The organism is Streptomyces sp. NPDC050211 (assembly GCF_040656035.1).
Taxonomy (GTDB): Bacteria; Actinomycetota; Actinomycetes; order Streptomycetales; family Streptomycetaceae; genus Streptomyces.
Map to the genome: position 1 here is coordinate 57,672 of NZ_JBFALC010000021.1, position 56,744 is coordinate 114,415.

At 70.4% G+C, this 56,744-nt stretch carries 49 protein-coding genes, 5 tRNA genes, 1 other RNA gene, 1 pseudogene and 2 CRISPR repeat arrays (2 of these 58 cut by a window edge); of the genes and pseudogenes, 27 read left to right on the plus strand and 29 right to left on the minus strand.

The window, feature by feature from the left end; all coding sequences use genetic code 11:
• The 5 genes from AB0I98_RS21890 to purS form a co-directional block, all read right to left on the minus strand.
• A protein-coding gene (locus tag AB0I98_RS21890; RefSeq protein WP_362944185.1) for an META domain-containing protein crosses the window boundary here: on the minus strand, nt 1–90 show its beginning. Its footprint begins 804 nt before the window's first position; only the first 90 of its 894 coding nucleotides appear in the window; its start codon is at nt 88–90; the stop codon falls past the left edge of the window.
• 69 nt (nt 91–159) lie between these two features.
• On the minus strand, nt 160–957 hold the full coding sequence (locus AB0I98_RS21895; RefSeq protein WP_362944187.1) for a sterol carrier family protein: 798 nt from the start codon (nt 955–957) through the stop codon (nt 160–162).
• Nucleotides 958–1,067: 110 nt separating this feature from the next.
• On the minus strand, nt 1,068–3,326 hold the full coding sequence (purL, locus tag AB0I98_RS21900) for a phosphoribosylformylglycinamidine synthase subunit PurL (RefSeq protein WP_362944189.1): 2,259 nt from the start codon (nt 3,324–3,326) through the stop codon (nt 1,068–1,070).
• Nucleotides 3,323–4,003, minus strand: a complete 681-nt coding sequence (gene purQ, locus AB0I98_RS21905) for a phosphoribosylformylglycinamidine synthase subunit PurQ (RefSeq protein WP_362944191.1) — start codon at nt 4,001–4,003, stop codon at nt 3,323–3,325. Before purQ ends, purL begins: the two co-directional genes overlap by 4 nt.
• The gene (gene purS, locus AB0I98_RS21910) at nt 4,000–4,263 is read right to left on the minus strand and encodes a phosphoribosylformylglycinamidine synthase subunit PurS (protein ID WP_015659417.1); all 264 of its coding nucleotides are present in this window, start codon (nt 4,261–4,263) and stop codon (nt 4,000–4,002) included. Before purS ends, purQ begins: the two co-directional genes overlap by 4 nt.
• Before the next feature lie 279 nt (nt 4,264–4,542).
• Here purS and AB0I98_RS21915 point away from each other — a divergent pair, with 279 nt between their 5' ends.
• The 8 genes from AB0I98_RS21915 (at nt 4,543) to AB0I98_RS21950 (ending at nt 9,024) form a co-directional block, all read left to right on the plus strand.
• Nucleotides 4,543–4,860, plus strand: coding sequence for an Lsr2 family protein (locus AB0I98_RS21915; RefSeq protein ID WP_362944287.1), 318 nt, complete (start codon nt 4,543–4,545; stop codon nt 4,858–4,860).
• Nucleotides 4,861–4,997: 137 nt separating this feature from the next.
• Nucleotides 4,998–5,069, plus strand: a tRNA-Gly gene (locus tag AB0I98_RS21920).
• Nucleotides 5,070–5,149: 80 nt separating this feature from the next.
• Nucleotides 5,150–5,222: transfer RNA gene (locus tag AB0I98_RS21925), tRNA-Gly, on the plus strand.
• 130 nt (nt 5,223–5,352) lie between these two features.
• The gene (locus tag AB0I98_RS21930; RefSeq protein ID WP_362944193.1) at nt 5,353–6,312 is read left to right on the plus strand and encodes an ABC transporter ATP-binding protein; all 960 of its coding nucleotides are present in this window, start codon (nt 5,353–5,355) and stop codon (nt 6,310–6,312) included.
• 26 nt (nt 6,313–6,338) lie between these two features.
• Nucleotides 6,339–7,082 carry an ABC transporter permease gene (locus tag AB0I98_RS21935; protein WP_362944289.1) on the plus strand — a complete coding sequence of 248 codons (744 nt, stop codon included), beginning with the start codon at nt 6,339–6,341 and terminating at the stop codon, nt 7,080–7,082.
• Between the two features lie 17 nt (nt 7,083–7,099).
• Nucleotides 7,100–8,323, plus strand: a complete 1,224-nt coding sequence (locus AB0I98_RS21940; RefSeq protein ID WP_362944195.1) for a histidine kinase — start codon at nt 7,100–7,102, stop codon at nt 8,321–8,323.
• Nucleotides 8,320–8,928 carry a response regulator transcription factor gene (locus tag AB0I98_RS21945; RefSeq protein ID WP_362944197.1) on the plus strand — a complete coding sequence of 203 codons (609 nt, stop codon included), beginning with the start codon at nt 8,320–8,322 and terminating at the stop codon, nt 8,926–8,928. The genes AB0I98_RS21940 and AB0I98_RS21945 overlap by 4 nt, the downstream gene beginning before the upstream one ends.
• A gap of 23 nt (nt 8,929–8,951) precedes the next feature.
• Nucleotides 8,952–9,024, plus strand: a tRNA-Gly gene (locus AB0I98_RS21950).
• A 45-nt stretch (nt 9,025–9,069) separates the two neighbouring features.
• On the opposite strand, the gene AB0I98_RS21955 is transcribed toward AB0I98_RS21950, so the two are convergent.
• The 6 genes from AB0I98_RS21955 to ffs form a co-directional block, all read right to left on the minus strand.
• The gene (locus AB0I98_RS21955; RefSeq protein ID WP_362944199.1) at nt 9,070–9,969 is read right to left on the minus strand and encodes a phosphoribosylaminoimidazolesuccinocarboxamide synthase; all 900 of its coding nucleotides are present in this window, start codon (nt 9,967–9,969) and stop codon (nt 9,070–9,072) included.
• Nucleotides 9,970–10,040: 71 nt separating this feature from the next.
• On the minus strand, nt 10,041–11,537 hold the full coding sequence (locus tag AB0I98_RS21960; protein ID WP_362944201.1) for a N,N-dimethylformamidase beta subunit family domain-containing protein: 1,497 nt from the start codon (nt 11,535–11,537) through the stop codon (nt 10,041–10,043).
• 272 nt (nt 11,538–11,809) lie between these two features.
• Nucleotides 11,810–13,681 (minus strand): hypothetical protein, encoded by a 1,872-nt coding sequence (locus tag AB0I98_RS21965; RefSeq protein WP_362944203.1) that lies wholly within the window; start codon nt 13,679–13,681, stop codon nt 11,810–11,812.
• Nucleotides 13,682–14,035: 354 nt separating this feature from the next.
• Nucleotides 14,036–15,286 (minus strand): phosphoribosylamine--glycine ligase, encoded by a 1,251-nt coding sequence (purD, locus tag AB0I98_RS21970; RefSeq protein WP_362944205.1) that lies wholly within the window; start codon nt 15,284–15,286, stop codon nt 14,036–14,038.
• Nucleotides 15,287–15,429: 143 nt separating this feature from the next.
• Entirely contained in the window at nt 15,430–17,808 is a 2,379-nt protein-coding gene (locus AB0I98_RS21975) for a DNA polymerase III subunit gamma and tau (RefSeq protein ID WP_362944207.1), read from the minus strand.
• A 57-nt stretch (nt 17,809–17,865) separates the two neighbouring features.
• Nucleotides 17,866–17,964, minus strand: an RNA gene (gene ffs / locus AB0I98_RS21980) — signal recognition particle sRNA small type.
• 72 nt (nt 17,965–18,036) lie between these two features.
• On the opposite strand from ffs, the gene AB0I98_RS21985 reads away from it, so the two are divergent.
• Nucleotides 18,037–18,124: transfer RNA gene (locus AB0I98_RS21985), tRNA-Ser, on the plus strand.
• A gap of 657 nt (nt 18,125–18,781) precedes the next feature.
• Here the strand turns inward: AB0I98_RS21985 and AB0I98_RS21990 are convergent.
• The 4 genes and pseudogenes from AB0I98_RS21990 to AB0I98_RS22005 form a co-directional block, all read right to left on the minus strand.
• Nucleotides 18,782–20,227 (minus strand): hypothetical protein, encoded by a 1,446-nt coding sequence (locus AB0I98_RS21990; RefSeq protein ID WP_362944209.1) that lies wholly within the window; start codon nt 20,225–20,227, stop codon nt 18,782–18,784.
• A gap of 95 nt (nt 20,228–20,322) precedes the next feature.
• Nucleotides 20,323–21,057, minus strand: a pseudogene (locus tag AB0I98_RS21995) (nuclear transport factor 2 family protein); the annotation flags it as partial.
• Nucleotides 21,058–21,589: 532 nt separating this feature from the next.
• Nucleotides 21,590–22,531, minus strand: a complete 942-nt coding sequence (locus tag AB0I98_RS22000; protein ID WP_362944211.1) for an aminoglycoside phosphotransferase family protein — start codon at nt 22,529–22,531, stop codon at nt 21,590–21,592.
• A 137-nt stretch (nt 22,532–22,668) separates the two neighbouring features.
• Nucleotides 22,669–23,082 carry a hypothetical protein gene (locus AB0I98_RS22005; protein ID WP_362944213.1) on the minus strand — a complete coding sequence of 138 codons (414 nt, stop codon included), beginning with the start codon at nt 23,080–23,082 and terminating at the stop codon, nt 22,669–22,671.
• A gap of 15 nt (nt 23,083–23,097) precedes the next feature.
• Here AB0I98_RS22005 and AB0I98_RS22010 point away from each other — a divergent pair, with 15 nt between their 5' ends.
• Nucleotides 23,098–24,186 carry a hypothetical protein gene (locus AB0I98_RS22010; protein WP_362944215.1) on the plus strand — a complete coding sequence of 363 codons (1,089 nt, stop codon included), beginning with the start codon at nt 23,098–23,100 and terminating at the stop codon, nt 24,184–24,186.
• Nucleotides 24,187–24,281: 95 nt separating this feature from the next.
• Nucleotides 24,282–25,703 (plus strand): ATP-binding protein, encoded by a 1,422-nt coding sequence (locus AB0I98_RS22015; RefSeq protein ID WP_362944216.1) that lies wholly within the window; start codon nt 24,282–24,284, stop codon nt 25,701–25,703.
• A 45-nt stretch (nt 25,704–25,748) separates the two neighbouring features.
• On the opposite strand, the gene AB0I98_RS22020 is transcribed toward AB0I98_RS22015, so the two are convergent.
• On the minus strand, nt 25,749–26,900 hold the full coding sequence (locus AB0I98_RS22020) for a hypothetical protein (RefSeq protein WP_362944218.1): 1,152 nt from the start codon (nt 26,898–26,900) through the stop codon (nt 25,749–25,751).
• A gap of 221 nt (nt 26,901–27,121) precedes the next feature.
• On the opposite strand from AB0I98_RS22020, the gene AB0I98_RS22025 reads away from it, so the two are divergent.
• Nucleotides 27,122–27,925 (plus strand): polysaccharide deacetylase family protein, encoded by an 804-nt coding sequence (locus AB0I98_RS22025; protein ID WP_362944220.1) that lies wholly within the window; start codon nt 27,122–27,124, stop codon nt 27,923–27,925.
• Nucleotides 27,926–27,988: 63 nt separating this feature from the next.
• On the opposite strand, the gene AB0I98_RS22030 is transcribed toward AB0I98_RS22025, so the two are convergent.
• The 4 genes from AB0I98_RS22030 to AB0I98_RS22045 all read right to left on the minus strand — a co-directional run bounded on the left by AB0I98_RS22030 (nt 27,989) and on the right by AB0I98_RS22045 (nt 33,778).
• Entirely contained in the window at nt 27,989–30,487 is a 2,499-nt protein-coding gene (locus AB0I98_RS22030; RefSeq protein ID WP_362944222.1) for an Hsp70 family protein, read from the minus strand.
• Complete coding sequence (locus AB0I98_RS22035) at nt 30,484–30,900, minus strand: hypothetical protein (RefSeq protein WP_362944224.1); 417 nt, start codon at nt 30,898–30,900, stop codon at nt 30,484–30,486. The genes AB0I98_RS22030 and AB0I98_RS22035 overlap by 4 nt, the downstream gene beginning before the upstream one ends.
• A gap of 4 nt (nt 30,901–30,904) precedes the next feature.
• Entirely contained in the window at nt 30,905–32,884 is a 1,980-nt protein-coding gene (locus AB0I98_RS22040) for a hypothetical protein (RefSeq protein ID WP_362944225.1), read from the minus strand.
• Between the two features lie 216 nt (nt 32,885–33,100).
• Nucleotides 33,101–33,778, minus strand: coding sequence for an SDR family NAD(P)-dependent oxidoreductase (locus AB0I98_RS22045; RefSeq protein ID WP_362944227.1), 678 nt, complete (start codon nt 33,776–33,778; stop codon nt 33,101–33,103).
• A 124-nt stretch (nt 33,779–33,902) separates the two neighbouring features.
• On the opposite strand from AB0I98_RS22045, the gene AB0I98_RS22050 reads away from it, so the two are divergent.
• The 3 genes from AB0I98_RS22050 (at nt 33,903) to AB0I98_RS22060 (ending at nt 36,126) form a co-directional block, all read left to right on the plus strand.
• Nucleotides 33,903–34,472: a TetR/AcrR family transcriptional regulator gene (locus AB0I98_RS22050; RefSeq protein ID WP_362944229.1), complete on the plus strand. Its 570-nt coding sequence runs from the start codon at nt 33,903–33,905 to the stop codon at nt 34,470–34,472.
• A gap of 109 nt (nt 34,473–34,581) precedes the next feature.
• Nucleotides 34,582–34,803 carry a hypothetical protein gene (locus AB0I98_RS22055; RefSeq protein ID WP_362944231.1) on the plus strand — a complete coding sequence of 74 codons (222 nt, stop codon included), beginning with the start codon at nt 34,582–34,584 and terminating at the stop codon, nt 34,801–34,803.
• Nucleotides 34,804–35,112: 309 nt separating this feature from the next.
• Nucleotides 35,113–36,126, plus strand: coding sequence for an ABC transporter substrate-binding protein (locus AB0I98_RS22060; RefSeq protein WP_362944233.1), 1,014 nt, complete (start codon nt 35,113–35,115; stop codon nt 36,124–36,126).
• Nucleotides 36,127–36,152: 26 nt separating this feature from the next.
• Here the strand turns inward: AB0I98_RS22060 and AB0I98_RS22065 are convergent, their stop codons facing one another.
• The 7 genes from AB0I98_RS22065 to AB0I98_RS22095 all read right to left on the minus strand — a co-directional run bounded on the left by AB0I98_RS22065 (nt 36,153) and on the right by AB0I98_RS22095 (nt 44,357).
• On the minus strand, nt 36,153–37,166 hold the full coding sequence (locus tag AB0I98_RS22065) for an AraC family transcriptional regulator (protein WP_362944235.1): 1,014 nt from the start codon (nt 37,164–37,166) through the stop codon (nt 36,153–36,155).
• A 271-nt stretch (nt 37,167–37,437) separates the two neighbouring features.
• Nucleotides 37,438–38,529, minus strand: coding sequence for a magnesium and cobalt transport protein CorA (locus AB0I98_RS22070; protein WP_362944236.1), 1,092 nt, complete (start codon nt 38,527–38,529; stop codon nt 37,438–37,440).
• A 92-nt stretch (nt 38,530–38,621) separates the two neighbouring features.
• A complete protein-coding gene (locus AB0I98_RS22075; protein ID WP_362944238.1) occupies nt 38,622–40,355 on the minus strand; it encodes a copper resistance protein CopC in 1,734 nt (577 codons plus the stop codon).
• Between the two features lie 103 nt (nt 40,356–40,458).
• Entirely contained in the window at nt 40,459–41,220 is a 762-nt protein-coding gene (locus tag AB0I98_RS22080; protein ID WP_362944240.1) for an SDR family NAD(P)-dependent oxidoreductase, read from the minus strand.
• On the minus strand, nt 41,217–41,696 hold the full coding sequence (locus tag AB0I98_RS22085) for a cupin domain-containing protein (RefSeq protein WP_362944242.1): 480 nt from the start codon (nt 41,694–41,696) through the stop codon (nt 41,217–41,219). The genes AB0I98_RS22080 and AB0I98_RS22085 overlap by 4 nt, the downstream gene beginning before the upstream one ends.
• Nucleotides 41,693–42,304 carry a GNAT family N-acetyltransferase gene (locus AB0I98_RS22090; RefSeq protein WP_362944244.1) on the minus strand — a complete coding sequence of 204 codons (612 nt, stop codon included), beginning with the start codon at nt 42,302–42,304 and terminating at the stop codon, nt 41,693–41,695. The genes AB0I98_RS22085 and AB0I98_RS22090 overlap by 4 nt, the downstream gene beginning before the upstream one ends.
• Entirely contained in the window at nt 42,297–44,357 is a 2,061-nt protein-coding gene (locus AB0I98_RS22095; RefSeq protein ID WP_362944246.1) for a penicillin acylase family protein, read from the minus strand. Before AB0I98_RS22095 ends, AB0I98_RS22090 begins: the two co-directional genes overlap by 8 nt.
• A gap of 78 nt (nt 44,358–44,435) precedes the next feature.
• Here AB0I98_RS22095 and AB0I98_RS22100 point away from each other — a divergent pair, with 78 nt between their 5' ends.
• The 4 genes from AB0I98_RS22100 to AB0I98_RS22115 are packed head-to-tail and all read left to right on the plus strand — an operon-like array spanning nt 44,436 to nt 46,805.
• Complete coding sequence (locus tag AB0I98_RS22100; RefSeq protein ID WP_362944248.1) at nt 44,436–45,158, plus strand: siderophore-interacting protein; 723 nt, start codon at nt 44,436–44,438, stop codon at nt 45,156–45,158.
• Nucleotides 45,159–45,182: 24 nt separating this feature from the next.
• Complete coding sequence (locus AB0I98_RS22105; RefSeq protein ID WP_362944250.1) at nt 45,183–45,788, plus strand: HhH-GPD-type base excision DNA repair protein; 606 nt, start codon at nt 45,183–45,185, stop codon at nt 45,786–45,788.
• Nucleotides 45,789–45,843: 55 nt separating this feature from the next.
• Complete coding sequence (locus tag AB0I98_RS22110; protein ID WP_362944252.1) at nt 45,844–46,509, plus strand: HdeD family acid-resistance protein; 666 nt, start codon at nt 45,844–45,846, stop codon at nt 46,507–46,509.
• Complete coding sequence (locus AB0I98_RS22115; RefSeq protein ID WP_362944254.1) at nt 46,506–46,805, plus strand: hypothetical protein; 300 nt, start codon at nt 46,506–46,508, stop codon at nt 46,803–46,805. The genes AB0I98_RS22110 and AB0I98_RS22115 overlap by 4 nt, the downstream gene beginning before the upstream one ends.
• 270 nt (nt 46,806–47,075) lie before the next feature.
• Here AB0I98_RS22115 and AB0I98_RS22120 read toward each other — a convergent pair whose 3' ends face one another.
• Nucleotides 47,076–48,659, minus strand: coding sequence for a helicase HerA-like domain-containing protein (locus tag AB0I98_RS22120; protein ID WP_362944256.1), 1,584 nt, complete (start codon nt 48,657–48,659; stop codon nt 47,076–47,078).
• A gap of 148 nt (nt 48,660–48,807) precedes the next feature.
• Between AB0I98_RS22120 and AB0I98_RS22125 the strand changes: the two genes are divergently transcribed.
• Nucleotides 48,808–49,104: a type II toxin-antitoxin system VapB family antitoxin gene (locus tag AB0I98_RS22125; protein ID WP_003999914.1), complete on the plus strand. Its 297-nt coding sequence runs from the start codon at nt 48,808–48,810 to the stop codon at nt 49,102–49,104.
• Between the two features lie 89 nt (nt 49,105–49,193).
• A complete protein-coding gene (locus tag AB0I98_RS22130; protein WP_362944257.1) occupies nt 49,194–49,835 on the plus strand; it encodes a LytR C-terminal domain-containing protein in 642 nt (213 codons plus the stop codon).
• A 47-nt stretch (nt 49,836–49,882) separates the two neighbouring features.
• On the opposite strand, the gene upp is transcribed toward AB0I98_RS22130, so the two are convergent.
• Nucleotides 49,883–50,518, minus strand: coding sequence for a uracil phosphoribosyltransferase (gene upp, locus AB0I98_RS22135; protein ID WP_210582303.1), 636 nt, complete (start codon nt 50,516–50,518; stop codon nt 49,883–49,885).
• A 92-nt stretch (nt 50,519–50,610) separates the two neighbouring features.
• Here upp and AB0I98_RS22140 point away from each other — a divergent pair, with 92 nt between their 5' ends.
• The 6 genes from AB0I98_RS22140 to cas3 form a co-directional block, all read left to right on the plus strand.
• Nucleotides 50,611–50,796 carry a hypothetical protein gene (locus tag AB0I98_RS22140; protein ID WP_362944259.1) on the plus strand — a complete coding sequence of 62 codons (186 nt, stop codon included), beginning with the start codon at nt 50,611–50,613 and terminating at the stop codon, nt 50,794–50,796.
• Between the two features lie 230 nt (nt 50,797–51,026).
• Nucleotides 51,027–51,563, plus strand: a complete 537-nt coding sequence (locus tag AB0I98_RS22145) for a hypothetical protein (protein WP_362944261.1) — start codon at nt 51,027–51,029, stop codon at nt 51,561–51,563.
• Nucleotides 51,564–51,628: 65 nt separating this feature from the next.
• A complete protein-coding gene (locus AB0I98_RS22150) occupies nt 51,629–52,111 on the plus strand; it encodes a nucleoside deaminase (RefSeq protein WP_362944263.1) in 483 nt (160 codons plus the stop codon).
• A gap of 84 nt (nt 52,112–52,195) precedes the next feature.
• A tRNA-Ser gene (locus tag AB0I98_RS22155) sits at nt 52,196–52,280 on the plus strand.
• A gap of 34 nt (nt 52,281–52,314) precedes the next feature.
• A complete protein-coding gene (locus AB0I98_RS22160) occupies nt 52,315–53,607 on the plus strand; it encodes a site-specific integrase (protein WP_362944265.1) in 1,293 nt (430 codons plus the stop codon).
• Between the two features lie 630 nt (nt 53,608–54,237).
• Nucleotides 54,238–54,949: a CRISPR direct-repeat array (repeat unit 29 nt; unit sequence CGGTTCACCTCCGCTCGCGCGGAGAGCAC).
• 6 nt (nt 54,950–54,955) lie between these two features.
• A CRISPR array of direct repeats spans nt 54,956–55,594; the repeat unit is 29 nt; unit sequence CGGTTCACCTCCGCTCGCGCGGAGAGCAC.
• A gap of 193 nt (nt 55,595–55,787) precedes the next feature.
• Nucleotides 55,788–56,744 carry the beginning of a CRISPR-associated helicase Cas3' gene (gene cas3, locus AB0I98_RS22165; RefSeq protein WP_362944267.1) on the plus strand. It continues 1,911 nt past the right edge of the window, so the window shows 957 of its 2,868 coding nt (coding positions 1–957); it begins with the start codon at nt 55,788–55,790; the stop codon falls past the right edge of the window.

Genomic DNA, 56,744 nt, shown 5'->3' on the forward strand with positions numbered 1-56,744 from the left:
GCTGCCGGACTCCGTGCCGCAGGCGGCCAGGACGGTCGTGCCGGCCAGGGCCGCGGCGGCGTACGTCATGTTCTTCGTCGTCCGCTTCATGGCTCTTTGACGCGCGGGACGGGCGATGGGTTCGGCCCCGTTATGACTCTGTTGTCATGTGCCCGTCCGTCAGCGAAGCAGCGGCAGCAACGGCCCGAGATCCGCCCGCTCCCCGCTGGCGCTGACCTTGGCGTCATGGACGGCATCCTTCCACTCCACCCGCCCGGTCGCGAGCCGGATCCAGGTGAGCGGGTCGGTCTCGACGACGTTGGGCGGGGTACCGCGCGTATGCCTCGGCCCCTCCACGCACTGCACCACGGCGTACGGCGGAATCCGCACCTCCGTCGAGCCGCCGGGCGCCTTGGCGGCGAGCGCGTCGGCGAGGAGGCGGGTGCAGGCGGCGAGGGCCTGGCGGTCGTACGGGATGTCCAGGCCGGGGACGGCGGCGTTCAGGTCGTCGGTGTGGACGACGAGTTCCACGGTGCGGGTGACGAGATAGTCGGCCAGTGTCAGGGCGCCCGCGCTGGTGGGGAGCAGCCGGCTGTCGGGCTCGTCGGCGATGCGGGCGGTGAACTCCCGCTCGATGTCCGCGAGATGGCTGTCCAGGTCCGTGTGCTGCTCGGCCCGCAGCCGGGCCGTGTCGGCGATGTCGTCGGCCGCGTCGGCGATCGCGGGCAGCCAGTCCATCAGCGCCGCGTCCCGCCGCGCCGGCTCCGGTTCGTCGAGCAGCCGCACCACGGCCGCCGGCGCCATCCCGGTGTGCGCCACCAACTCCCGTACGCTCCACTGCCCCAGCCGCGTCGGCAACGCGAGCTGCTCGGGCGTCAACGTGCGTACGGCGTCCCGTACATGCCCGAACTGTGCGAGCACGGCGGCGCGGATCTTGGCGGGGTCGTAGGTGCGGGGGCGTTTTCTGGCCGGGGGCATGGGTGCAGCCTATGCGGGGTGCGTTGTGGGTCGGGGCTGCGTCGGGGGCGCGTACGGCGAAGCCCCCGCCCGGTGACCGGGCGGGGGCTTCGGGGCCGTACGGCTGATGCCTACTTGAGCAGCGCCGGGATCGTGTTCTCGTGCGCCTCACGCAGTTCCGCCAGGGGGAGCGTGAACTCTCCCTGGAGCTCCACGGCGTCACCGTCCACGACACCGATCCGCGTGACCGGCAGGCCCCGCGCGCCGCACATGTCGTTGAAGCGGACCTCCTCGGAGCGCGGTACGGCGACGAGCGCGCGGCCCGCCGACTCGGAGAGGAGGAAGGTGAAGGCGTCGAGCCCGTCGGGGACGATGAGTCGCGCGCCCTTGCCGCCGAGCAGCGCGGACTCGACCACGGCCTGGATGAGGCCGCCGTCGGACAGGTCGTGCGCGGAGTCGATCATGCCGTCGCGGGAGGCGGAGATCAGGATCTCGGCGAGGAGGCGTTCCCGCTCCAGGTCAACCTGGGGCGGCAGGCCGCCCAGGTGGTCGTGGACGACCTGCGACCAGGCCGAGCCGCCGAACTCCTCACCCGTGTCGCCGAGGAGGTAGAGCAGCTGGCCCTCCTCCTGGAAGGCGACCGGCGTGCGGCGCGCGACATCGTCGATCACGCCGAGGACCGCCACGACCGGGGTGGGGTGGATGGCCACCTCGCCCGTCTGGTTGTAGAGGGAGACGTTGCCGCCCGTCACGGGGGTGCCCAACTGCTGGCAAGCGTCGGCGAGTCCGCGCACGGCCTCCGCGAACTGCCACATCACCGCCGGGTCCTCGGGCGAGCCGAAGTTCAGGCAGTCCGACACCGCCAGCGGCTTCGCGCCCGTCGTCGCCACGTTGCGGTAGGCCTCCGCGAGCGCCAACTGCGCGCCCGCGTAAGGGTCCAGCTTCGCGTACCGCCCGTTGCCGTCCGTCGCGATCGCCACGCCGAGGCCGCTCGCCTCGTCGATGCGGATCATCCCGGAGTCCTCGGGCTGGGCCAGCACCGTGTTGCCCTGCACGAAGTGGTCGTACTGCGAGGTGATCCACTTCTTGGAGGCCTGGTTCGGGGAGGCGACCAGCTTCAGGACCTGCTGCTTCAGTTCGTCCGAAGTCGCCGGCCGTGACAGCTTGTTCGCGTCGTCCGCCTGCAGCGCGTCCTGCCAGGACGGGCGGGCGTACGGGCGCTCGTACGTCGGACCCTCGTGGGCCACCGTGCGCGGGTCCACGTCGACGATCTTGCCGCCGTGCCAGTAGATCTCCAGGCGGTCGCCGTCGGTGACCTCACCGATGACGGTCGCGATGACGTCCCACTTCTCGCAGATCTCCAGGAATCGGTCGACCTTCTCCGGCTCCACGACCGCGCACATGCGTTCCTGCGACTCGCTCATGAGGATTTCCTCGGGAGAGAGGGTCGAGTCGCGGAGCGGGACGTCGTCCAGGGTGACGCGCATGCCGCCCGAGCCGTTCGACGCCAGCTCGGACGTGGCGCAGGACAGGCCCGCGGCGCCGAGGTCCTGGATGCCGACGACCAGCTTCTCCTTGAACGCCTCCAGGGTGCACTCGATGAGCAGCTTCTCCTGGAAGGGGTCGCCGACCTGGACCGCCGGACGCTTCGAAGGCTTGGCGTCGTCGAAGGTCTCGGACGCGAGGATCGACGCGCCACCGATGCCGTCGCCGCCGGTGCGAGCCCCGTACAGGATGACCTTGTTGCCCGCGCCGGACGCCTTCGCGAGGTGGATGTCCTCGTGCCGCATGACGCCGATGGCACCGGCGTTGACCAGCGGGTTGCCCTGGTAGCAGGAGTCGAAGACGACCTCGCCGCCGATGTTGGGCAGGCCCAGGCAGTTGCCGTAGCCGCCGATGCCGGCGACGACGCCCGGGAGGACGCGCTTGGTGTCGGGGTGGTCCGCGGCGCCGAAGCGCAGCGGGTCGACCACCGCGACCGGGCGCGCGCCCATCGCGATGATGTCGCGCACGATGCCGCCCACACCCGTGGCCGCGCCCTGGTAGGGCTCGACGTAGGAGGGGTGGTTGTGCGACTCGACCTTGAAGGTGACCGCGTAGCCCTGGCCGACGTCCACGACACCGGCGTTCTCGCCGATGCCGACGAGCAGGGCGTCCGACTGGGGGGCCTTCTCGCCGAACTGGCGCAGGTGCACCTTCGACGACTTGTACGAGCAGTGCTCGGACCACATGACGGAGTACATGGCCAGCTCGGCACCGGTGGGCCGGCGGCCGAGGATCTCCACGACCCTCTCGTACTCGTCCTTCTTCAGGCCGAGTTCGGCCCAGGGCAGCTCGACGTCGGGGGTCGCGGTCGCGTGCTCGACCGTGTCCAGAGGCGTCCGGCTCATGCGTTGACCAGCTTCTTGAGGATCGAGGTGAAGAAGGGAAGGCCGTCGGTGCGGCCGGACCCGATGAGGGGCTCGACGGCGTGCTCCGGGTGCGGCATGAGGCCTACGACGTTCCCGGCCTCGTTGGTGATGCCGGCGATGTCGTTGAGCGAGCCGTTGGGGTTGAAGTCGAGGTACCGGAAGGCGACGCGGCCCTCGGCCTCCAGCTTGTCCAGCGTGTACTGGTCGGCGACGTACCGGCCGTCCATGTTCTTCAGCGGGATGTGGATCTCCTGGCCCGCCGAGTAGTCGGTCGTCCAGGCCGTCTCCGCGTTCTCCACCCGCAGCTTCTGGTCGCGGCAGATGAAGTGGAGGTGGTCGTTGCCGAGCATCCCGCCCGGGAGCAGGTGGGCCTCGGTGAGGATCTGGAAGCCGTTGCAGATACCGAGGACGGGGAGGCCGGCTTTCGCCTGCTCGATGACCGTCTCCATCACCGGCGAGAAGCGGGAGATGGCGCCGGCCCGCAGATAGTCGCCGTAGGAGAAACCACCGGGGAGGACGACCGCGTCGACCTGGTGGAGGTCCTTGTCCTTGTGCCAGAGAGCTACGGGTTCGGCACCCGCGAGCCGGATCGCACGCTGAGTGTCCCGGTCGTCGAGACTGCCCGGGAAAGTGACGACACCAATACGGGCGGTCACTTGGCCGCCTCCGCCACTTCTTCCACCTTGACCGTGAAGTCCTCGATCACGGTGTTGGCGAGGAAGGATTCCGCAAGATCATGGATGCGGGCGAGCGCGGCCTCGTCGACCGGCCCGTCAACTTCCAGTTCGAATCGCTTTCCCTGACGTACGTCCGAGATGCCTTCGAAACCCAGCCGCGGCAGTGCGCGCTGCACCGCCTGGCCCTGGGGGTCGAGGATCTCCGGCTTGAGCATGACGTCGACTACGACGCGTGCCACTGGCACTCCCGGTGTTGTGGTGCTGAGCAGGTTCCTACAGTGCCTTCAGACTACCCGCACCAAATTTCTACGCGCGTCGACTTGTAGGTTCCTACGTGACTGCCGTCACGATCCGGCATCGGAAGCCGCCTTCACGAAAATTTCCGGGAAAGATCCCCGATCGACACCCGGATACCCATTGCGCTCGGACACGCGGACAGATTTAGTCGGTCTTCACAATGCATTGCCGGGCACTGTACAAATGAATTGGCAAAGTGCCGCATGAAGGGACCGATATTCGTGGCGCAGAAGGTCGTGGTCACCCTCTTTGACGACATCGACGGTTCAGAAGCGGCGGAGACGATCGCTTTTGGACTCGACGGCAAGTCGTACGAGATCGACCTGAATCAAGCCAATGCCAAGAAACTGCGTAAGGCGCTCGCGCCGTACGTGGAGGCCGGCCGGAAGCGGTCGCGGTCCGGCAAGGCGTACCGGCAGACCGAGGTCGCCCCCGACCCGGCAGCCGTCCGGGCCTGGGCCCAGGCCAACAAGATGGAGGTGCCGGCCCGCGGCCGGATCCCCAAGAAGGTCTACGAGGCGTTCGCCGCCGCCCGGTGAGGCGCCGGCCGCCGTTGTCCTCAGGTTGTGTCAGCGGGCCCTGAGGACAACCGACTTGCGCTGCACCCCTCCAGATCAGTTAGAGTCTGGAGTACGCCGCCGGGCAGGACCGAGAAAGTCCAGCTCACGGAGTACATGCGGGTGTAGTTCAGTAGTAGAACATCCCCCTTCCAGGGGGAAGGCGCAGTGTGCAATTCCTGTCACCCGCTCTGCACCGCCGTCCGGACCACTGTTGTGGATCAGGTAGGCTGGTGCTCGCGCCGATCGGTGAGAGCCGGTCGGATGCAATGCGGACGTAGCTCAGTTGGTAGAGCGCAACCTTGCCAAGGTTGAGGTCGCGAGTTCGAGCCTCGTCGTCCGCTCTCTTTCGAAGACCCCGGTCGATCCGACCGGGGTCTTTTTCGTTCTGTCCAGCGTCCGCCTGACATTTGTCATGTCGAGTGATGACAGCGTGCACTGCTTCCGGGCCCGGTTCGACGGGACGCTGAAGGCATGAACTCAAACGAACACGAGCACGTGATCGAGGTCACCGACCTGCGGCGTGTGTACGGGGGCGGGTTCGAGGCCGTACGCGGGGTCACCTTCTCCGTGGCCCGCGGCGAGCTCTTCGCACTCCTCGGCACCAACGGGGCCGGCAAGACGTCGACCGTCGAACTGCTGGAGGGGCTCGCCGCCCCCGCCGGGGGCCGGGTGCGGGTGCTGGGCCACGACCCGTACGCCGACCGGGCCGCCGTACGACCTCGCACCGGGGTGATGCTGCAGGAGGGCGGGTTTCCGTCCGAGCTGACCGTCGCCGAGACGGCGCGGATGTGGGCGGCCTGCACGAGCGGGGCACGGCCGGTGGAAGAGGCGCTGGGGCTGGTCCGCCTGGAGCGGCGGGCCGGCGTGCGGGTGAAGCAGCTGTCCGGGGGTGAGCGGCGGCGTCTGGATCTCGCGCTGGCGCTGCTCGGCAACCCGGAGGTGCTGTTCCTGGACGAGCCGACGACCGGGATGGACGCCGAAGGGCGCCGGGACACCTGGGAGTTGGTGCGGTCGCTGCGCGAGGGCGGTACGACCGTCCTGCTGACCACGCACTACCTGGAGGAGGCCGAGCAGCTCGCCGACCGGCTGGCGATCATGCACGAGGGGCGGATCGCGGCGGCCGGCACGCCCGCCGAGGTGACGGCGTCCCAGCCGTCCCGGATCTCCTTCGAGCTGCCCACGGGGTACTTCGTCGGAGACCTGCCGCCGCTCGGTGAGCTGGGGGTGAGCGGGCACGAGGTGGACGGGCGCGTCGTACGGCTGCGGACCCAGGAGCTGCAGCGGACCGCCACCGAGGTGCTGATGTGGGCCGCGCGGGCCGGGGTCGAGCTGCACCGCCTCGATGTGCGCCCGGCCTCGCTGGAAGAGGCGTTTCTGGGGATCGCCCGGGAGGCGTCCGACGCTCCCGCCACCGAGAAGGAGTACGTGTGAGTACGGTGACCACTCCCGCGGGGCGCATGGCCGCCCTCGCCCGCGCCGAGCTGATGCTGCTCGGGCGCAGCAAGGCCACGCTCGTCTCGGCGCTGTTCGTACCGCTGGTGATACCGATCAGTGTGCGGTCGGCGTTTCCGGAGTCGGAACTCGAGGAGGTCGGGCTCTCCGTCGGGCTGGTGATGCTGAACGCCGCGATCGGTTTCTCGCTGCTGTTCGCCGTGTACTCGGCGCTGGTCGGCGTCTTCACCGCGCGGCGTGAGGAACTCGTCCTCAAGCGGCTGCGCACAGGGGAGCTGCGGGACACGGAGATCCTGGCGGGTGCCGCGACGCCGGCCTCGGTGATCGGGCTGGCGCAGTGCCTGCTGCTGGCCATCGGCTGCTCGGCTCTGCTCGACGTCCCGGCGCCCAAGGCCGTGTATCTCGCCGTCCTGGGAGTGCTGTTGGGCGTGGTGATGTGTGTGGCGCTCGCGGCCGTCACCGCCAGCTACTCGCGGACCGTGGAGAGCGCGCAGGTCACCACGCTGCCCCTGCTGTTCATCTCGATGCTCGGCTCCGGCATCGCCATCCCGTTGGAAATGCTGCCCGACCGGCTGGCTTCCGTCCTGGAGCTGCTGCCGCTGTCGCCGGTGATGAAGCTGGTGCAGGGCGGCTGGAGCGGGGATCTCTCGGCGAGCGAGGCGTTCGGCTCCATGACGCTCGCGCTGGCCTGGACCCTGGTCGCGGTGTTTGCTGTACGGCGGTGGTTCCGGTGGGAGCCGCGGCACTGACGGACGGGAGCGAGGGTATGCGGGGGCCGGAGCGCTGGTGGCGGGGCAAGAGCACACCGGCGAAGGTGGAGACGTATACGCGGTGGTCGTACCACAGCTTCCTGGTGGTCGAGGTCGCGACGGTCGGGCTGGCCGTCTTCGGCAAGACAGGGATCCAGCTCGCGGGGTGGCTGTTCGTGACGGTGTGCGCGCACGCCCTTCTCGGCACGGTCACCGTCGCCCGGGCGCTCGACTGGACACGCGGGCGCCGCCCGCAACCCCTGCGGCTGATGTGGGCGCTGGGGGTGGTCACGGCGCTGATCGCGGTCGGCACGCTGCTCCTCGCCGATCGCAGCGCAGGCGACACCGACGCCGACACCGCGGCCGGCGGTCTCTTCGGCACGGTGGTGATCTTCGGTGTCGGCATCATCGCGCTCGGCATCCGCGGCCGGTGGCGTGTGCTGATGCTGGTGGCGGGTTTCACCGCGGGCGCCGCTCTGGTGCCGCTCCTGCTGGGTGCCCCCGGGGACGCCGCGCTGGCCACGGCCGTCGCGGTCCTGGCCGGGTCCGGCTTCCTCGCCTTCGCGTCCGTCTTCTCCGTCTGGCTGCTCAACGCCGTCTACGCGCTCGGCGACGCCCGGGAGACCCGCGCCCGGCTCGCCGTCGCCGAGGAGCGGCTCCGCTTCGGGCGGGATCTGCATGACGTGATGGGGCGGAATCTCGCGGTGATCGCGTTGAAGAGCGAGCTGGCCGTGCAGCTGGCGCGGCGGGGGCGGCCGGAGGCCGTGGAGCAGATGATCGAGGTGCAGCGGATCGCGCATGAGTCGCAGCGGGAGGTGCGGGATGTCGTACGGGGATATCGGGAGTCCGACCTGTCCGTCGAACTCGCCGGTGCGCGGGGGGTGTTGACCGCGGCAGGGATCGACTGCGAGGTGTCCGGCTCGATCGAGGGGCTGCCGGTCGCCGTGCAGTCGGCGCTCGGGTGGGTGGTGCGTGAGGCGACGACGAATGTGCTGCGGCATGGGGATGCCGGGCGCTGTGAGGTGTCCGTGCGGATGAGGGAGGGGCGGGTGGTACTGACCGTGGAGAACAACGGGGCTCGTACGGCGTCCGGCTCCGGTGGTTCGGGGCTGGCGGGGCTGCGGGAGCGGCTGGCGGCGGTGGACGGGACGCTGGAGGCGGGACCAGTGCGGGAGGGTGTGTTCCGGCTGGTGGCCGAGGTGCCGGTGACTACGGCTGTGGTCAGTGGGGTCGCTTCATGACCGTCCGGCTGCTGCTCGCCGACGACGAACACCTCATCCGGGGTGCGCTCGCCGCGCTGCTCGCGCTGGAGGACGATCTCCTGATCGTCGCCGAGGCGGCCACCGGACCGGAGGCGCTGGCGATGGCCCGGGCGCATGCGCCGGATGTGGCCGTGCTCGATCTTCAGATGCCCGGCGCCGACGGTGTGAAGGTCGCCACATCGCTACGGACCGAACTGCCGGAGTGCCAGGTGCTGATCGTGACCAGTCATGGTCGGCCGGGGCATCTGAAGCGGGCGCTCGCGGCCGGTGTACGCGGGTTCGTCCCGAAGACGGTGAGCGCGCGGCGGCTCGCGGAGGTCATCCGCACGGTGCACGCCGGGAACCGTTACGTCGACCCGGAGTTGGCCGCCGACGCGATCTCCGCCGGGGACTCGCCGCTGACCGCGCGCGAGGCCGAGGTGCTGGAACTCGCCGCCGACGGGGCGCCCGTATCGGAGATCGCGGAGCGGGCCGCGCTGTCGCAGGGGACCGTACGGAACTATCTGTCGTCGGCCGTCTCCAAGCTCGGGGCGGAGAACCGGCATGCGGCGGTACGGCTCGCGCGTGAGCGAGGTTGGGTATAGTTGCTCTCGCGCCACGGCGCAGTGCGGACGTAGCTCAGTTGGTAGAGCGCAACCTTGCCAAGGTTGAGGTCGCGAGTTCGAGCCTCGTCGTCCGCTCTGTGTGAGACCCCGGTCGGTTCCTCCGACCGGGGTCTTCCGCGTTCACGCCCAGCTCGTGCCCGTCAGCCGCTCGTACGCCTCCACGTACTTGGCGCGGGTCGCGTCCACCACGTGCTGCGGCAGCGCGGGCGGCGGCTGCTCGCTCTTGCGGTCCCAGCCGGACTCCGGCGAGGTCAGCCAGTCACGCACGAACTGCTTGTCGTACGACGGCTGCGGGCGCCCCGGCTGCCACTGGTCGGCCGGCCAGAAGCGGGAGGAGTCCGGGGTGAGGACCTCGTCGGCGAGGACCAGGTTGCCGTCGTCGAAGCCGAACTCGAACTTGGTGTCCGCCAGGATGATCCCGCGGTCCCGGGCGATGGCGCGGCCGCGGGTGTAGACGGCGAGGGTGGCCTGGCGCAGCCGGGCGGCGGTGTCGGCGCCGACCTGGCGGGCGACCTCCTCGTACGACACGTTCTCGTCGTGCTCGCCGACGGCCGCCTTGGTGGCGGGGGTGAAGATCGGGGCGGGGAGCTCCGAGCCGTCGCTCAGCCCCTCGGGGAGGGCGAGGCCGCAGACGGTGCGGGACTCGTTGTACTCGGCGAGGCCCGAGCCGGTGAGGTAGCCGCGGGCCACGCTCTCGACGGGGATCATCTGGAGGGCCTTGCAGATGAGGGTGCGGCCTTCCCATGCGGCGGGGGCGCCGGCGGGCAGGTCGGTGCTCAGGACGTGGTTGGGGATCAGGTCGGCGACCTGGTCGAACCACCACAGGGAGAGCTGGGTGAGGACACGGCCCTTGTCGGGGATCTCTGTCGGCAACACCCAGTCGTACGCGGAGATGCGGTCGCTGGCGACCATCACGAGGTCGCCCGCCTCGTTCTGGTACAGGTCGCGCACCTTGCCGGTGTGCAGATGCACCAGACCCGGAACCTGGAGGGGCTCGGGCTTTTCAACGAATCCGGACACGGTTCCTCCCCGTGGTGATGTCCAAGTGAGCTGATTCTCCCGTATGCGGGAGTGACCTTGGACAAGGGGGTTCAGTCACGTTTGCAGATGCGGTCCAGGAGGTTGGCCGTGGCCCGCTGGATACGGGGGTCCACGTGGCCGGGGCGGTCCAGAGCCGGGGACCAGGCGAACGTTCCGGACGCGAACACCAGGGCGCCCGAGGGGGCGCGGTACAGGGAGGTCTCCTGGTGGCGTAAGGCGCCGTCGCTGTCGCTGTACGGGGAGTGGGCGAGCAGGATGCGGTTCTCGTGCTCGGGGAGCGGGGTGCGCGGGAAGTAGCGGTCGGCCTCGCCCGCGACCAGGCCGTCGATCTCGTCGCCCTCGTGCGCGCCGGTCGCCTCCCACAGCCAGTGCTCGGCGTTGCGGACGATCAGGGGGTGCGGCTCGGGGACGCGGCCCGCGTACTGGATGCCGACGAGTTGCTGCTCGGGGCGGTCGATCTCGCGCCAGAGGACCGGCCTGCCCGGTCCTTTCCGTTTGCGGCAGGTGAGCAGGCGGTCGGGGACGCCGGACGGGGACGGGCCCAACTCCACTTGCCAGTACATGGTGTTGGCGGAGAGGAAGACCAGGGAGGTGCCCTGCTCGCGGGCGAGTTCCGTGGTGCGGCGCATGGCCGGCGACCAGTACTCGTCGTGGCCGGGGAAGACCAGGCCCCGGTAGCGGGCGGGGTCGACCAGGCCGGCGTGCAGGTCGCGGGCGTCGGCGTAGGCGAGGTCGTAGCCGTAGCGCTCGGCCCAGCGGATGAAGTCGTAGGCGTGGCCGACGTGGAGGGGGAGGCCCGCGCCGGCGTACGGGCGGTCGAAGGAGACCGTGGTCGCGGCGTCGGCCTCGCCCAGCAGGCGGCCCTGCTCGTCCCAGGCGTGGTAGAGGCTGGCGCCGGTGCGGCCGTCCTCCGGGTAGAGGTTGTAGGCCTGCCAGGTGATGTCGGGCAGGAGAAGCAGCAGATCCGCGGGGTGGTTGTCGCGGACCGTGAAGGGCACGTGGGAGCGGTAGCCGTCGGCGGTGGTGAGGACGGCGACATAGGCGCCGATGCTCCAGTAGGAGGGGATCTGCAGCCGCCAGGACAGCCACCAGTGGTGGCAGGAGACGGTCCGGTCGGCGGTGAGCGGGGGTGGCTGGACGATGCCGGACAGGCGGGGGCTGGTGGTGATCTTGGCCGCGCCGTCGCCGCCGTAGTGGCCGATGCGGTAGACGTCGACGCTGAATTCCTGGGGCGGGTCGACGGTGATGTGGAAGTCGATGGCCTCGCCGGGGGCGACCGCGCCGGTGGAGGCGAAGCCCTTGATCTGGCGCTTGACGTCGTCGGCGGCGCGCGGGCCGCCGCCGGTGGCCGAACGCGGGGCGGGGACGCGGGGGTTCTCGGTCGACTGCGCGGGGCTGGGGTCCACATACCAGGGGACGACCTGGCCGGTGTCGTCGAAGTAGGTCTCGCTGCCGCGCAGCCAGGGGACGGGGCCCTGGCCGAAGGGGTCCGTCACCGCGTGCGCCAGCGCGCCCGACTCCCAGCGGCGAATCTGCTGCGACGCCATGATCGCTCCCCTCCCTTGTGCCCCCGCGTTCGTACGTCCTGTGCGTACGTCCTGTGCGTGCCTCGTGTGCCTGTCTTATGTCGCAAGCCCTTGCCATGGGCGCGATCGGTCCCAGCACATCACATAACGCACGCAGGCTGTCACTATTCGTTGCGAATTGGCCGAAAGTGGAATCCGAGCTTCCGGCCGGGTTTGGGCTCCAACGGCGTCCGGGGGCTGGCCTCCGGTCGGGTCCGTCAGGTCCGTACGGCCCGTCCGGTCCGTTCGGTTCGTCAGACGAGGCGGACCGGCTTCTCCGGGCGTATCCCCGACTCCACCAGCCAGGCCCGCAGCGGGGCCGGGTCGCCGTCCTCGATCAGGCTGAGGACTCTGGGGGTCAGATCGGCGGCGCGCTCGCCGTTGACGATGAGGGACGGGCCGTCGAGCCAGTCGAGGCCGGGAGTCGCCCCCGCGGTGTCCATCGCGGCGCAGCACACCATCGCCGTGACGTGGTCGGCGAGCAGTTCGCGGGCGGTGCGGGGCGGCTGCAGCGGGAAGAGCGGGAGCGTGCCGTCGTCCCAGAGGGCGGTGTCCGGGCCCTGGCCGGCGGTCGAGGACGCCTTTCGGTCGGCGGGGGTCGCGGCTTCCTCCCGGGCCAGTTCGGTGGTGAGGCCTGCGGCGAGGGCTGAGGTGCGGTCGTTGTCGGCGTCTGTGTCGGGGCTGACGTTGGGGTTGGGGCGGGCGTCGGGGCTGGGGCCGACGTCGGTGTTGGGGCGAGTGACGGTGTTGGGGCTGGCGCTGGTGTCGGGGCCGGGGCGCGCGTCGGTGTCGGCGCCGGGGCTGACATCGGGGCCGGGGCGCGCGTCGGCGTCGGCGGTCGGTGTGGCCGACAGGTGGTCGAGGACGCGGGCGAGGGTGGGGCCGTGGGCTTCTGGGGTGGTGTGGCCGGGGGTGCGGCGGACGCCGAGGGCGTCGAGGACGCGGTGGAGGCGGGCCGCGTCGGTGCGCCATTTGCGGTCGACGACCTCCTCCGGGTACTCCTGCCAGTCGACCGGGGACCAGTCCGGGCCGGGCTCGGCGGGGCCACGGTGGAAGAGGCGGGCGGCGAGGAGTGAGGCGGCCTCGTCCACCGCGCCGGGCTCTTCGAGCAGGTCACAGGCGGGGCGCTCGCCCAGCCGCGAGGCGAAGCCCTCGGCCAGCCGGTCGCGGCGGGACAGCTCGGTCAGCGCGGCCACGACGCCCGCGTCCAGCCGGGACGGCCAGCGCCCCATCCGCCAGGCGGGCAGCGCGACCCGGGTCAGCAGCCGGTCCCAGCCCGCGTACGCCAGCCCGACCTGCTCCTGCGCGACGATCCGCAGTCCGTAATCCACAGCCTGTGCACGCTCGGCGGCCGCGGCGGCCACGCCCCTCTCCATCTCGGCCGCATGCCCCCGGCAGCTGCGCAGCAGCACCCGCGCCACCCAGCCCACTCCCGCGAGCACCGTGCGCGCCACGGGCCCGCGATGGGGCGCCGAGGTGACCGCCACCGCCGCGTCCAGACCCCGTACGAAACGGCGGGCCGCCGCTATGTCGGGGTGCGCCGACGGGCCCGTACCGGCGACGACCGGGGCGAGGACCGCGCGCAGTTCGCCGACGCGCATCCACCACAGGAACGGGGAGCCGATGACGAGGACGGGGGCTGTGGCGCTGCGGCGGTGGGCGTGTCTGCCCAGGCCCGCTATTTCGTCACCGTCCTCCGGAGGGGGCGGGCCGTGGGACAGATGCGCACGGTCCTCCAGCCAGCTGTCGCAGTCCGGTGTGAGCGCTATGGCGGAGGGGGCCGGGACGTCGAGGCGTTCGGCGAGGTCGCGCACCATGCGATACAGATCCGGCGCCGACTCCTCGCCGATCGGGACCGTCGGGCTCACCGCGGGGCGGGAACGGGCGACGACCAGCGCGATAACGCCGGCCGCGAGCAGCACCAGCACGGCGAGCGGCGTGACGATCCAGCGCGTGGTGTGCCAGCCCGCGCCCACGAGATGGCCGGTGGACGCGCCGGCCAGCAACACCACGGCGAGTGCCGCGGGCAGCAGTGCGACGGCCAGCGCCCGGCTGCGGATGTGCAGCACGGCGAGAGCCCTGGAGCGCGCGGACTGTGTGCCGGCCTCCCCACCCATACCGGTCATGATCGGTCGTCACCCCCTCCCTACTGTCCCGAACGGCGGCAGGTGCGGCGCCCGCCGTGACGGTGCCCGTCACCGTGGTCGCCGCCGACTGCCCTGGCGTTGCTCACTCCCCCACTGTGGCACCCACCACCGACATCGCAATGCCGGTGGGCCAAGTGCCGGAACGCTTGCGCCGCACCCTAGTTGGGGCCCCGGCCCTCGTCAGCGGTATGGGCCACCGGTCACTCGATGGAATGGCTTTGGGGAAAGGTGGATGACGGACAGCGACGATCAGGCCCCGAATCCATAGACGGATTCGAGGCCTGAGGGGTTGGTCGGTGACCGGGTTTTGGGTGCCCGGCCGCCGCTGATGGCTTACGCGCCCGCCACCTTCGCCGCGATGTCCGTGCGGTGCTGGGAGCCGTCGAGGTGGATGCGGGAGACGGCCTGGTAGGCGCGGTCGCGGGCCTCGGTGAGGTTCTTGCCGGTGGCCGTGACGGAGAGGACACGGCCACCCGCGCTGACGATCGCGTCGCCGGCGCGCTTCGTCCCGGCGTGCAGGACGTACGCGTGCGGGGCGTCCTGCGCGGCCACCTCGTCGAGGCCGGTGATCGGGTCGCCGGTGCGCGGGGTCGCGGGGTAGTTGTGCGAGGCGACGACCACGGTGACCGCGGCGTCGTCGCTCCAGCGCAGGGGCTCGAGGACGTCGAGAGTGCCGTGCGCCGCGGCCAGCAGGACACCGGCCAGCGGGGTCTTGAGGCGGGCGAGGACGACCTGGGTCTCGGGGTCGCCGAAGCGGGCGTTGAACTCGATGACCCGTACGCCCCGGCCGGTGATCGCGAGACCGGCGTACAGCAGGCCGGAGAAGGGGGTGCCGCGCCGGCGCATCTCGTCGACGGTGGGCTGGAGCACGGTCTGCATGACCTCGTCGACCAGCTTCGGGTCGGCCCAGGGCAGCGGGGAGTACGCGCCCATGCCGCCGGTGTTCGGGCCCTCGTCGCCGTCCAGGGCGCGCTTGAAGTCCTGGGCGGGCTGGAGCGGGACGACCGTCACGCCGTCGGTGACCGCGAAGAGGGAGACCTCGGGGCCGTCCAGGTACTCCTCGATGACGACGCGCTCACAGGCGTTGGCGTGCGCCGCGGCCGCCTCGATGTCGCCGGTGACGACGACGCCCTTGCCGGCCGCGAGCCCGTCGTCCTTCACGACATACGGTGCGCCGAAGGCGTCGAGCGCCTCGTCGACCTCCGCGGGCGTGGTGCACACGTACGACCTGGCCGTAGGCACGCCGGCCCCCGCCATGACCTCCTTCGCGAAGGCCTTGGAACCCTCCAGCTGCGCGGCCTCCTTGGACGGGCCGAAGACCGGAATCCCCGCCTCACGCACAGCATCGGCGACCCCCGCGACAAGCGGCGCCTCCGGGCCTACGACGACCAGGTCGGCGCCGAGCTCGATAGCCAGCGCGGATACGGCCGTGCCGTCCAGGGCGTCCACCTGGTGCAGCTCGGCGACCTCGGCGATACCGGCGTTGCCGGGGGCGCAGTGCAGCGCGGTGACGTCGGGATCGAGGGACAGGGAACGGCACAGGGCGTGTTCGCGGGCGCCGTTTCCGATGACGAGGACCTTCACGGGGTCAGCCTAACCGGCGGGGGGCTGCGTGAATTGTGCGGGTTGCTGAGGGGCGGGGGGTTGTTCGGTTGGAGGATCCTCCGAGGTACCGGTGCGTGCTTGTCCTGACCGTCGGTCTCCGGGAGACGGCCCCGACCCGTTCCCTACTCGTTCGTGAACTCCTCCACCACCGTCGCCCCCAGCTCCTTCACGATGAGTTCGTGGCCGGAGAGGGCCGACTCGTCGAGGTCCGGGTCGTCGTCCTCCGGGGTGTCGTCCTCGGGGGAGACGGGGGGTGGCTCCGGAGTGGACGACGCGGGTGAGGACGAGGGCCGGGGTGCAGGGGCGGCAGGAGCCGGGGTGGGCGCTGGCGAGGTGGGTGGGGGCTGGGGGGACGCCGGGCGCGGGGGCGTCGTAGCTCCGCTGCCGCCCTGACCACTTCCACCGGCGCTGCCTCCACCCCCGTAGCCACCGCCGCCGTTGAAGCCGGAGGGACCGGAGGAACTGGATGGCTGTGGGGGTGCCGAGCCGCCCGACGGGTCGACGACGGCCTCGATCTTCCACTGGACGTTGAACTGCTCGGCCAGCGCCTGTCGCAGCACGTCCTCGCTGCCGCTGCTGGCGAAGTTGTCCCGGGCACCGGCGTTGACGAAGCCGAGCTGGAGGGTGGTGCCGTCGAAGCCGACCACCTGGGCGTTCTGGCTGAGCAGGATCCAGGTGAAGCGACGGCGGTTCTTGACGGTCTCGAGGATGTTGGGCCAGAGCATGCGGGGGTCGAGGCCGCCGGGTGCCGGGGTGGATGCGGGGGTGGCGGTGTGTGGGGTGGGCGGTGACGGCGGCGTGGGCGCAGGTGCGGGTGTGCCGGCGGCTGCGGGCTGGCCACCGCCCGCCGGGGTCGCCGTGGGCCAGCCGCCGGGGCGTCGGCCGCCGCCGGCGGGAGTGGTGGTGGGCCAGGCGCCGGGGGTGGAGCCGGGGGCAGGGCTGGGTGCGCCCTGGCCAGGCTGGGGCTGCTGAGGCTGTTGGCTCTGATGCGGCTGTTTCTGAGTCTGCGGCGGCTGGGCCTGCTGCGGCTGCTGGCCGTACTGCGGCTGACCGCCACCGGAAGGTCCGCCACCCGGACCGACGGCGGCAGGCGGAACCGCCCCGGCCGCCGACGTCGTACCACTGTCCGGATCGTTCGCACCCACCGAACCCGCCCCAGAACCACCGGAGCCGGGCCCGGAGCCGGAGCCCCGCACCGCAGCCCGAGCCGCAGCGGCCCCGCCCCCCGGAGGAACCGGAGGAGCCGCAGCACTCATGGCCCCCGTCCCCGCACCCGCACCCGCGTGCGCCTCGGGCCCGGGCACGTATCCCATGGCGGGCGCCCCGCCCCCGGCCGAGAAGTTCACGCCGCGCTCGAGCCGGTCGAGGCGGGCCATGACTGACCGCTCGTCCCCGTACGCGGCGGGCAGCATCACGCGCGCGCAGATCAGTTCGAGCTGGAGTCGGGGTGAGGTGGCGCCCCGCATCTCGGTCAGGCCTTCGTTGACGAGGTCGGCGGCGCGGCTGAGTTCGGCGGCGCCGAAGGTGCCGGCCTGGGCCTGCATCCGCTCGAGCACGTCGGCGGGGGCATCGATGAGCCCCTTCTCCACCGCATCCGGAACGGCGGCGAGGATCACGAGATCCCGCAGCCGCTCCAGCAGATCGGCGACGAAGCGACGCGGGTCGTTGCCGCCCTCGATGATGCGGTCGACGACCTCGAAGGCGGCGGCCCCGTCGCCTGTGGTGAAGGCCTCGACTACGGAGTCGAGCAGCGAGGTGTCCGTGTAGCCGAGCAGCGAGATGGCCATGGCATACGTCACACCGTCGGCACCGGCCGCGGCGAGGAGCTGGTCCATGACGGACATGGAGTCACGCACGGACCCGGCTCCGGCGCGCACCACCAGCGGCAGCACACCGTCCTCGACGGGGATGTTCTCCCGCCCGCACACCTCGCCGAGGTACTCCCTCAGCGTCCCCGGCGGAACGAGCCGGAACGGATAGTGATGGGTCCGCGACCGGATCGTCCCGATGACCTTCTCGGGCTCGGTGGTGGCGAAGATGAACTTGAGGTGCTCCGGCGGCTCCTCGACGACCTTCAGCAGCGCGTTGAAACCGGCCGACGTGACCATGTGGGCCTCGTCGATGATGTAGATCTTGTAGCGGCTGCCGGCCGGGCCGAAGAAGGCCTTCTCCCGCAGGTCACGCGCATCATCGACACCACCGTGCGAAGCGGCGTCGATCTCGATGACATCGATGGAACCGGGCCCGTTCCGCGCAAGATCCCGGCAGGACTGGCACTCACCGCACGGGGTGGGCGTGGGCCCCTGCTCGCAGTTCAGGCACCGCGCCAGAATCCGCGCGCTCGTCGTCTTGCCGCATCCGCGCGGACCGCTGAACAGGTACGCGTGATTGACCCGGTTGTTCCGCAGCGCCTGCTGCAGCGGGTCGGTTACATGCTCCTGCCCGATGACCTCGGCGAACGACTCCGGGCGATAGCGGCGGTACAGCGCAAGAGACGACACGCATACGAGGTTATAGGCGCCCACTGACATCGAGCCCCGCCCGCCGGTCGCCCGGGCAACGCAAGCGCCCCCCACGCACCCGCCAGAGCCAACCTACCCTTGCTGCCTTCCGGCCCTGGGGGAGTTCAGTCAGATAGCGCCGCGTGAGGGGCTGCGCCCACAGTACCCGATGCCGGCCAGGGGGAACGAGTTCGCGAGCACTCCTCAACGTCTTGTATTGTTTGCGGCGGAGGATTCGCCTAGAGGCCTAGGGCGCACGCTTGGAAAGCGTGTTGGGGGCAACCCCTCACGAGTTCGAATCTCGTATCCTCCGCCAGTGCCTCACCGGGCACGATGTCGAAGGGCCCCACCGTTCGCGGTGGGGCCCTTCGTCGTGTGTGGTCTCAGTTTTGGTCTCAGTTGGCGCGATGAGACCGGGGCGGACCTCGGCGAACGGTGCCGTGGCACAGCGATCAGTAACAGTGGTTCTACTCGGCACTGGCTGCTGGCCGAGAGCGTGCCGCGAGGAGCAGGCCCGCCAAGGCCAGGACCATCCAGGCGGCGAGATAGGCGAAAGCGGCACTCTGCGAGATTGCCGTCCACAGAATTCCCGCGACAGCGCTGGCCGCGAGATTGCCCAGCGACTGGACGGTGGCAAGCAGGCCGAAGGCTCCTGCAGGCGATTCGAGAGTTCCCGGGCACCCCGGACAAGCTCCGCCTGGCGTCCGGCATCAAGCGCTACCTCGACGCAGTGCCCCGCTGTGCCCAGAACACCCAGAACGCCGGAATCCGAGAGGCTCCGGCATCTTCGTCGCCTCGGTCGGCCCGCCGTCGACGCGTGAGGAGCTGATCGTCCTCGGCGTGATGCGCCCCCGCCGCGACGGCCGCATCGACCTGCCGGACGTGTACCGCATCGCCTTCAACATCGGCCGCAAGGGAGGTGTGCCGAGGGTCTCGGGGTAGGGCGCCGTTGCCTCAACGGACGATCAGGGGCTCAACGGACGACCAGGGGCCGGAACGCGTCCCGTACGTCGGACTTGGACTCCTGGACGTAGTCGTCCGGATCCGGACCCGAGTCGTCGCTGTCGTAGCCGTACTCGTAGTACGAGACGGACGGAGGGCAACTGGAGCCGTCGATCTGGATTTTGCGGTTGGTGACGAGCTTGCCGGTGCGCAGTTCGTAGACCTTCACCGGCATCGCGATCTTGTGGAAGGTCACGTTGGTGACGGAGTCGGAGCCGTACTCGTACGGGCAGGTCCGGACGGCGGAGCCGAAGGTGCCGTCGCCGACGCAGACCACCAGGACGGCGTCCTCGACGGCGTCGGCGCGCCAGGAAGCGGGGAGTTGGCCGGCGTACTCGTCGTCGCCGGGAAACAGCGCGCGGTTGACGCCCTTGCCGACGCGCCCGGCGCCGCTGTACTTCACCGGGTGGGAGCAGTACTCGGGCTGCTCGTAGTCCTCGGCCGCGAGCAGGCCGCGTACGGTGTCCAGCTCGATGTTCTGCGTCGCCTTCTTGACTCCCTTGCCCGCCCTGCCCGTCAGGTCGTCGTCCGGGTACTGGTCGAGGAGCCGCTCGTAGCGCGTCCGGGCGTCCTTCCACTTGCTCTCCCGCATGAGGTCGTCACCGCACCCGACGAGAGCGGCGGGCGCGACCCGCTGGGCCGTGCCGGCGGACCGGTCCAGCAGGTCGTCACCGAGTTTGCGGCCGTTGAGCCAGTCGATGACGGTGACGGCGTCGCAGGCGTCGGCGTGGGGCAGGTCGTCGAGGAACTCGTCCAGCGTCGCTTCGACCGCTTTCTCGTCACCGGGTTCCGCGAGGACCGAGGCGAGGGTGCGGAAGCCTTGCCGCAGGGCGGCGGTGTCGCCGACCAGTGCGACGTTCAGCTCGCCCTGGGCCACCGCCAGTCGGTCACAGGTCCGTACGACCTCGTCGCCGTCGGCGGTCAGCGGTGCATCGGCGAGCCGGTGCCCGTACGACACCCGGTCCTGCGCCCGGGCCACTTCCGCGCAGTCGCCGCGTTCGCGGGCCTCGGAGACACTCCGCTCGATCCCGGCCGCGTCGACGCGCAGGAACACCACGCCCAGCAGCACCGGCAGCGTGACACCGAGGGCGACCAGCCACTGCCCGAGCCTGGAGCCCCGCCGGGCCCCGGCTCCTCGGCGGGCCAGGAACCACCCGTGGACGATGACGGCCGCCCACCACACCACCATCGCGATCTCGTACGACGGCGAGGCGGTCGAGCCGAGTCGGAGGGCGAGGACGAACGTGACGGCCAGGGCGACGGCGGCGAACCCACGCCGCCGCAAGATCAGATAGCCGACGCCGAGCAGAGAGGCATTACCCAGGGCGACGGCCCACGGGTCGTACGTCCCGGTCCCCGCGGATGGGGGCTCCGGTACGACGGGCGGGGCGGGCGGGGCGGGCGTTGGGTCGTTCATCGGGGTCCCCCGGCGCGGCGCTGAACGAGTCTGGTACCCACATGATGCGACCGACCCACCGGGACCCCTCCCGCTCTCTCAGCAGTGCCGGTCTCTCAGGAGTGCCGGTGGTAAGACTTGTTGGCGATGCGCCAGCCGTCGTCGGCGCGGACCAGCAGGAAGATGTCGGTGAAGGTGTCCGCACCTTGCGAGAGCATCATGGTCGCGGTCGCGTCGCTGCCGTGGACATCGACGGCGTCGATACGGCGGGAGCGGGTCGGTTCGTCCGGTGCTGGTCGGCCCTGGAAGAAACCGCAGTACTCGTCCAGGCGCCAGGAGACGAACACGCCGTCCCGGATCCCCTCGATGTGGGAGTTGGGCAGAAACGCGTCACGGATGTGGGTGGGCTCGCCGGTGGCGTGTTCGCGGATGTAGGCGCGGAGTGGTTCGAGTACGGCGTCCTCCGCCGCGGGGGCGGTGGCGGCGACGGCGATATCGGCCTCAAGGTCAACTGGGGGTCAGCCAGGCCCGTTGGGCCGCGCAAGGGGGCGTCCGACGCGGCTGCCAGCAAGGCCATGCCCTTGGCCAGCGCACCGATGAATTCGGCCGTGGCGGCGGGCGGCTCGGGCGGTCCAGACGGGTCGGGCGGCTCGCCGAGCAGGAAGCGTCGCTTGCGGGCCACGAGCCCGCCGAGCTGGCCGAGTTGGAGGACGTCCAGCGTCTGGGTACGGGGGCAGGCCGAGGGCGTCGGCCTGCCCCCGTACGTCACGCAGCGCAAGGACAGCGCCCGCAAGACTGTTGTTGGCGACCAGCTTGAGCGCGGCGGCGGTGGAGGCGTCGTCCACGCGCCGAGCGGCGCGAGGCACACCGAGCAGCCGTCAACACCACACCCACGGCACGTCTACGGCCCCGTAACGGCCGGTGGGCTGCACCGTTCCCGGTACAGCCCACCCATTCAGCAGCGACTACCGCTCTCGCCGTCGCCGTACTTACCTGGATCCTTCGCGCGATCCACAGCCTGTGCACAAGCCGCAGCAAAGGCCGCCGTCACAGCTCCTTCGTCTGTACCGCTCGCCCGAACGTCGATTTCCCCTCCCACCCTGCAACGGGCGTACCACCCGGCCGTCGCCGAGCCGAGACGACCAGCTCCGCAAAGCACGGTGATCCGGCACATACGCCTGTGCCCCTCTGCCAAGGCCAAGGCAGAGGGGCACCGCGGAGTTGCCCGGCGTTGAAATGCCGACGAAGGCGGCGTTCACGATGCCGATGAACTCTGACGGTGACGCCCCACCGCGGGGTGTTCCGGTGGGGCGGTCGTCGGCAAGGTGTCGTGCTTCTTCGGCGAGGTGCCGGTGGTCCGGAACCTGTATTCAGTACCCAAGATCAGGTCGTCATTCGCCGGATGTCGTCGGTGATGCCCTCCAGCGGCGCCGTGTTGCCGATGGAGGCGAACCAGTCCCACAGCTCCAGAGCGTGATAGAGGCGGTAGAGGCCGACGCGCTCGCTCCAGTCGGCGGGCAGCGTGTCGTAGCCGTCGCACAGCGCTTCGCGCTTGTCCTGGTCGTCGTGGACGGAGTAGTAGTCGGTCTTGGCCACGTCCATCAGTGGATCCGCGGCGATCGCGTTCTCCACGTCGATGAAGCCGCTGACCTGCCATCCGCCGCTGTCCTCGGCGACCAGGACGTTGCCCTCGTGGAAGTCGTTGTGGCACAGCACGGCATGCCGGCACGCGCCGAGCAGCTCGGCCTGCCGAGCGACCTTCGCTTCGATGGCCGTCGCGAGCGCCGCATCGCCCCCGTGATCGGCGTACTCCCTGAGCTTCTTGTGGAACTGCCGTGTCATATAGGCGGTGTTCGTCGGCTCGGGATCCAGAACCCGCGTGGTGAGGTATCCGTAGGCGGCCTGCGGGATCTGGTGGACGGCAGCCATGCAGCCCCCGATCTGACGGTAGATCTCCCGCAGCGATGCCCTGTCGAGCGCGTGGCTGACGGCGGACAACGGCCGGCCCCTGAGCATCGTCATCACCGTGTAGCAGCGCCCCAGCGCGTTGTCGGCGTCCCCATGGTGCAACACGGCAGGCACCGGCCCGACACCGTGCTGCCGAAGCAGCTGGTAGACGTAGATCTCCTTCTCCTGTTTCCAGCGCCATTGATCGTCATAGATCTTGATGACGACCGGCTCGGCCGCCCCGACGAACCGGATCTCGAAGATCGTGCTCAGCTCCCCGCCAGTACGCAGAACGATCTCCCCGACGGACGCAGTGGGAAGGACGGGATGCAGGAGTTCCTCGGCCATCGCCGGCGGCAGCGCTGTGGTAGCGGACACGCTGAAACCGTAGATGTGCCAGGGCGGACGTCGCGAGCGAAATAGGGGCGGTGCGGAGAGCGTCGACGGAGAACGCCTGGCATGCCTTCTTCAGCAGCAGGTTCTGAGCTTGTCTTTCAACCTCGACTGCGTCCCGATTACGTGGAACGGGAGAGTTGCTCGCGCACCCATGCAGGATCGGGGTTGCTGTGCGGCTGGCCCGCCACGATGACGGTCCGCACGGTCTCGTTACCGTCGTTGGCTGCCCTCGCCGCTGCAGCTCCAGCCGGGTCGCGCCAGATGTCGACCCAGTGCACCTGGCGGGCGCTGCGGCCCAGCCGGATGCGCAGTCGGATGCAGTATTTGCAGCCGGGTCGCCAGAAGACGACCGGCCGGCCGTCGACCGCACTGCGGCGTTGTGCCTCCAACGCGCCGGTCGACCTCGGGAAGATCAGAGGCGAGTTCACGCCTGCGAGCAGCACAAAGACCAGCAGGAGGGCCGCGGTGGTGCCGGGGGTCCCGCTGACGATCAGGCCAGCCGCAAGGACTGAGCCGCAGAGCACCAGCAGCATCGGCAAGATCCATGAATGCTCGTGCTCTCCATTTCCCTGGCTCCGTCGCTGGGGTGGCACCCGGGCGGCGCGGGGCTCCGGTGGATCGTCGTGTTCAGTGCCGTGGGAATCGCCGTCCTGGTGGCCGCCCTGATCGCCAAGGCCCTGTCCACCGCCTTCAGGCCGCATCAGGACTGGGAGCGCAGAGAAGCACCGCCGAGGACGGACACACCGGCTTGGGTGTGCACCGTCGGCGGCACGCTCGTGTCCGTCGTCGTGGGTACCGGCGTCGCACACGAGGGCGCGTTCAACGGCCTGGCGGCGGTGCAGGCAGTCATGATCGCGCTGTTCGCGACGGAGGGCATGCTGGGCAACGGAGTCTGGCTGCATGTCGGGAAGCCGACGCCCGCCTCCCGGTCCGCCGTGGCATCCGTCGCCCTCGCCGTGGGGGTGACCACCTACTGGTCCTTGACCGGCCTGATCCGGCCGGGCGGTCAGAGCGCCCATCTGGGGCAGTCGCTGTCCGCGTGGCTGTGCTGCGCCGTCCTGGTCTTCGTCCTCGTCGTCTCCGCCACCTCGGCGGTGTACGTGGCCGGCGGGCGGGCCTACTGGACGGACTATCCCCCGGCCAACAACGTGATGCAGGACGCCTTCCTGCTGTCCGTCCTCTGGCTCACTCTCGGCTGGCTTCCGCAAACCGTCCTCACCCACATTCCGGCGTCGGCGACCGAGCGGTGGGCGGCCGTGGGCACCCTCCTCGCCGGCTTCATGCTCACCTTCTGCCCTCCCTTCCTGTGGACGCTGGAGAACAACGACACGCATGTGTGCAGACAACGGCTACGGCGCGGCGCCGCCGAACCTCCCTGGCCGACCTTCTCCGACTCCTCCTTCACTCGAATCGCCCACCTTCGGCGACGGTTATCCCATTTCCACACGTCTGTGACATCGCACGAGCACGAGCCCGGTGTGGACGGTCAGGAGTTGAACGCCGACGTCTTCCTGGTGCGGCTCAGCGGGCACACCGCCGCCCAGAACTCGATCGCCCTGCTGCTCGCGCTTGCCTCCCTGGTCGGAGCCGTAGGGATGACAGCCGGTTTCACGGGCGAGAGGGAACAGAGACGCTGAGCGCGTCTTCGCCCCTCGCATGGGCTATACGAGAAGGGGATGGTATCGATCACGATAGTATCTCTGTCGATACCATCTTCAACAGGAGGCTCGCCATGCGTCGTTTCATCGGGCGGGACCGCGAGCTGAACGTGCTCGGCAACGCCTTGCAGGCGGTTCATGATGCCGTTGGGTCAGCGAAGCCGGGCCAGTGCGTTCTCATGCGGGGGAGGCGGCGGGTCGGCAAGTCCAGCCTCGTCGAGGAGTTCCTCCGGCGCACCGGGACGCCGTACCTCTTCTTCACCGCTGCGGGCGGCACGGCTCAGGATGAACTGACGGAGTTGCTCGACGCCGTCGCCAGATCGACGCTGCCGGAGCGGGAACTGTTTGCGGAGGAGACCCCGGAGCAGTGGAATGCGGCATTCAGGCTGCTCGCGGAGATCCTGCCCGATGACAGCCCGAGCGTGGTCGTCATAGATGAGGTTCCGTATCTCATGGACCGCATCGACGCCTTCGAGGGCATGCTTCAGCGGGCGTGGGACCGGCTGCTCAGCCGCAAACCGGTACTCCTCCTCCTGGTCGGATCCGACCTGTCGATGATGGAGGCTCTGAACAGCTACGACCGCCCCTTTCATCAACGGGGGAGGGAAATGGTCGTGGGGCCTCTGAACCCGGCCGATATCGGCGAGATGCTCGGGCTTGAGCCCGCCGACGCATTCGACGCGGCCCTCATCACGGGCGGTCTCCCACTGATCTGCGCGGAGTGGCGGGCCGGAGCGGATGTCTGGGAGTTCCTCCGCGACTCTCTGGACAACCCGATCTCGGCGCTACTGGTCTCCGCCGAGCGCTCACTGGCCGCTGAGTTCCCACCGCAGGCGATGAGCCGGGAAGTGCTGCGGGCCATTGGAAGCGGGGAGCGAACGTTCACCAACATCGCGCGCGCCGCCGGCGGCATCTCACACACCACCCTCACCCGAGCCACGGATGTCCTGACCGGGAAGCGGGTGGTGGCAGCCGAGCTGCCGCTCTCGATGCGGCCGTCGAAGGAACGTCGCTACCGGGTGGCCGACCCCTACCTGCGGTTCTGGCTCGCGTTCCTGGATCCGCACATGGCGGAGATCGAGCGGATGCGAGGAGATCTCACTCTGGCCCGGATCAAGGAGCAGTGGACGAGCTGGCGGGGCCGAGCGATCGAACCGCTGGTCCGGGAATCCCTCGCCCGTCTCCTGCCGGACGGGCTCCTGCCCGCCGCCCCGGTGATCGGCGGGTACTGGACCCGCAGCAACGACGTCGAGATCGACCTCGTGGGCGCCGACCGGCAACCGGTGGCCAAGCAACTGCTCTTCCTCGGCTCGGTCAAGTGGCTGGAGACTTCCGCGTTCGACAGCCACGATCTGGCCGCGCTGCAGAAGCACCGCGCCGCAATCACCGACGAGCCCGTTCCGCTCGTGGCGGTCTCCCGCAACGGGATCAGCTGTTCCGGGCTCCAAGCGGTGTACGGCCCCGAGGAATTGCTCAGCGCTTGGCGGAGGGCGTGAGCAGGACCGGCCTCGCTGGTTGCGGTTCGTGACCGTGCCCCCTGGTCATGGACGTGATTCTTCCGGCACGTCGAGTGTCGTCCGCTTCGCCCTCGGGCGTCGGCGGCGCCGGTCCCGTACCGGCCAGAGCAGGACGTATGTGGTGGAGACCGCGACGAAGCCGAGGCGGAACAGGCCGCGGGTCGCGTCGTCGGGAACGAGGAAGACGGTGCCGTACAGGGTGATCAGGCCGATCCAGCTCCACCAGGGGACGAGGCGGCGCTGGCCGATGACGTCCCAGAGGAGGGTGCCGAGGAGGACGGAGGCGCAGTAGTAGGTGTAGACGCTCGGGTCCAGGAGGATGCGGGCGTTGGTGCCGAGGAGGACGACGGCGGGCCAGCGACCTCTTCGGACGGCGATGCAGCCCAGCGTGAGGCCCAGTGCGGCCTGGGCGGGGCGGTCCCAGGGAGGGGTGTGGGGGTCGTCGACGCCGAGCCACCGTAGGGCGGACGCCGGCTGGTTGGGGATGGTGAACTCGGCCGCGGCGAACGACTGCGGGGCGCCGAGGAAGAACGGCAGCCAGACGAGCGCGACCAAGCCCGCGCACCACAGGCCCGCGCGCAGCCACTGCGTTCTCGGCAGGGCGAGCAGCAGCGGCAGGAAGACCAGGGCGGTCGGTTTGGAGTCGACGGCCAGGGCCAGGAAGATGCCGGTCGCGGCCGGGTTGCGTCGGGTGAGGGAGCCCACGGCCAACGTCGTGAAGAAGAGGGCCAGCACGTCGTCGAGGTGGCCGAAGCGGACCGCGACCTCGATCCACATCGGGATGAAGGCCAGGCCCGCGATCAGCACGCGCTGCCGCAGCCGCTGGTGATTGGTCCCCGTGCCCAGGAAGTACTGGGCGGCGCTGCGTCCGGCCACCACCAGGATCACCAGGCCGAGCAGGGACATCACGGCGGCGGCCAGAAACTGCCCGACGGCATCCGAGAAGGGATTGAACAGGCCCGCCACCAGGAAGCTGACGGGTCCCATCTGCAGTTCGGGGTGGTGGGCGTACAGGTTCAGTCCGCCGTCTGCCCTGCCCGAGCCCGCGTAGAGCAACTCCCCGCCGGTGCGCAGATAGTGCCAGGAGAACCCTCCGTGCGGCTCGACCACCGCGAACCACAGGACGGTCCAGGCCGCGAGCAGCACCAGGTGCACCCGCTGACTGATGACCGGCACGCCTCGTCCCTTTCCCTTCGGTCCTTGTCGTCGCCGACCCCTCCTTGAGATGGCCGGACGGCAGGGCGGGTTCTGTCTTCGGCCGAGATCGGGGCTTACGCCACAGGAGGGCCGTATGCCTGCGGAATTGTCCGCGACCGGTAACAGACGGATCCTTCGGCCGACTTCCGCCCTCTTCACGGACGCAACCGGCTCCACAGCGACGGCGAGGGACAGCGGACATGAGGCGAAGTGGCGGACGAGGGTGGTACGGCAAGGTGTTCGCGGCGGCGGTCGGGGTGACCGCGGTGGCTGCCATGGCCTCGGTCTGGGGCGCGCAACTCGGTTCCACCGAGGGTCGGTCGGCCGGCACAGAAGTCTCGACGCCCGCCGACTCGTCCCGGCCGAGCGCCCAGTCACCGGGCCGTAAGAAGGTGGCGCCCGTGTCGCCGGAGATCGCGCATGCCTCGGACGGAGGTGCGCGGAGCGTCAACATCACCATCGACGACGGGCCGGACCCCACCTGGACGCCGGAGGCGCTGCAGGTGCTGCGGGAGAACGGGGTGAAGGCCACGTTCTGCATGGTGGGCACGCAGGCTCGCGCCCATCCGGACCTGGTCAAGAAGGTGGTGGCGGCCGGGCACCGGCTCTGTGACCACACGGTGTCGCACGACGTCGCCATGGACAAGAAGTCCGAGGCCTATCAGTCACAGCAGATACTCGACGCCGAGCGCATGATCACCGAGGCGTCCGGGGGCGTACGGCCGATGTACTACCGGGCGCCGGGCGGTGCCTTCACCCCGTACAGCCGCGACCTCGCCGCGTCCCACGGCATGCGCCCGCTCGGCTGGAACGTCGACACCATGGACTGGGAGCGTCCCGGTACGGAGACCATCGTCGCCACCGTCAAGAACGAGATCTCCAACGGCCCGACCCTGCTCTTCCACGACGCGGGTGGAGACCGCTCCCAGACCGTGGCCGCCCTGCGCGAAGTCCTGCCGTGGTTGAAGGAACAGGGCTATTCGTTCGGGTTCCCCGTGCGCTGAACCCGATTTCCTCGTGCGCTGAACCCGATCGTGCCCCCAGCGCCGGGCCCACCCGCGCACTCCTCAGGTGGCCCGCACCGTGCTCGCGAAGTCGGGCGGCGGAGGAGGCTCGGGCAGCAGGGACTGCAGCTCGATGTTGATGGAGCGGAGGCGTTCCTGCTCGCCCGCGTCGCGCGCGCGTTCGCCGTCGCGAATGAGGCGGTCGGCCCTGGACGGGTGGCGCATCCGGTCGCGGTAGCGGGCGAGGTTGTCGAAGACGAGTGGCTGCAGGACCCCGGCACGGTCCAGGACGCGCATGGCGTGCTCGCGCAGCCGGTCGGTACGGCGGCGCAACAGGTCGGCGTCGCGGGACTCCACGGCGTCGGCGATGTCGCGTTCGTAGACCGGCAGGTCCTCGCGGTCGGAGGGGCTGCCGTGCGCGGCGACCAGGTCGCGGACCTCGGTGAGCAACGACTCGGCCGCGCGGACGAGTTCGGGCCAGGTCAGTTCGTCCTCCACGGCGTCCAGGGCGACCCGCAGATCGAGCAGGCACTTGGCGGCACGGCCCGCCTCGTCGGGGTCGTGCCGGGCCGCCTCGACCGCCCGGTCCAGCTCGCCGAGCAGGTCCTCGTCGTCCACGCGCTGGAGCAGCAGAGCGGCGACGGGGCTGCCCAAGGAGGCGCAGCGGGTGCGCAGTTCGGCGAGCCTGGCCTGTTCCGCGTCGGCGTCCAGCCGTAGTTCGGCGTGGTCGACGGCGGGTTCGCCGACCAGGTTGACGGTGGTCTCGAACGCCTCGTCCAGCAGGGGCACGAAGGCGCTGACCTTCACCAGCCGGGAGGCGTCGATCTCGACGGTGAGCCGTACCTCGCTGCCGGCCGGCACGGTCCGGCTCACCCGGTCGGCGCCGACCTCGATGCGGCCGATGGTGCGGTTGCGGTCGGCCCGGGGGCGCTCGCCCTCCAGGACGGGGATGCGGATCAGTCCGCCGCTCGCGCCCCGCTCGACGGTGACGGTGGTGCGCAGCGGTGCTGTGCGCCGTACGGGAAGACGCGCGCCCCGTTCGACGAGGGGGCGCACCTGGTTGTCGGCGAGGCCGACGCCGAGGGCGTGGGTGAGCATGGGATCGGTCTCGACGGCGCCGACGGTGTAGGTGAGCAGGTCGGGGGTGAGACGCTGCCGGGTTCCGGCGGCGTCCGTCAGGACGACGGCGAAGGTGTTGCGCCGCCCGGGTTCGGCGCGCAGCGTGCTGGTGAACTCGCCGCGTGCGGACAGGGCGATACGGCCGCTGTGCCAGGGCGGGTCCGACTCCTCGTTGAGCAGTTCCACGGACATTCCGTGGGCGGCTGTGCCGTCGGCGGCACTCACCCGGCCGACCACCACCGGGTCCAGGTCGGGGCTGACCCGCGGATACTCGCAGCGCAGCGTGAAGGCGCCCGGCTCCGCCACGGGTGCGCCGTTCCAGTCGTCGGGGAGCGGCTGGGCACCGGCGAAGATCGCGGCGCCGCGGGCCACCACGGTCATCGGGTCGTGCCCGAAATCCATCGGGATGCCGAGGCCGTGGCGCGGGTCGGCGAGGCGCTCGCGCAGGAAGGGCATGGCGGTCTGCCCGCCCACCATGATCACCTTCTCGATGTCGCCGGGTCCCGCGCCGAGTTCGTCGAGCACCGTGCGGCACAGGTTGACCGACCGGGTGACGAAGGGCTCGGCGAGCCGTTCCACGTCGGCGCGGCGCAGCTCGTGGAAGAACTCGTACCGGCCGCCGGTGTCATCGACCAGTTCTACGTCGATGTCGGCGGCGTGCGCGCGGGACAGCCGTATCTTCGCCGTCTCGGCGGCCTGCTTCAGCGTGGCGACGGCGGCCCGCCACCGCGGGTTGCCGCGGGCCAGGTCGGCCGGCTGCGGGAGCCGGCGGGCGGCGGCCGGGATCAGCAGTTCCTCCACGATCCGCCAGTCGACCAGCTTTCCGCCGAGGAAGTTGTCGCCGCGGTGGCCGACGACGGAGAACTCCCCGTCCCGCAGCCGGATCACGGCCGCGTCGAACGTCCCGCCGCCGAAGTCGTACACCAGCCACATCGCGTTCTCGTCCGTGGCCTGGAAGCCGTATGCGTGGGCGGCCGCCGCGGGCTCCTGGAGCAGCCGGGTGAACTCCAGGCCGCCCAGTCCGGCCGCCCGCCGGGTGGCCTCGCAGGCGTTCAGGTCGAACGCGGCCGGTACGGTGATCACCGCCGCGCGGATCTCCTCGCCCAGCCGCGCCGCGACGTCCCCCCGCAGCGCGGAGAGCACCTCGGCGGACATCTGCTCCGGCGTCAGGGTGCGGCCGGAGGCGGGGAAGTGCTTGTCCTGGCCGGCCATGCCCATGCGCAGCTTGAACTCGACGCCGGTGTTGTCCGGGTCGCGCTCGCACCGCTCCCGGGCCGGGCGGCCGACGAAGAGCCGGTCCCGGCGGTCGATCCAGATCGCCGACGGGGTGGTCTCGTCGCCGTCGTTGTTCTTGATCACTTCCGTCTGCACGCCACGCAGTACGGCGACCGCGCTGTTGGTGGTGCCGAGGTCGATCCCGATGTCGATGGTGGTCCTGCTCACTGACCCGCTCCCCCTTCTTCTTCGGGCTCCTCTTTCGGCTCCTCCGGCGGCGTGCCCACGATCACTTCGCCGAGCGCGAGGGGCGTGCCGCGCAGGTACACGGCGGGCCGGACGGTCTCCACGACCTCGTCGCGTTCCAGGCCGGGCATCGGCTGGTAGGCCAGCACCCGCATCCGCAGCCCGGGGTCGAAGACGGTGCCGTCGTACGACCGGGTCTGTACGCCGCTCTCCACGAGGGCGTCCACGACCGCGTCGAGGTGGCGGCGCACCCCGGCGGAGGTGCCGTCGGCCGTCTCGACCTTGTTGCGCAGCCGCCATACGGCCGTGGCGAGCTCGACGAGGGCGTCGGCCTCCAGGACGACGGGCGCGGTGAGGGGTGCGGGGGTCTCGGTGCCGGGTGGGGTGGACGGCATCTGATCACTTCTCCCTGTTCAACAGATCAATGAGGCCGAACACCAGGCCGAACCCGCCCACTGCGGCGGCGCCGCCGGCGAACCACGTCCCGGCGGTGGTCTCGCGGCCGCCCGCGAGCGCAGAGGCGAAGACCAAGGCCAGCGATGTCAGCCCGAGAACGAGCCCGGGGAGCCTGCCGAACCATGACTCGTCCCCGCCCGACCGTGCGGACGGCCTGCGGTATGTGACGGGCCGGCGGTACGCGGCGCGCGGTCGGTACCCGGTCGTGGGCGGCCGGTACCCGGTCGTGAGCGGCTGGTACGGGTCCGATGGCAGCCCGGCCCGCTCCAGCAGGATCCGTGCCGCCGACCAGCAGTGGGCGCAGCAGGGGAGCCCGATGCTCCGCGGGCCCCCGATGCCGTCCTGGGCGACGGTCAGCACCTCGGACGGATCCACGGACCGGCCGCAGCGGAAGCACTGCCCCGGGGTTCCGGCGACCGCCGGAGCCGTATCGAACGAAGACGCGACGGCCGCCGCCCGCTCGAGCGTGTCGATGTTCTTCCGGATCACCGACCGGCCCTCCTCGCTCACGGCGAGCGGCAGCACCCTGCGGTAGCCGGCGAGGGCCCTGACGCGGTCGCGGGTGGCGTTGGCGTACTCGGTGAACAGCTTGCACGCCGCCGCTGCCACCGCGTCGCGGACCTGGTCGGTCTCGGGGGCGTGCGGGCGCAGCTCCCGCAGCTCACGCAGGCGCGGTTCGACGGTGTCCAGCAGCCCGGACGCCCGCTCGGCGGCACGCGCCGGCGACCGCTCGCCGCGCTCCACGATCTCCTTGCACTCCAGGAGGATGTCGTTGCTCAGCAGCACGGCGAGGTTCTTCTCGACAAGGGTGCGTACGTCGCCGCTCGCGGCGAGCCCGCGCGCCGACCGCAGGTGTGCGGCGGCCCGGTTGATGAGGGGGTCGTGGGCGGTGGACGCGTTCGAGGTCAGGCCGTTCGCGCAGGCCACCGCACAGGCGTTGACCGCGCCCGCCACCTCGTCGGCCGCGTCGGCCACCACGGCGTGCTTCTTGCCCAGTACGGCACGCAGCACCTGGACGTCCGTCTTCGTCTCGGCCAGCAGCGAGTCGGCGGCCCGCTCCAGCGCCGCCGGGTCCGCGCCGGGGCCGGGCACGGCCTCCGTCCGGTTCCGGATGGCGGCGGCGAGCGGCGCGGAGACCCGGCGGAGGGCGGCGTCCACCACACCGTCGTGCTCCTTCAGGCCCCGCATCAGCGACACGTGCTGCTGGGCGACGTCCTCGCCCCCGCGCTGCCGGGCCGCGTCCACCGCGAGCTGCGCGTGAAGGTCGAACAGCACCGCGGGCAGGGCCTCCCGGAAGGCCGTGCCGTCCACCGTGCGCAGCCGGGGGTCGTCGAGTACGTGGATCCGCTCGTCCAGCCACTGCCAGCAGCCGTCGTCCGCCAGCACCAGCCGCCAGTACAGGTAGGCCCGCTCCCACAGCATCCGGAGCGTGCCTGCTCCCAGGAACGCCTTCGCCTCGAGGGCCTCGGTGTGGTGGAGGACGGCGAGGTTGTGAACGGCGATGCTGCGGGGGCTCGGGGTGCTCGTGCGGGCGAGCGGGTCGGCTGAGGCGTCGCCTGAAGCCAGCCGGGTCCACACCTTCCGGGCCCGCGTCAATTCCGTCCCGTCGGTCTTCGCCAGCGGCCAGAACCAGAAGAACTCGTCCACCACCCGTCGTACCGGATCCTCCAGCCGCCGCAGTGCCTCCCGTACGGCGATGTGGTCGGGCACGGGATCCGGCGCCAGCCACCGCGCCTCCCCCGCCGCAGGCCCCCCGGCCCGTTCAGCCCCCAGCGCCTCGGCCGCACGCACCTCGGAGACCCGACGCCGCACCTCCCGCGGCGTCGCCGTGACCGCCAGCCCGCTGACCCGGAACGCATTGCGCCGGTACAGCTCCTTGTCCATGGCGTCCCTGAGCCATGTCGGCACCTCCACCCGAGCCATGGGACCCCTCCGACCGCTGCCCGCCGCCAACGACGACGGCCAGCATGCCGCCGCCCCGTCGGGACCGGTCCCCGATCCACCCCGGCGTCTCCCGTGGGTGTGATCCTCGCCGAGGGTGACTGCGGCGGGCCGGCTGAGGATCGCGTCGCGACCGGTCGGCCGCGACGCGACCGGAACTCCCGTGGAAGGCCGGGTAGTACGAGCCCCGGCGAGCTGTCAGCCGCTGAAGACGCGTTCGGCCTCGTCGCGGTGGGTGGTGTGGAGCTCCCAGTAGACCGGGGAGATCTCCTCGGGCTTGGCCGTCGGGAACCCGGGAATGACCGACGTGCCGATCGAGACGTCGATGGCGACGTGGGCGGCCTGGATACCGGTGTCGGCCAGTTCCTTGTGGAGGTTGATCACCCAGTTGCGCAGCGCGGCAGCGGCGGCGTTGACGTTGCCGACCTGCGGCACGTGGTCGACGGATCCGGCGCCGGTGGTGAAGAGCAGGGTGCCGGCGCCTGCCTCACGCATCGCGGGCAGGACCGCCTGCGTGGCGGCGATCGCGCCGTAGAGCTGGAACTCCATCTCGTGCTGCACGTGCGACGGTTCGGTCGTGCTCGGAGTGGTCAGGACGGTCGAGTCGAACCCGCCGACCGGGGAGTATTCCAGGACGTCGATGCCGCCGAACCGCACGGCGGCGTCCTTGAGCGCCCGGGTGAGCGAGTCGCGGTCGAGTACGTCCGCGGGGAACGCGGCGGCGGAGACGCCTTCCGCGATGAGCGTGCCGACGAGGGTGTCGAGCTTGTCGGGGTTGCGTGAGATCAGGGCGACGTCGAAGCCGCGGGAACCGAAGGTGCGCGCGATGGCCAGGCCCAGCTGGGGGCCGGCTCCGATGATGGCGATGCTGGTCACAGCGATCCTTTCGTGCAGTTAGTGCAGTTGCGCCCAGCCCCTGCGCAGTGACGCCGAGCGCAACCGTGGGCGGATCGTCGCCGCCGCGCGCACCGTGTTCGAGCGGGACGGTCTGGGTGGGTCGATGGCTTCCGTGGCTCGGGAAGCCGGGGTGGGGATCGCCACCCTGTTCCGGCACTTCCGCACCAAGGAAGATCTGATCGCCGCCGTCTTCGCCGACCGCATGGACGCGTACGTCGCCGCCGTCAATGACGCTCTCGACGTCCCCGACCCATGGGACGGCTTCAGCGGGTTCATCGAGGCCATCTGCGCCATGCAGGCCGCCGACCGGGGTTTCGCCGACGTGCTGACCGCGACCTTCCCCGCCTCCGAGGCCCTGCAGTCGCGCCACGATGCGGCGTACCAGGGGTTCCTGGAGCTGATCGGCCGGGCCAAGGACAGCGGGCGCCTGCGGGAGGACTTCGCGAGCCAGGACCTCGTTCTCCTGCTCGTCGCCAACGCCGGCGTCGTCAACTTCGCCGGGGACACCCTCCCGGACGCGTGGCGCCGCCTCGTCGCCCTGATGATCCAGGCATTCGAGGCCCCCGCTTCGGGTCCGCTGCCGGACCCGCCGGAGGATGACGCCCTCTACGAGGCCATGCGCCGCGCCGGACAGGCGAACACCCCCTCGCGTGAGCGGCAGAGCAACGACTGACCGCGGCCCCGGCATGCGGCGCACGCCGAATTGCGATCGTTATCTGCGTGCCGGCCTCTTCCTGGACGGCCGGGGCGAGCCGAAGGGCGGCTGACGCATACTGGAGGCAATGACAAAGCCCGATGCACCGAAGCGGCACTTGCCTACCAGTCCCTTCAAGAAGCCGGTCGCGCCAGCTCCCAAGCACTTCGCTGTGGGCGACCAGGTCACACATGACATGTACGGCCTCGGTCGGGTCATCGGTATCGAGGACGGGATCGCGGCGCTCGTGGACTTCGGTTCGACGCAAGTGCGGATCCTGAGCCCGTACTCGAAGATGACCAAGCTGTAGGGCCGCTGTGGCCCGTCACCGAAAGGGAGACCTCCCATCGATCTGACCTCGCTGTTCTCCGCCCCGGAAGGGGCGGCACCGCGCTCTGCCGTCGCGGCATCGCCGCCTCCGGCGACGGACCCCTTCCAGGCACCTGACTTTGGGGAGAACGAGGCTCTCCTGTTCGACTCGGGGCACGCCGACTTCGACCAGTGACAGTGACGCCGACCGTTCGGCGACCACCATCCAGCCGCCTGCCCGCCTTCCCGGACCGGGCTACTTAGGTTAGCTTTGCCTTACCTTTTGGAACGGCTGGAAAGAAGTCCTCTCATGGCCCCCTCCCCCTCCCGTCGCCGCCTCCTCACAGCAGCCGGTGCGCTCGCCTTCGGGCCCCTGCTCGCCGCCTGCGGCAGTGGGGACACGAAGGCGAGCGACCTCGGGGCGAGCAAGGGCGAGCCCTGGTCGTTCAAGGACGACCGTGGCCGTACGGTCCGTACCGATGCGACGCCGAAGAACATCGTCGCGTTCGTCAGCGCCGCCGCAGCGCTCCACGACTACGGCATCACGTGCACAGGCGTCTTCGGTCCCACCGAGCCCGTGAACGGGAAGCCGAATCCGCAGGCCGGTGACATGGACGTGAGCGAACTGACCAGTCTGGGCACCGCCTGGGGGCAGTTCAGCGTCGAGAAGTACGCCGCGCTCAAGCCGGATCTGCTGATCAGCAACATGTTCCCGGCGCCGGATCTCTGGTTCGTTCCCGAGGAGAGCCGGGCGAAGATCGAGGCGCTCGCACCGACCGTCGGGATCAGCGTCGCCCGTACGTCGCTGCTGAACCCGCTGAAGCGGACCGCCGAGCTGGCGGAATCGCTCGGCGCCGACCTGAGCGCGAAGAAGGTCACCGACGCCAAGGCCCGCTTCGAACGGGCCGCCGAGACGCTGCGCGCTGCCGCGCGGGCCAACGGCGGGATCAAGGTCATGGCGATCACCGGTGACAGCGAGAACTTCTACGTCGCCGTGCCGGACTCGTACAGCGACCTGAACTACTTCAAGGATCTCGGCGTCGACTTCGTCGAGGGCAAGAAGTCCGACGAGTGGGGCTTCTGGGAGTTCCTCAGCTGGGAGAACGTCGACAAGTACGACGCCGATCTCATCATGGTCGACAACCGCTCCAGCGCCATGACCCCCGACCAGCTCGCCGCGAAGGGCACCTGGCGCCAGCTCCCCGCGGTCAAGGCCGGCCAGACCACCCCCTGGTCGATGGAGGAGCGCTTCAGCTACGCCGGTTTCGCCCCCGTCGTCGAACGCCTCGCCGCCGCCGTCGAGAAGGCGAAGAAGGTCACCTGACGTCGAAGAAGGTCATCTGACCGCGCTCAGCCACCCAGCGTCCGCGACGGCGGATGCCCGTACCGCTGCCGGTACTGCGCCGCGAACCGGCCCAGATTCCCGAACCCCCAGCGGTAGGCGATCTCGGAGACTGTCGCCGAGCCGTCCCGGGCGGCCGCCATCAGATCCTGATGGGCGCGCTCGAGGCGGACCTGGCGGAGGTAGCCGAGGGGAGTGGTCTCCAGGTGCCGACGGAAGGCCTCCTGCAGGGCGCGCGGGCTGACCCGGGCCCTCGTCGCCAGGTCGGCGAGCGTGTGCGGGCGGTCGGGCTCCTCCTCGACCAGCGTCATCGCGCGCCGTACGGCGGCGTGCGAGACGGTGCCGGTGCGGCGGGCGTCGACGCCCGGGGTGATCAGGCGCTGGGTGGCGACCAGCAGCCCGGCCGCGGTCTGCGTCAGCTGCGCGGCGACGAGCGGGTTGGTGCGGGCGATGCCGTCGCCGAGCACCTCGCGGCGCACCGTCTCGGAGATACCGGCCCAGGTGCGGCCGGCCTCCGGTGAGACGGGACCGCCGAGTGCGAACCGGGCCCGTACCGGGGCGTCCAGGCCCAGCGCGTCGGCCGCGGCCTGCTCCACGGTCTCCTTCGCGAGCCGCACGGTGACCATCTGCGCACCGGGCGACCAGTGCACCTGGAAGCTGCGGTACGGATCCAGCACATAGGTCTCGCCCGGGCCGACGCACGTCTCCTCGCGCCCGGGCGAACTCACCCTGACCCGGCCGCGGACGACCTCGCACATCAGCAGGTAGGTGCCGAGCGGCTGAGGCCGGATCAGGGTCTCCGCGTAGAGGTCCGGGGAGCCGTACGACAGTCCGGAGACCGTGATCCCGGGGAAGCCGCTCTCCGCGTACCACGCCGAGAACTCCCGTGGATCGCCCAGGCACTGAAGCTCGTACGGGCTGTACGCCTGGCTGATGATCTCCCGGATCTCCTCGAGGTCGCCGCTGCGCACGAGGGTGGTCAGCCTGCTCAGTTCGCCGGATACGGCGCTGAGCGGTGCCATCAGGACAATCTCCCTCTCTCCGCGTTTTCCGGCCGGGGGCCGCGTTTGGCGAGTAGCCGCCCGAACGCTCCGTTAGTAGCGTCGTCCCTGTCCGTAGTCAAGGCGCCACCGATTCCGCACAGCGGTTTCGGGACAGCCGCGCCGCGCGGACACCGCCCTGAACCACGGGGGACGTTCAGGGCGGTTCTTCGTGGAGGACCCCGTCGCGCGAGTACACCGCGCACGGGGTCCCTCTCACATCCGGGACCGCCCGCGATCGCCCGTGACGGATCTACAGCCAGCCCTTTCGCTTGAAGCCGCGGTGGGTGACGAAGCAGGCCGTCGCGATGACCGCCATGACGAGCGGGTAGCCGAAGGTCCAGTGGAGTTCGGGCATGTGCTGGAAGTTCATGCCGTAGACGCCGCACACCATCGTCGGTACGGCGATGATCGCGGCCCAGGCGGTGATCTTGCGCATGTCCTCGTTCTGGGCGACGGTCACCTGCGCGAGATGGGCCTGGAGGATGGAGTCGAGGAGGCCGTCGAAGGCGTGTATCTGCTCGGTGACGCGGGTGAGATGGTCGGAGACGTCCCGGAAGTAGGCCCGTATCCCGGGGGCGACCGAGCAGGTCGGGTCGGTCGCGAGCCGGTTCATGGGGCGGTCCAGCGGGACCACCGCCCGCTTGAATTCGAGCAGTTCGCGCTTGAGCTGGTAGATCCGGCCGGCGTCGCCGCCGCGGCCGTCCTGCGGGGAGAAGACAGCGCTCTCGACGTGGTCGATGTCGTTCTGCAGGGCGTCGGTGACGGTCAGGTAGTCGTCGACGACATGATCGGCGATGGCGTGCAGGACGGCCGCCGGGCCCTGGGCGAGCTGCCGCGGGTCGGATTCCAGGTCCTCGCGCAGCAGGCCGAGGGAGCCATGGCGGCCGTGGCGCACGGTGACGACGAAGTCGGGGCCCGCGAACACCATGATCTCGCCGGTGTCGACGACCTCGCTGGTGGCGGTGAGTTCGGCGTGCTCGACATACGTCACCGTCTTGAAGACGGCGAACAGGACGTCGCCGTACTGCTCGACCTTGGGCCGCTGATGGGCGACGACGGCGTCCTCGACGGCGAGCGGGTGCAGGCCGAACAGTTCGGCGATCCGCGCGAACTCCAGCTCGGTGGGTTCGTGCAGACCGAGCCAGACGAAGCCGCGATGGCCGTGCTTGCGGACCCGGGCGACGGATTCCTCGACCGTGTCGGCGGCCTTCTCCCGGATGCCGTCGCGGTAGACGACGCAGTTGACCACTGCGGAGCCGAGCGGGGAGCGCGCCGGGTGGCTCAGGTCCACGCGTCGCCCGCGCCGCGCGAGACGGGCGACTTTGCGCAGGCTGTCGGCCATCGACATACGGCACTCTCCGGGTCCTCAGTGGATCCGGACAGTGTGCCAGGTGGTGGTAAGAGCACCGTGAGGCCGACCCCGGCCCGCGACCCCTACGACTCGATCCGCACCGGCCGCGTCTCACTCACCTGATCGATCTCGGACACCCGGACCGTCACCTTCATCTCCCACTCCCCGGCCACCGGCAGCGTGAACGAACCGTTCCCCCAGTAGCCCCCCTTGTCCGTCAGCTCGGCATCGATCGGGCCGATGTCCTGGGCGGGGAGGGTGAAGGAGATGCGGAGTTCGGGGACGGTGGCCAGGCCGCCGTCGGCGCCGTAGACGACGGCCTCCACGGTGTTGTCGCCGGTGCGGCCCGGGTCGAGGGTGATCTGCACCTTGCCCCGGCCCGCGGTGCCGGCGTCGAAGGGGACGACGGTGACGGACGCGCCGGGCAGCGCGCCGACCGGTGCCGTCTGCGCCGCCTCGGCCTCCGCCCGGCCCGGCAGCGTCCCGGTGAGCACGGTCGTGATCAGCAGCACCACGGCGGCGACGCCGACTTCGGCCAGCACCGACCGGCGCAGCAGACGGTGGTCCGGAGCGGCCGGTGGCGTGGAGTCCGGCGGCTCCGGAAGGGACGGCGGGCCGCCGACCGGCTCCGGCACCCGTTCCCGTACGACCGTCTCCGCCTCGACCGCGAGTGCCTTCGTCGTCCATTGCCGCGAGAACCCGGCCGCCGCCAGCAGCAACGCCACCGCGATCAGCTTGACGATCAGGAGCCGCCCGTACGACGTGTCGGTGAAGGCGCTCCAGGAGCCCAGCCCGCGCCAGGACTGGTAGACGCCGGTGACGGCCAGGACGGTCACGGAGGCGAAGGCGAGCCGGGAGAAGCGGGCGACCGTTGCGGCCGAGGACAAGCCCCGGCGCAGGGTGATGAGCAGGGCGGCAAGACCGCCCAGCCAGACCGCCGTCGCCAGCAGATGCAGCGCGGACGAGGTGATCGCCACCGGCACCTGGATCCCGGCCGACGCGTGCTCGGCCGCCGCCCAGGTCAGCGCGAGGCCGACGGCGAGGGCGGCGCCGGGCACGTGCGAGAGGCGCCGCCGCGGCAGCGCGGACAGGCCCCTCCGCAGCAGGACCGCCGCGACCGCCAGCAGCCCGAGCCGCGCGAGCAGCAGCGCACCGGGTCGGCCGGACAGCGTCCCGCTCAGCGCGGAGGCGTCGAAGGTGGTCGCCGGTCCCGTGCCCGTCTCGTACGGGGCGCGGAGCACCAGCAGGGCGAGGGTGGCGGCGAGCAGGGTCCACCAGGCGGCCCACAGGGGCTTGTTCAAGCGCTCGGGGTCCGGCGGGCGGCAGGCCACGACGAACACGGCCGCGCCGATGAGCAGGGCGCCGGCGAGATAGGCGAGGTAGCGGGCGATGTCCCAGAGGCTGCCGGTCACCGGGTCCTCGACCGGGCCGGTGTCCACCTGCGCGGCCGTCGCGGAGGGCTTGCCCACGGAGAAGGTGAAGGCGCCCGACACCGGATGGCTGTCCGCCGACACCACGCGCCACGCCACCGTGAAGGTCCCGGTGTCCGCCTTCGCGGGCAGGCTCACCCGCACCGCGTCCGACCGCCCCGGCACATGCTCCGCCTCACCGAGGCGCAGCCGGTGGCCGCTGGGGTCCAGGATGCGGACGGAGTCGTCGAGCAGACCGACCGACTCCGTGAAGGTCAGGGTGAGGTCACCGGGGGCTGACTTGAGGACGCTTCCGTCCGCCGGGTCGGTGGAGCGGAGTGCGGCATGCGCCGACGCCGTTCCCGCGCCACCGAGGACGAGCAGGACCAGCACGGCGCATAGCAGCACCAGCCCTTGAACTCCTCGCCTGCGGACCACTTCGCTTCTCCGTCGCTTAACTCTTCTGACGTCTCGGCCACTCCGATACGTACGTAAGAAGCCGCCGCGCTGCTCACCACGTGGGCCGCGCGGACACCCCTCCGTCCACGACCAGGTCGTGCCCGGTGATCCAGGACGCGAGGGGCGAGGCGAGGAACACGCACGCGTCGCCGACGTCCTCGGGCCGCCCGAGCCGCCCGGCGGGAGCTGCCCGTTCCCAGCGCTCCACCCCCTCCGGCCAGTCCTCCGCCAGCCCCTCCCGCTCGATCAGCCCGGGCGAGACCGTGTTGACGCGGACCCCGAACGGCCCGTACTCCAGGGCCGCCGCCCGCGCGTGCATGACCACACCGGCCTTGGACGCGGAGTAGTGCGCGTGCAGCGGAGCCGGCTGGCGGGCCTCGATGGAGGCGATGTGCGTCACGCTGCCGCCCCCGCTCTCCCGCATGAGCTCCGCGGCGGCCTGCGTACAGGCGAAGACACTCGACAGATTGGTGTCCACGACCGCCCGCCACTCCTGAGCCGTCATCCCGGGCAGCGGCTGCGTCGGCTGTACGCCCGCGTTGTTGACCAGCGCGGTCAGCGGCCCGGCGGCCCACGCGGCGGCCTCACGCACGACCCGACGGCACGCGTCCGCGTCGGACAGATCGCCCTCCAGGACGACGGCCCGGCGGCCCAGCTCCTCGATCCGGTACGCCACCGCGCGCGCCGCCTCCACGGCCGTACGGCAGTGCAGCGCGACCGCCGCGCCCTCCTCGGCGAACCGCAGCGCGATGCCGCGTCCGATGCCGCCGGACGCGCCCGTGACAAGGGCGGTCTGTCCTTCGAGCAGAGTCATGGACGGCACAGTTCCACGATGCGGGCGGCCTCGGACGGGTAGCGCGCCGTGAGGTCGGCCACGTCCCCGTGCTCGTAGTCCTGGTAGGTGAAGCCGGGCGCCATGGTGCAGCCGAAGAGGGCCCAGTCGCCGCCCGCGGCCACCCGCGCACCCATCCAGGTGCGGGCCGGGACGGTGAACTGCGGGTGCTGCCCCCCGAGCACGTCCGGACCCAGCACGACCGTCCGCGAGGTGCCGTCCGGGGCGAGGAGCAGCAACTGGAGCGGACCGCCGAGATAGAAGTGCCAGATCTCGGCGGTGGGCAGCCGGTGCAGGGCCGAGAAGTCATCCGGCGCGGCCGTCAGCAGGGCGACTATGGCCGTGCCGTCGGGCCGCCCGTCCGCCCGCTCGGGCCCGGCCCAGGTCTGCCGGAACAGCCCGCCCTCGCGCGGTATGGGCTGCAGTCCGTAGTGGGCGATCAGGTCTTCCGGGGTCACCCGGGGAAGGCTACCTCCCGGGTGAGGAAGGCCAGTTGGGCGTGCTTCTCGGGCAGATACACATCAGGGAGGTCGACCTCCGGCAGGACGACGGCGGGTCCGGCCGCGAAGCCCAGCTTCAGGAAGCGGGCGACCGCCTTCTCGTTGCGCACGTCGGGATCGACCACGATCCGCCGCCGGTCCAGGCCGAGCAGCACATAGGAGAGAAGCACGCCGACCAGCGCCGAGGTCCAGCCGGACCGCGTGCCTTGTGCTCCGGCGGGCGCGAGCAGCAGATGCACACCGATGTCGCCGGGCCGGACCTCGTAGCAGTGGCCGACCCGGTCGGCGTCCGGCTCGTACGTCTGGAGCACCGCGACCGGTTCCGCGTCCCGCACCACCAGGTAGGCGTGGTGGGTGTCGAGCGTGTCCATGTGGGCGTAGATCTCGGCCACTTGGTCCCGGGTGAGCCCGTTCATGCCCCAGAAGGAGGCCCGCTCCTCACTCGCCCAGCCGTGCACCACCTCGGCGTCGGCGTGGGCGTCGAGGGGCAGCACACGGATGGTCCCGAGGCCGTCGACCGACTGTTCGTAGACGGCCTGACGGGCGGGGGCATGGGTCTCAGACATCGGTTTCCTTGATCAGTGCGTCGAAGTCGGTGACGACCGGGACCAGATCTCCCCTGGTCCACAGCGGGAGCTGGTCCCGGTGGTGGGCCGAGCCCGGCACCCCACAGGCGCCGAACGGCACCGCCCAGCGACTGTCCTCCCGGCAGCCCAGATCCCACACATAACGGGCCGCCGGACCGCGCGCGGCCAGATCGGTGGTGCCGGGCACGGAGGAGGTGCACAGCACACAGTCGTGATCGCCGGACAGGCCCGGTTCGTCGTACGAGGGGCTGGGCAGCGCCCGCCAGGGGGCCAGGCGGTGGGACTCACCCCACGTGCCCGGCGGCCGGCCGGCGACTTCCTCGACGGCCGCGCGGACGGTCGCGGGGCGGTCGATGCCGTACAACTCCTGCGCACGCAGCAGATGTTCGAGGGCGAAGCCGATGCGCGGGCCGAGGGCGAGCCAGGGGAGGAAGGCCTCCGGGTAGGCGGGCGGGACGGCGAGGGCGGCGAACGCGGGGTGCTCGGCGAGACGCCGTACGACGGCTCCGCGCACCGCCGCATAGGCGGCCGCCTCCGCGCTGTCCGCGTCCATGCGCCGGTCCCAGGCGAGGAGACGTTTCCGCAGGGCAGCGGCCTCGGGGGTGAGGTCGTCAAGGGCGGCGAGGTGGTCCAACAGGGCCGCGGCGGAGCCGAGATGGGTGTCCATGTGGATCGCGGGCATGTCCCCCGCCGTCCACTTCTCCTTCTCCTTCAGAAGGGCGGCGATGCGGTCGGCGCGGTGCGGCGCGGCGAACTCGACGCCGAGGGGCGTGGAGGGGCCGCGCTGGTTCGCCATCACCGCGGTGCCGTCGGTGAGTTCGCCGTACGGCATCTCGTGCCAGCCCTGCCAGTCGTGGCCGGGCTCCCAGGCGGGCACGAGGCGGGTGCGGTTGGCGGTGCCGCGCACCGGCACCTTGCCCGCCACGCGGTGCAGCAGGCCGCCCTCGGTGTCGGCGGCCATGACGACGTTCACGGGCTCGGCCCAGCGGTCGAAGGCACGGTCCACATCGGCGACCCGGCGGGCGCGCAGGAGGGGGAGGAGGGCGCCGAAGCCGAGGTCGCGGGTGACGCGGGGCGGGTAGCGGAGGCTGACGGCTTCGGGCGTCCCGTCGTCGAGCCCTTCGGGGCCGCCGATGATCACCGGTCCGCGCTCGGTCTCGATCACCTCGACCGGGACCGGCTCCTCGCCGGCGACCTCGATGACCTCCGTGTGCCGGGGAGCCCGCACCCAGGTGCCGTCCGGGCCGAGCGCCTCGACGCCCGCGCCCGTCCGCCGCAGCCGCTCCCGGTACAGGTCCTGGTAGTCGGCCATCGCGTTGGTGATGGCCCAGGCGACGGTGCCGGTGTGGCCGAAGTGGGCGATGCCGGGGACGCCGGGGACGGCGATGCCGACCACGTCGAACTCGGGACAGGAGAGGTGGATCTGCTGGTAGATACCGGGGTCTTCGATGAACCGGTGCGGGTCCCCGGCGATGACGGCGGCCCCGGTCACGGTCCGCTCACCGCCCACCAGCCAGCCGTTGCTGCCGGAGGTACCGGGCCCGTCGGCGGCGAACAGACCGACCGCGTCCTCGCCGAGCCGCCGGACGACCTGCTCACGCCAGAGCTTGGCCGGAAACCCGGCGAACAGGATGTGGACGGCGAGCCAGACACCGAGCGGGGTCCAGGGCTCCCAGCGACCTGGAGCAAGACCCACGCGAGCGAACTCGGGGGTACGACGAGCCCCTTCCGACAGCCCCTCGTTGACGCCGTCCACGTACGCCCGTACCCAGTCCGCCGTCTCGGAGTCCAGGGCGTCGAAGCACCGTCTCGCGGTGTCGTCGATGCGGGCCCGTCTTGCGAGGAGGTCCCAGGGGAGGGCGCCGGCGCCGAGGAAGGAGGCGGAGGTGCCCTGAGCGCGGTGCCGTTCGACCTCCAGCTGCCAGGCCCGGTCGAGTGCGGTGACGCGGCCCTGCGCACGGGCGAGGTCGGCCACGCCGCCGGCTCGCAGATGCGGGATTCCCCAGGCGTCGCGGTAGATCTCGGCGGTCACGCTGTAGCCCTTCTATGCTTTAGGTTAGCCTTACCTAAGTAAGTTCTGGCGGAATCGTACGCGAGGGGTGGAGAAGCGATGGGGCAGGGGCACGGCTGGGAGGGTGCGGTCCTCAAACTGCTGCGCGCGAAGGACTTCGTGTTCACGGTGACCGGCGCCGAGGACGTCACCAAGGACTACCGGCGGCTCCACCTCAGCGACGGCGGCATGCTCACGACGACCGGCGTCCACCCCACGATGTGGGTGCGCCTGTGGTTCGACAACGGAGGCAAGGCGCACCAGCGGGCGTACACCCTCGTCGACCCGGACCCCGCGGCCGGCACCTTCAGCCTGGAGTTCGCCCTGCACGAGGGCGTCGCCAGCGACTGGGCCCGGTCGGCGCAACCCGGCGACACCATCGAGGCGACCGTCCACGGCACCGGGTTCGAGGAGCCGAGCCCCACCCCGACCCACGTCTTCGCGATTGGCGACCCGGCCTCGCTGCCCGCCCTCAACTCCCTGCTCGGCGCGCTGGGTTCCGCCCCGGCCACCATCTGGTTCGAGGGCGGCGCCGACGGCCTGCCCTGCCGCACCGACCCGTCCCGCCACGAGCTGCGCCAGGTGCTGCGGCTCGACTCCGGCACGCATCTCGTCGAGCGGGTGAAAGCGGACCTGCCGGACCTGCTCAAGGGCACTGCGGACCCGTATGTCTGGATCGCCTGCGACACGGCGACGACGCGCAGGCTGAGCGCATACGTCCGCAAGGAACTCGGCGTCCCCAAGGACCGGATGCACGCACTGGGGTACTGGCGCGCGTCCTGAGCCCGCAGGCGGCATCATCGACCCATGGACGTCACCCTGCATCTCGCCCAGGACCCCGAGGCCGACGCACTCCTCGGGCGCAGTCCGCTCGCCGCACTCACCGGGATGCTGCTGGACCAGCAGATCCCGATGGAGTGGGCGTTCAAGGGCCCGGCGACGATCGCCCAGCGCATGGGCGCCGACGACCTCGACGCCCACGACATCGCCACCCGCGACCCCGAGGCCTTCGCCGCGCTGCTCTCCGAGAAGCCGGCGGTGCACCGCTACCCGGGGTCGATGGCGGGGCGCATCCAGCAGCTGTGCCGGTACCTCGTCGAGCACTACGACGGTGACGCCGAGGCCCTCTGGAAGGGCGTCGACAGCGGCACCGAACTACTCAAGCGGCTCCAGGACCTGCCCGGGTTCGGCAAACAGAAGGCCCAGATCTTCCTCGCCCTGCTGGGCAAGCAGCTCGGCGTACAGCCGAAGGGATGGCGCGAGGCCGCCGGAGCCTACGGCGAGGCGAAGTCCTTCCGCTCCGTGGCCGACATCACCGGCCCGGAGTCACTGGCCAAGGTCCGCGCCCACAAGCAGGAGATGAAGGCGGCGGCGAAGGCGGCGAAGACCGCGGGGAAGTCCTCCGGAAATTAAGCCGATTGGCCCCTATCAGGTGGCAATCGGGTCCAATCCGGTCAAAGCATGAAGCATGACCGAGGCACCGAGCGGTCCCCCCTGGGGCCCGGACTACGACGACCGCCGGGTGCATGCCGCCGTGCGCGAGCCCCGCCCGGGTGGCGCCGAACCGCCGCTCGAAGGCCCCCTGCACGTCCTCTCCCGCACCGCCTGGCAGGCCGTCCTCCTCACCGGCATCGCCTCCCTGGTCCTCGGCATCCTGGTCCTGGTCTGGCCGGGCGCGTCCCTGTGGGCGGCCGGCGTCCTGTTCGGCCTCTACCTCCTGGTCAGCGGCGTACTCCAGCTCGCCGCCGCCTTCGGCACTCACAGGACGACCTCACTGCGCGTCCTGGCCTTCATCAGCGGCGCCCTGTCGATCCTGCTCGGCCTGTTCTGCTTCCGCGGCGCCATGCAGTCGATCCTGCTGCTGGCCCTGTGGATCGGCATCGGCTGGCTGATCCGCGGCATCACCCAGACGCTGGCCGCCGCCCACGACCCGTCGATGCCCGCGCGCGGCTGGCAGATCTTCCTCGGCGTCCTCACCTTCATCGCCGGCATCGTGCTGATCGACTCCCCCTTCGAGTCGGTCGCCGTGCTCACCCTGGTCGGCGGTTGGTGGCTGGTCGCGGTCGGCGTCGTCGAGATCATCACGGCGCTGCGGATCCGCGGCCGCGCGAGTCGGGTGCCACGCGAGCTGTGAACGCCGTGCGCGTCTGGTCGCGGGTCCTCGTCCTGCTCCTCGCCCTCCTCGTGCCGGGCGAGCACACGGCACACGCGGCGGCGGTCACGGCCGAGACCCCCGCCGCGGTCGCCGAGTACGACGACACCGTCCTACGCTCCACAGCCCGCGCCGGCAACCGTCCCACCGCACCCCTGCGCCCCGCACCCCGCCCGCACCCCCGGCCCGCCCCGCCCCCGGCCGCCCCACCACTCCCGGCACCACCCCACCCCGAGCCCGTCCTCCACACCCTCCGCACGGTGATCCTGCGCTGCTGACAGGGGCCCTGCCCCACCCCCCAACCCATCAGCCAACGCAAGGACGACACAGCCATGCCCAACGACCCGTACGCAGTCCTACGCGCCCTCCTCCGCGCGGAAGCCATCCGCAACGCCCCCAAGCCCAAGCCGCAGCAGCAACAACAGCCGCCGAAGAAGCCGGAACGCGGCTAGTCAGCGGAACCGGTGAGGGGCGGGTGCGCAAGCGCCCCTTCAGGGGCGCGGGGAACTGCGCGACAAGCCCCCACCGGCCCGCAGACAAAAACCCACCTACCGAGCGGAGCGCCGCCGCGCCGTCCCAAAAACCGACCGCGTGATCTCCCGCCCGATCTGCGTACCGACAGACCGCGCCAACGACTTGAACATCCCACTCCCCACGACCTGTTCGACAACAGACCGCTCCTCTTCCCGACCACGACCACGCCCCCGCACCTCATCAGGCCCCTTCGCCCCCCGAGCCCCCTGCAACCTCTCGTACGCCGACTCCCGATCCACAGCCTGTGCATAACGCCCGTGCAACACCGATCCCCTGACCGCCCGCTCAAGCACCGCCCCCTCCACCGGCCCCATCAACGACTCCGGCGCCCGCAACCGAGTCGCGGCAACGGGCGTCGGCGCCCCCTTCTCACTCAGCACGGTGACGACCGCCTCCCCGGTACCGAGCCCGGTGAGCAACTCCTCCATGTCGTATGCGCTGTTGGGGAACGTCTTCACCGTGGCCCTCAACGCCTTCTGGTCATCCGGCGTGAACGCCCGCACCGCATGCTGGACACGGTTCCCGAGCTGAGCGAGAACGTCGGCCGGTACGTCCTTCGGGGTCTGCGTCACGAAGAACACCCCGACCCCTTTCGAGCGAATGAGCCGCACGGTCTGGGTGATGGAGTCCAGGAACGCCTTGGACGCGCCGTTGAAGAGCAGATGCGCCTCGTCGAAGAAGAAGACGAGCTTCGGCTTGTCGGCGTCACCGACCTCCGGCAGATCATGGAAGAGATCGGCGAGCAGCCACATCAGGAACGTCGAGAAGAGCTGCGGCTTGTCCTGTACGGCGGGCAGTTCGAGGACCGACACCATGCCGCGCCCGTCCTCAGCCGTCCGCAGGAACTCCGCCGTGTCGAACTCCGGCTCCCCGAAGAAGTCCCCCATGCCCTGCGCCTCGAAGGCGGTGAGGGACCGCAGGATCACGCCCGCGGTCGCCGACGACAGCCCGCCGATGCCCTTGAGCTCGGCCTTGCCCTCGTCGGAGGTCAGAAAGGCGACCACCGCCCGGAGGTCCTTCAGGTCGATCAGCTCCAGGCCCTTCTGGTCGGCGTAGTGGAAGATCAGGCCGAGGGACTGCTCCTGGGTCTGGTTGAGCTGGAGCACCTTGGACAGCAGCACCGGGCCGAAGCTGGTGACCGTCGCCCTGACCGGGATGCCGTGCCCGATGCCGCCGAGCGCGTAGAACTCGGCGGGGAAACCGGTCGCCGTCCACTGCTGGTGCACCTCGCCGGCCCGCGCCCGGACCCGCTCGCTGTCCTGCCCCGGCGCCGAGATCCCGGACACATCGCCCTTGATGTCGGCGAGAAACACCGGCACGCCCTGCGCGCTGAGCTGCTCGGCGATCAGCTGGAGGGTCTTCGTCTTCCCGGTGCCGGTGGCGCCCGCGACCAGGCCGTGCCGGTTGAGCATCGGGAGGGGGATGCGGATCTGGGCGTCGGCCAGACAGGCTCCGTCCCACATCAGGGCGCCCAGATCGAGCGCCGGACCGGTGAAGGCGTACCCGGAAGCGATCTCCAGGGCCTGCCGGGGGAGTGCGGGAGCGCTTCCCGGCGTCTCGGGTGTGGTGGCCGCGGGCACGGTCTCGCTGTCGCTCATATCAGGCCCCTGCTTCCATTTCTGGCCCCTTGCTTCCGGCATAGTCAGGCCGATGCTTCCGTTTCGCCCAGGTTTACGACGTCTTTTGCAGCGTCGCACTCCCCTTCCATGGCTGCGCCCGGAAGGTCTTGACCGGTAGGCTTTCCGTGTGATCTTCAAGCGCATCGGAAACGGCCGGCCGTACCCCGACCACGGCCGGGAAAGCACCCGGCAGTGGGCGGACGTCGCGCCGCGCCCGGTCCGCCTCGATCAGCTCGTGACGACGAAGGGCCAACTCGACCTGGAGACACTCCTGGCCGAGGACTCGACCTTCTACGGCGATCTGTTCGCACACGTCGTCAAGTGGCAGGGCGACCTCTACCTCGAGGACGGTCTGCACCGAGCGGTCCGGGCGGCCCTCCAGCAGCGCCAAGTGCTGCACGCGCGCGTCCTCGAACTGGACTAACGGCGAACTGGTTCCCCTAACGGGTTGAACTGCGCGCTGGCAATGATCATCTAGTAGGAATCGTCGCCCGCTCGCACTACGCTGCGCACATGAGCATGCTGACTCCCCCCGGCATGGGCGGCCAGTACCGGATCAAGGGTGACAAATACCCCCGGATGCGCCGGCCCCGGCGGCGCGGCAGGCTCGTGGCCGGGGTCGTCGCCTCGGTCGCCGCCCTCGGGTTGGTCGGCTGGGGCACGCTGCAGCTCATCGACCTCTTCTCGGGCGGCGGCGACTCCGCCTCGGCGGCCGGCACCAAGTCGGACTGCTCGTCCAAGGCGAGCCCCTCACCGAGCGCCACCGCCGCCGTTCCCGCGCCCGGCAAGATCACCGTCAACGTGCTCAACGCCACCACCCGTAGCGGGCTCGCCAAGCAGACGGCGGACGAGCTGAAGAAACGTGGCTTCCGGATCGGCGACGTGGGCAACGCGACCGCGGAGTTCGACAAGAAGGTCAAGGGCACCGGGCTGCTGCTCGGCCCCGCCTCCGCCCTGAACACCTCACTGCCGGTGCTCGCCACCCAGCTCAGCACCGCCGAGCGCCGCACGGACGCCGCCCGCAAGGGCACGGCCGTCGATCTGATCCTCGGCAACGGCTTCAAGGCGCTGACCACGAAGAAGGACGCCGACAAGGCACTGGCCGCACTGACCGGGCCTCAGCCGACGCCCTCTTCGTCGAAGCAGAGCTGCTGAAGAAGACCTGCTGATACAGGCGTACTAGACCTGCTGATACAGGCGTACTACTCGGCGGCCCCGTACATCCGGTCCCCCGCGTCCCCTAGGCCCGGGACGATGTAGCCGTGCTCGTTGAGGCGCTCGTCGACCGACGCCGTCACGACCGTCACCGGCGTACCGGCCAGCTCGCGCTCCATGAGCTCGACGCCTTCCGGCGCGGCGAGCAGCACCACGGCGGTCACATCGTCGGCGCCGCGCTTGATCAGCTCCTGGATCGCCGCGACCAGGGTGCCGCCGGTGGCCAGCATCGGGTCGAGGACGTACACCTGGCGCCCGGAGAGGTCCTCCGGCATTCGGGTGGCGTACGTCGACGCCTGGAGCGTCTCTTCGTCACGCACCATGCCCATGAAGCCCACCTCGGCGGTCGGCAGCAGCCGGACCATGCCGTCCAGCATGCCGAGACCGGCCCGCAGGATCGGCACCACCAGCGGGCGGGGGTGGGACAGCTTGACGCCGGTGGTCGAGGCGACCGGCGTGGTGATGTCGACCTGCTCGGTGCGCACATCGCGCGTGGCCTCGTAGGCGAGCAGGGTGACCAGTTCGTCGGCGAGCCGCCGGAAGGTCGCGGAGTCGGTGCGTTGGTCGCGCAGCGCGGTGAGCTTGTGGGCGACCAGAGGGTGGTCGACGACGTGGAGACGCATGGCCTAACAGTAACCGGGCCGCCGTAACCGTTGTGCTGGCATCAAACCGCCCATCAGAGGGAAAGTGGGAGGGACGTACGGGGGTGTTGCCGATGTCCGATCATGAGTCCGGAACGGACCCGTCGCCGCGGGAGACCGACGCCGAGCGCAGGCAGCGCCGGGCCGTCTTCCTGCGCGAACTCGCCGAGGCCCGCGAGCTGCGCGACCGCGTCCAGCCCCGCCGCGCCAAGACGGCACGCCTGCGGCACGCGATGCGCATGCGCACCTTCCGCTGGTAGCGCGACCCGCCTCGTGGCCGCCCTCGTACGAATGCGATGCCATGGCCGCGTACGATCCCGCTCGTGGACGATCAAAACGTGCGGACACAGGGAGCCGAAGACGTCCCCTGAACGCCTTGTTTCTGCCACGATTCCGAGTGGGCGGGGCTCGGAGTTCCGCACTCCCCGCCCGCCAACCTCCGCCGGGGGGACCCCCAACCGGCACGCCTACGACCAGTGGGAGAGTCACGGTGTACTTCGCCGCACTGCTCGCGCGCACCGAAGACGGGTGGGAAGCGAGCGACACAGAGCTCGACGATGTGGAGACCCTGTCGGATCTCGCCGACCTGGCCCGGGAGTCCTCGACCGACGACGACACGGTGCTCATCCTGATCGAGCAGGAGGACGCCTGGTTCGGCGTCGTCCGCGTCGACGGTGAGGACGACCCTCGTATCTACGTCTCGGACGCCGCCGCCGCTGCCCGCAGCAGCTACGGCGAGATCCTGCTCACCGACGAACTGCTCGGCCGGGACCCGGGTGACGACGACGTCGCCGACCTGGACTCCCTCGATCTCGACGGCACCGAGGACGGTGAGTCCGAGGACGACGCCGACGGCGAGGACGACAGCCCCTCCGCCGAGGCCGTGCCGCACGGCCCGGTCGGTGACGTACGGGTCCTCGACGACCTGGGCGTCAGCGAGAAGGAGTTGCTGACCCTGTCGGACGACGCGCTCACCGAGATCGCCGACGCGCTGGGCGCCTCGGACATCCTGGAGGCTGTCCGCTGACCGGCCAGGCCGGGGAGTCCGCCCCAGGTCCGCCGGACCCGGTACGCGACCGCTGGCGGGCCGCGATGCGGCTCGCCCTGGACGAGGCGGCGCACGCGGTCCGGGGCGGAGACGTCCCCGTCGGCGCGCTGGTGCTGTCCCCGGACGGTACGACCGTGCTCGCGACCGGCCACAACGAACGCGAGGCCACCGGCGACCCGACGGCCCACGCCGAGGTGCTCGCCATCCGGCGGGCGGCGGCGAAATTGGGAGGTGCGGCGCGAAGCGCCTCCGGCAAGGGTGGTGGTGGGCGGCGGGCGGGAGAATGGCGCCTGGCGGGCTGCACGCTCGTCGTGACCCTCGAGCCCTGCACGATGTGCGCGGGCGCGATCGTCCAGTCCCGCGTGGACCGGGTCGTCTACGGCGCCCGGGACGACAAGGCGGGCGCGGCCGGCTCCCTCTGGGACGTCATACGCGACCGACGGCTCAACCACCGGCCCGAGGTGATCGAGGGCGTACTCGCCGAGGAGTGCGCCCGGATCCTCACCGACTTCTTCCGCGCCCGCTGAGGCCGGAACCGAGCACGGCCGCACCGCCCGGACCGGCGCATACCGATTTCAAACCACGCCCCACCGTGCTGTAAGGTCTTTCCCGGTAGCGTGTCCGAGCGGCCGAAGGAGCTCGCCTCGAAAGCGAGTGTGGCGCAAGTCACCGAGGGTTCAAATCCCTCCGCTACCGCTTCAAGAAACCGCCCCCGACCTGCGAAAACAGGTTGGGGGCGGTTTTTTGCGCCTGTTTGTGCCTCACGCTTTGCCTCACCGAGGGTCTCGTAGGGTCCTTGATCATGGCAGCTATCAAGTCTCGAACTCGGGCAAACGGAGAACACGTCTACCGCGTCGTCTGGCGGGAAGGCGGCACACGAACCGACCCCTGGCAGGGTGAAGACTTCGATGACGAGGTATCGGCGAAACGTTTCCGCGACCTGGTGAACGGTCACGGACAGCAATGGCCGCCCGGGTGGGTGAAGGGCAAGGGGTTCGTAGTAGAAGAGGAAGAGGAGACCCCCGATCTCCCGCCGGAGGAACTCTTTCCGGTGTACGCCGAGCGGTACATCGACCTACTCACCGGCGTGCAGGACGGTACGCGGTCCAACTACCGCAAAATGCTGGCCACTCACCTGGTTCCCTGGTTCAGGGACCTCTCGGTACGCCAGGGCCCCGGGGGCATTGGCCAAGATGAGATCAGCGCCTGGGTCAACGACCTCCAGAGCGGCCGGCCCGGACCTCATCATCCGCCGCAGGCCAAGCGACGGGCGCTCGCGCCCAAGACGATCAGGAACCTGCACGGCCTGCTGTACGGCGTCCTGCAAGCCACTGTCATTGCGGAGCCGCCGTTGCGGTCCACGAACCCCTGCGTGCACACCAGACTGCCGGAGGACGCCCACACGGCGGACGAGCAGGTGTTCCTGGAGCGTGAGGAGTACGCCATTCTTCGCTCCCATGTCCACTCCGACTCTGTGGACCTGGTGGACGCTCTCGCCGCCACAGGGCTGCGCTGGAGCGAGATGGCCGCTCTACAGCCCCGCGACCTGACCCTTCACGGTTCCCGCCCGATGTTGCGCGTCCAGCGGGCGTGGAAGCGGATCGACGGCGGGAAGGCGCTCGGTGCCCCCAAGACGAAGCGGAGCCGGAGGACGCTGGTCCTCTCGCCCTATCTGGTGCAATTGTTCAAGCGCAACTGTGCTGGGAAACAGCCGAATGACTTCGTCTTCACGGCGCCGGAGGGCGGTGCGTGGGACTCGGGTGGGTTCTACCATGCACGTTGGAAGACCGCGCTGATGGCCGCCTCCAAGGACGGACTCACAAAGCGACCGCGCATACACGACCTTCGCCATACTCACGCCTCCTGGCTGATCGCCAAGAAGGTTCCCCTACCTGGAATCCAGGCTCGCCTCGGTCACGAGTCCATCACCACGACGGTGGACAGGTACGGCCACCTCCTCGCGATGCTGGACGACGAGATCATTGAGGCCATCGAGTGGAGTATGAACCCTATGGCCGCATGACCTCTGTGCCGATGCGTGTCTGTCAGAGGGACCGAGGGTTTTCCGCCAGGGAAATGGTCACAGCACTGCCGCGCGGACGCCGGGGGAATCCGGCGGTTGCGAGCTGATGTTGCGTGTCGGCCCTTTTCGGCACACCCCCATCGATGCAGACTTGCGCCAAAGGTGGACGGCGGGACCTCCATCCGGCCCCGCCGTCCACGTTTTCACACTTCGGAGCGGGCGGTCTCAGTGGAGCCTAGGAGAGTCGAACCCGAAACTGAGACGCTTCTCACCTAGGGTTTTGCCGGAAAACTGGGTCAAACACCCCCGTTTCCATCCGCGTCGATCCGGCTCGGTCCGCCTCCGTCCGGGTCCGGTGCGCACGTGTGCGCACACACCAGCGAGCGATTGCGCCTGCAATCTTCAACAGGGGGCACCCCTTTGTCTAGCGGTCTCACACTGGAACCACAGCGGGATTTGCGCAAACCTCTCATTGAAGCGGTACTTGTCACTCCTTGACCACCGTTCACCGTAGCGGCTTGTCTCGTTGGCCCGCTGGTGTAGCACCTGGCACTGCGGTCCATTGGGGGGCGCATGTCACTCCGCTCGCGGAGAGCATGTCGCGGCCCGCACGAACTCCGCCTGCTTGCCCGGTTCACCTCCGCTCGCACGGAGAGCACCCACCGATCCGGGGGGGAGCAAACTTGAAGTGCGGTTCACCTCCGCTCGCGCAAAGAGCACCTCGCTGCGAATCGGGGGTGCGGCGTGACGACCGGCTCACCTCCGCTCGCGCGGAGAGGCCGACAACTCATTCACCGGATCTTGCACTGAACGCCGAACGTGTACCACGGCTCACCTCTGCCCGTGCAGAGGGCACTGCCGCACCCCGCCTGCTCGGACAGGTCCTTAGATTCACCTCCGCCTGTGCGGAGAGCACGACATGGCACTGTGGTCCGGGTCGTCGCAGTACGGTTCACCTCCGCTCGCGCGGAGAGCACCTGGCCCGCAGATGAGTGTGTGTCTCGATGCCCGGTTCACCTCCGCTCGCGCGGAGAGCACTGCGTGGTCTCGCCAGGGAGGGCCTGGTCCACCGGTTCACCTCCGCTCGCGCGGAGAGCACATCGGCGGATCCATCCTGCTCGCGATCCACGCCGGTTCACCTCCGCTCGCGCGGAGAGCACGGCCGGGGTGATCCACCCGGCGGCCTCGACGTATGGTTCACCTCCGCTCACGCGGAGAGCACGGAGACACCATCATGGCTGCACCGGTCACCAACGGTTCACCTCCGCTCGCGGAGAGCACGGCACCATGCGGGTGCGCTTCTCGGTCTTGAACGGTTCACCTCCGCTCGCGCGGAGTGTCGGCAACGGCTCAGCCGTTACCGACAGCGGAGAGCACCGAACCACGGGATCCCGTCCCAAGTCATGTGCCGGTTCACCTCCGCTCGCGCGGAGAGCACTTGTCGAGCGTCGTGGTCTTGCTCCGGGAGTCCGGTTCACCTCCGCTCGCGCGGAGAGCACGCGTCCAGGGTGACGGACGTGGTGATCAGAAACGGTTCACCTCCGCTCGCGCGGAGAGCACCTCGGCCGCAACGCCTCTCTCGTCTCGCAGTTCGGTTCACCTCCGCTCGCGCGGAGAGCACCAAGGAGGGGGGAGAAATCTCCGCACCTCTGCCGGTTCACCTCCGCTCGCGCGGAGAGCACATGAGCCGGGCGTCTTCGGGATGCCCGTAGTTCGGTTCACCTCCGCTCGCGCGGAGAGCACGGCCCGAAGATGTACGCCTCCTTCATCAAACACGGTTCACCTCCGCTCGCGCGGAGAGCACGGTTGGTGTCGACGAGCATCGGGGTCGGTGTCCGGTTCACCTCCGCTCGCGCGGAGAGCACGCGCCCAACGTGGTCGTGGAGCCGGCGACTTCCGGTTCACCTCCGCTCGCGCGGAGAGCACGCCCCCTCGAGCGCCTTGTTGACGCCCTCCAGCGGTTCACCTCCGCTCGCGCGGAGAGCACTCTTTCCGACCTGGGCTTCTTCAGTCGCTTTGCGATCCCTTTGCAGAACGTGAACGAGTTGGCCGCGTCACGGTGAGCTGTTGTGTCTGCCGGGCTTCCACGGCCTGGAGTCTACGATCCGACTCGTGTTCTCGCTTCTGTCTTTGTGCAGGTGGGGAGGCATTGTCAGTGGGGCTTGTTATGGATTGGCCTCATGATGAAGCACGAGTCCATCCCCTCGGAGCCCGCCCGGGTCGAGGCCCGGTTATGGGGGAAGGAGCACGGTCTGCCGCGCCCCTATCCGGTGATCTGCCATCTGCTGGATACCGCAGGGGTGTTCGGGGCCCTGTGGGATGTCCTGCTGAGCGATCAGTTGCGTGCGAGGATCGCGCGGGCGCTGGGGCTGTCGTTAGGCGAGGCGCGGGGTGTGCTGTCGTTCTGGGCTGGCCTGCACGATCTGGGAAAGATCACTCCGCCGTTCCAGGCGCAGGTGCCGACGGCGTTCGCCGCCGTGCGGAGCGATCCGGCCTTTGCGTTCGTGGCGGGGGCGGAGCGGGAGCGGGCGTTTCGTCATGAGATGGCTACGCACTGGGCGTTGACGCTGCTGCTCGATGAGATCGGGTATCCGGGGATGGGGCGGGTGATGCGGCGTGCGGTGAGCCATCAGGTCGCGCAGCTTCTTGGGGGTCACCACGGCTGTTTCGGAGTCGCTCTGCAGGCCAAGGAGGTGGCGCACGCGGATGCCTATCAGCCCGGGCTCGGAGGGGACGGGTGGGCGACCCAGCGGCGGGCGCATTTCGAGGAGTTGCGGCGGGCCACGGGTGCCGTGGCGGTTCCACGGCACGGGCTGTCGGCTGAACTGGCGGTGGTTGTCACCGGACTGGTGGTCGTCGCGGACTGGCTGGCCAGTCAGACGGAGGCGATCCTCCCTGTGCTGCCTCCGCTCGGCTGGCGGGCCACACCGGAGGAGATCGACGCCCACTGGGTGCGTGCCCAGAAGGCGGCGCCAGGGCTGGTAGCCACGGCGCGTCTGGGGCGAGCACGGTTCACCGCCACGCGGTTCGAGGAGATGTTCCCGTTCGAGCCCAATGCCTTGCAGGGCGACCTGGTAGCACGTCTGCCACGGCTGGTCGGAGAGAAGGGGTCGGGGCTGGTGCTGGTGACGGCGCCG

Bases quoted from the DNA above. Each gene is read 5' to 3' on its own strand.
- AB0I98_RS21895 (WP_362944187.1), bottom strand. From the start codon at position 957: ATGCCCCCGGCCAGAAAACGCCCCCGCACCTACGACCCCGCCAAGATC.
- purL (WP_362944189.1), bottom strand. From the start codon at position 3,326: ATGAGCCGGACGCCTCTGGACACGGTCGAGCACGCGACCGCGACCCCC.
- AB0I98_RS21930 (WP_362944193.1), top strand. From the start codon at position 5,353: ATGAACTCAAACGAACACGAGCACGTGATCGAGGTCACCGACCTGCGG.
- AB0I98_RS21935 (WP_362944289.1), top strand. From the start codon at position 6,339: ATGGCCGCCCTCGCCCGCGCCGAGCTGATGCTGCTCGGGCGCAGCAAG.
- AB0I98_RS21940 (WP_362944195.1), top strand. From the start codon at position 7,100: ATGCGGGGGCCGGAGCGCTGGTGGCGGGGCAAGAGCACACCGGCGAAG.
- AB0I98_RS21945 (WP_362944197.1), top strand. From the start codon at position 8,320: ATGACCGTCCGGCTGCTGCTCGCCGACGACGAACACCTCATCCGGGGT.
- AB0I98_RS21960 (WP_362944201.1), bottom strand. From the start codon at position 11,537: ATGGCGTCGCAGCAGATTCGCCGCTGGGAGTCGGGCGCGCTGGCGCAC.
- AB0I98_RS21965 (WP_362944203.1), bottom strand. From the start codon at position 13,681: ATGACCGGTATGGGTGGGGAGGCCGGCACACAGTCCGCGCGCTCCAGG.
- AB0I98_RS21990 (WP_362944209.1), bottom strand. From the start codon at position 20,227: ATGAACGACCCAACGCCCGCCCCGCCCGCCCCGCCCGTCGTACCGGAG.
- AB0I98_RS22005 (WP_362944213.1), bottom strand. From the start codon at position 23,082: ATGCTGCTGGTGCTCTGCGGCTCAGTCCTTGCGGCTGGCCTGATCGTC.
- AB0I98_RS22010 (WP_362944215.1), top strand. From the start codon at position 23,098: ATGCTCGTGCTCTCCATTTCCCTGGCTCCGTCGCTGGGGTGGCACCCG.
- AB0I98_RS22015 (WP_362944216.1), top strand. From the start codon at position 24,282: ATGCGTCGTTTCATCGGGCGGGACCGCGAGCTGAACGTGCTCGGCAAC.
- AB0I98_RS22025 (WP_362944220.1), top strand. From the start codon at position 27,122: ATGAGGCGAAGTGGCGGACGAGGGTGGTACGGCAAGGTGTTCGCGGCG.
- AB0I98_RS22035 (WP_362944224.1), bottom strand. From the start codon at position 30,900: ATGCCGTCCACCCCACCCGGCACCGAGACCCCCGCACCCCTCACCGCG.
- AB0I98_RS22040 (WP_362944225.1), bottom strand. From the start codon at position 32,884: ATGGCTCGGGTGGAGGTGCCGACATGGCTCAGGGACGCCATGGACAAG.
- AB0I98_RS22050 (WP_362944229.1), top strand. From the start codon at position 33,903: ATGGCTTCCGTGGCTCGGGAAGCCGGGGTGGGGATCGCCACCCTGTTC.
- AB0I98_RS22055 (WP_362944231.1), top strand. From the start codon at position 34,582: ATGACAAAGCCCGATGCACCGAAGCGGCACTTGCCTACCAGTCCCTTC.
- AB0I98_RS22060 (WP_362944233.1), top strand. From the start codon at position 35,113: ATGGCCCCCTCCCCCTCCCGTCGCCGCCTCCTCACAGCAGCCGGTGCG.
- AB0I98_RS22065 (WP_362944235.1), bottom strand. From the start codon at position 37,166: ATGGCACCGCTCAGCGCCGTATCCGGCGAACTGAGCAGGCTGACCACC.
- AB0I98_RS22070 (WP_362944236.1), bottom strand. From the start codon at position 38,529: ATGGCCGACAGCCTGCGCAAAGTCGCCCGTCTCGCGCGGCGCGGGCGA.
- AB0I98_RS22080 (WP_362944240.1), bottom strand. From the start codon at position 41,220: ATGACTCTGCTCGAAGGACAGACCGCCCTTGTCACGGGCGCGTCCGGC.
- AB0I98_RS22090 (WP_362944244.1), bottom strand. From the start codon at position 42,304: ATGTCTGAGACCCATGCCCCCGCCCGTCAGGCCGTCTACGAACAGTCG.
- AB0I98_RS22100 (WP_362944248.1), top strand. From the start codon at position 44,436: ATGGGGCAGGGGCACGGCTGGGAGGGTGCGGTCCTCAAACTGCTGCGC.
- AB0I98_RS22105 (WP_362944250.1), top strand. From the start codon at position 45,183: ATGGACGTCACCCTGCATCTCGCCCAGGACCCCGAGGCCGACGCACTC.
- AB0I98_RS22110 (WP_362944252.1), top strand. From the start codon at position 45,844: ATGACCGAGGCACCGAGCGGTCCCCCCTGGGGCCCGGACTACGACGAC.
- AB0I98_RS22120 (WP_362944256.1), bottom strand. From the start codon at position 48,659: ATGAGCGACAGCGAGACCGTGCCCGCGGCCACCACACCCGAGACGCCG.
- AB0I98_RS22130 (WP_362944257.1), top strand. From the start codon at position 49,194: ATGAGCATGCTGACTCCCCCCGGCATGGGCGGCCAGTACCGGATCAAG.
- upp (WP_210582303.1), bottom strand. From the start codon at position 50,518: ATGCGTCTCCACGTCGTCGACCACCCTCTGGTCGCCCACAAGCTCACC.
- AB0I98_RS22140 (WP_362944259.1), top strand. From the start codon at position 50,611: ATGTCCGATCATGAGTCCGGAACGGACCCGTCGCCGCGGGAGACCGAC.
- AB0I98_RS22150 (WP_362944263.1), top strand. From the start codon at position 51,629: ATGCGGCTCGCCCTGGACGAGGCGGCGCACGCGGTCCGGGGCGGAGAC.